This is a genomic window from Gemmatimonadota bacterium, assembly GCA_016714015.1.
Lineage (GTDB): Bacteria > Gemmatimonadota > Gemmatimonadetes > Gemmatimonadales > Gemmatimonadaceae > Pseudogemmatithrix.
On record JADJNZ010000012.1, the window covers coordinates 1 to 45,970 of the forward strand.

Sequence of the window (45,970 nt, forward strand, 5' to 3'; positions counted from 1 at the left end):
GGGCTTCGCCTCGCGCGGCACGAACGTGCCGTCGTCAGCACGCCGTCCGTCAGGCGGTACGGTCACGCCGCTCGGGAACGTGAACGGGCCGGCCGGCGAGAGTTCGGACCGTCGCCGCCCCCTGATGGAAGCGCATCACGCACAGATCCCCAACCGAACGCGATGCTCGCCGGTAATGCATACCCCGCGAAGTGATCGCGTACGGACGGGTCCCACCGCGCGCATCACCTCGGCGACGTTGTTCTGCAATGCCCCCCGGTACGTCGTCCGCCCGTTCACCGTGATGAGCGTCGGCGCCAGCGGCACCTCGGTGTAACCGTTCAGCTGCTCTCGGCCACCGGGTAAGACGGGATGTGGTTGAACGTGATGACCGGCACGCCGGCCGGGACCATCGCGAGGTCGCGCGCAAGCCAGGCCACCTGCGCGTAATCACATGCCCGTGACCACCGCGGGTCATCGACGTAGATGGTGTTGAGCTGCGACGAAATGCGCGCCCCGCGTCGAACGAGTAGTAGTCGGGGCCGCGGCAGGCCCTGTAATTGTCGCACGGCCGTAGAGCGGGTGCGTGGCCTCACGCCGGGCGCGTGCGCTCACCCTGAAGCTCTCGTGGTTCCCCGGCACGGTGTGCACCGGCGCCCGAACTGCGCCGCCTCGCGCGAAAGAGCGCGCTGGTAGCCAGGCCTCCGCCTCCACTTCCACGCAGGCGCGTCGCACCTGAGGTCGCCGGTGGTCGGCGTGAACGCAGGCGCGAGGGAATCGACCAGCGCGCGCAGGCGCCGCGTGCGCGCGACCGAGCCGTCCTGGATGTCCGTGTCCGCCGCGTGCACGAAGGTGAGCGTGCGCGGCTCGAGGGCCGGCAGCGCAGGCGCGAGCGTGCCCGCGTCGGCGCGCATCCGCAGGCGGACGTCGCGCGATACGCGCGCGCACCACCACTAGCACCGCGCCGTAGCCGCCGCGCGTATGAGCGTGAAGCGCCGTCAGCGCCGTGCGCGCACCACCTGCTCCCGTTCGACACCACCACGCCGCTAACCCGCGCTCGCCCGCGTCGCGCTCATGCCGTCGGCGTCGAGGTCCTCGAACACCGCCGCTCGACGCGGTCGGGCACCGAAAGTGGTGCCGGCGACAGCGCACCCGACGCCTGCGCGGCGAGGACGCGGAAGCCGCGAAGCGACGCAACCGCAACGGCCGGTGCCAGCGATCTCTGCGAGCGAACGGGCGCGGACGGACGTCGAGCACCGGGGCCTGGCGGGTTGGCCAGCGAAGCGGATCGCGTTCTCGCCCATCACCGCGCGGATCTCCGCCTCGGTGAACCCGGCGTCGAGCATGGCACCGCGTGATTGCGCCGAGTCGCCGACGATAAATCCCGTCGTCGCGCCATCCCAGTCGGAACAGAGCGCGACGATGCGCAGGCGCCGGCGACAGATCGACGGCGTGCGCATCGCCTTCGCCACGTCGCGCGGCGAGCTGCTGCAGATGGCGCAAATCCCAGAACCCGATGCCGATGAGCGCCTCGCCGCCAGCGCGCGCAGCGGGTCGTCGGTGAGGTTGCCGGACCGGGGCAGGTCCTACGCCACATGGCTCACACCACCACCGGCCAGTGCCAGCGCGAGCGCCTCGCCGAACGGGCCGGGCGCTGCGCGGGTCGACGAGCATGCCGAGCGACCGGATCCGCGCCACGACCGTGCGGCCGAGCGGGGTGAGCCCGCCCTTCGCCTCACCGTGCGCCGAGCCGGCGACCTCGTTGTCGAAGAAGTGCGCGAGCCCGGCCATGCGGAAGCCGTGGGCGAAGAGCGTGTCGACGTTGGCGAGCTCCCCTTCGATGGCGTGCAGCCCTTCGGTGTTGAGGAACCCGATCACCGGCCGCGCGTCGGCCTCGCCGCGCCACTCGGTGCGAGGCTGCAGCGCCGTGCGCAGGTCGCCGCCGTGCGCACGACGGAACAGGCGGTCCGGCGCGATCGCCGCCGTCCGCTCGAGTTCCCGCCTGGTGCAGCGCGCGCGCCAGCAGCGACCCGTACGTCCGCGGCGGCCAGCGCGACGCCACCGCGAGCAACGTGATGTTGTCGGTCGCGGCGCTGTTGCGCTCGTAGTTCTGCGCCTTGGGCGTCTTGGTGACGGTGCTGAACACCTGCAGCGCGACGTTGCCGCGCGCGAGTCGCGTGAGATCCGTGTGGCCCCGCGCGTGCGGGCCCGGGAGCCCGCGATCCCAGAGCAGGAGGTCGTTGTGCAGGTCCACGACGGTGAGCGTCGCGTGCAACTGCGCGGCGCGCGCCGTCACCGGGATGGCCGGCCCGTCGTCGACGCGGTTCATGTCGCCGTCCACGTACGCCGGCACGGCGAAGAAGAAGCTCGCGAGCAGCGCGAGCACATCGACGGGAACGGGGAAGGCGCGGAGGAGCCGGATCATCGGACGGGGAAGGAGCGGACCCACTGCAACATCGGCTCGGCCGCGGCGGGCGCGACGCCCGCGCGCTGGAACGCGGCCTCGAGCCAGGGGAGCCGCTCGCGCGGCATCGCCCCGCGCGCCGCGGCCTCGTACGCCGCGAGGTACCCGAGCATGAGCGCCGGCGAGAAGGCGGCCGAGACGCGGACCGGGCTGCGGTCCTGCGCCGACACGAACGGCCCCGAGAGGTCGGTCGCGTCGGCCAGTCGGTACGCCGCGGCCACCGCGGCGGTGTCGAGCGGCGGCGTCGACGCGCCGATCACCCAGTGCGGCCCTAGAGCATCGGCGTGCCCGCGCCCGCGGTCGCGTACTCGATGCCCATCGAGTGCAGCACGACGAGCGGCCGGTCGAGCCGCCCCCGCCGCCGCTTCCGTCCGCCAGAAGGCGACGATCCGGTCGGCGTTGAAGTCGAGACTGTCGCGCGGGACGTCGCCCGAAGGTCCGGCGGGAGCGCGAGGCCGTACCGCCGCACGAGGTGCTCCACCACAGCCGATGTTGAGCATCGACGTGTTGACGAGGGCGACGTCGGGGCGGAGCCCTTCGGCGTTCTGCACCACCGCCGGCGGATAGGTGTCGATGTCACCCGCGGCGAGCACGATCGCGCGCGGCGGGAGCGTGCGCAGCACCCAGCGCCCATGCGCGAGCCACGACGGCGTGAGGATCCCCGACGTCCGCAGGCCCTCGAGCGCGCGGCGCTCGGCCGCGCCGTCCTCGTGCCGCAGCGACTGCACCCAGAGCGACATCCACGCCGAGCCGTTGCGCGCGTCGCAGCGCACCGCCTGCTCCAGGTGCGTCACCGTCGAGTCGTCCGACTGCAGCTCCATGTGCGCGAACTGCGGGTTGTAGAGGCTGGCGACCACCTCGTGCGCGAAGCTGTGGCACGGGTCGAGCCGCAGCGCCTCGCGCGCCTCGCGCAGCGCCGTCGTCGCGTCCGTCGTGCGGCGGGCGGCATCGGCGAGCCAGGCGCGGCGCTCGGCGTCCTGCGGCGCGCGCGCACCGCGGCATCGAGCAGCGAGGTCGCGCTCGCGAGGTCGTTCGAGAGGAACGCCTCCTTGGCGAGCGCGAACAGGTCCGGCGCGGTGGGCCCCGGCTGCGCCGAGCGTGCCGACTGCGCGGATTGCGCCGCCAGCAGCGGGGCGGCGATGAGGAGCAGCAGCGACGCGCGGGCGGCGAGCCGCAGCGGCGCGCGGAGGACGGGCGCGCTCACGGCGTGGGCGGTCCCTGCGGATGCTTGGCGCAGGCCGGCGGCTGCCCACGCTCCACGCGAAGGTCGCGATCCGCCAGCGCCCGCCCACCCGGTACATCGTGAGCGCGTCGACGCCGCAGTGCGACCACGCGCCGTTGACGTAGAGGTCGTACGGCATCCACACCACCGCGAGCGGTCCCGAGACGAGCGCCGTCGCACCGAAGCCCCGCTCGATGACGCCCGAGATGCTCGCCGCCCGCTGCTCGTCCCGCGTGCGCGTCGCGTAGCGCCACTCGCCCTCGCGCAGGCGGGACGAGAAGGTGCGCGCCTCGGGGAGCATCAGGTCGGTGAGCGCGACGGCGTCACCGCGGGTGATGGCCGCCAGCGCCGAATCCGCGACCGCGATCGCGGCGAGCGAGTCGGCCGCGCCGGTCGACTGCGCACGGAGCGCCACGGGCGCGAGCGCCACCGAGCGAGCGCCAGCGCGAAGCGCGAGGGGGGGCGAACGGGATCATCTCGGGGTTCTCCGCTGTGAGGCGATCCGCAGTCCCGCCGCCGAGTCGGCGAGGAGCATGGTGAACCGTTTGGCGCGGGTCTCGGGGCGCTTGGCGCTCGACACCCAGTGGGCCGCGACCCGGCGATAGCCGGCGGGCTGCGCCTCCCAGGAATTTCCACGCCTTGGACCGCTTTCGGAAGGCGGACAGTTCGTCAGCCAAGAGCGTGGCCGCCTTGCGCTCGAAGGCATAGACCTCCGACCGCTCCGGCGTGCGCGCCTCCCAGGCCCGCATCCCGCCGGCGTCATCCGCCCTGCGGCGAGGAGCGCCTCGACCTTCCGGATGTTCACCGCGCTCCAGATGCTCGCTCCGCTTCCGCGGCGTGAAGCCGGATCACGTACGACTCGGGCGTGTGCGACTTCCGGAGCCCGTCGATCCACCCGTAGCGGAGCGCCTCGTCCACCGACTCCGGCCAGGTCATGCTCGGCGTGCCCGTGCCGACCCTTGTGGTAGCCCACCCAGAGTTCGGTCGCGCTCGCATGGTGCGCGGCGCGCCAGCGCCCGAACGCGGCCGCCGTGGCGAAGAAGGTGGGATTCACGGCGCGATCCGCTCCCGCACGGCGGGGGGCACCCACGAGCCCAGCCACTCCCGCGCCACGCGCCAGGCGCGCCCCGCCGCGAAGCCCGCCACCGACGCCAGCTCCTCCACGCTCGGCTCCACCTCCTCGCCGAGCGACCGCAGGATCCGGCTCCGCATCCGCATCACCACCGGCGTCCCGATCTCCACCGCGTTGAAGTACGCGTCGTAGCGCGTCCCCACGCCCTCGATGAGCGCCGCCGTGCGCGCGAAGTAGACGAGGTCGCGCGGCAGGATCACCGGGAAGTCGTAGAGCGACTGCATCACGCGGTCGGCGAGCATCGTCTCGATCCGCTGCTGCGTGGTGCTGCGCGTGCTCGCCATCGCCACCAGCAGTTCGGCCAGGCGCGCGATCTCCGTCGGGTCGGCGCCGGGCGCGATGAGCCCGAGCGCGTAGAAGCCCTCCATCACCGCGGCCGGGTCGCGCCGGATGCTCGCGAAGACCGTGCGGATGAGCTTGAGGCGCAGCTCCGGCGGCACCCGCACCATCATCCCGAAGTCGAGCAGCACGAGCCGCCCGTCGGGGGAGAGCAGCAGGTTCCCCGGGTGCGGGTCGGCGTGGAAGAGCCCGTCCACGAGCATCATCTGCACGTAGACCTCCATCACGAGCCCCGCGAGCCGTCCCGCGTTCACGCTCCCCGGCACCAGCTTGTCCACGCGCTGCCCTTCGATGAACTCCAGCACGAGCACGCGCTGCCGCGTGAGCTCGTGCATGATCTCCGGGATGACCACGCGCGGGTTGGAGACGAAGTTCGCGCGCACCTCGCTCGCGTACTCGCCCTCGAGCCGGAAATCCATCTCCTCGCTGATGCGCGCCGCGAACTCCTCCACCAGCGACTGGAAGCCGAGGATGTGCGGGCTCGGCCACCGCCGCGCCGCCCAGGCCGTGATCGCGCGCGCCGAGACGAGGTCGCGCGCGACCATCTGCTCGATCCCCGGCGCAGCACCTTCACCGCGACGTCGCGCCCATGCCACCGCGCGCGATGCACCTGGCCGAGCGAGGCCGCGGCGACGGGCACGGGGTCGATCGACGTGAACACCTGCTCCGGCTCCATGTGGTACGCCGCGGTGATCTGCGCGCGGATGGCGTCCCACGAGACCGGCGGCACCTGGTCGGTGAGCTTGCCGAGCGTCGAGAGGTAGGGCTCGGGGATGAGGTCCGCGCGCGAGGCGAAGACCTGCGCGAGCTTCACGAAGGTCGGCCCGAGGTGCGCGATGCGCGACACCAGCGCTTCCGCCCGCGCCCGGTGGAACGCCGGCGTGCGATGCAGCGGACCGCCCCACCAGAGCCAGCGGCGCCGGTCGCGGAGCAGGGAGATGACGAAGGGCCCGAGGGCGAGGACGATCCGGAGGGTGTGCACCTGCACTGAACGTTACAGCCCCCCGGTTCGAGCCAGTACCCCGGGTCCTGCCGTTTCGGCATATTTCACTGGCAGGACCCTACTTCAATACCAAGGACCGCCCCTCATGTCCGACGCCTCGACCGGCCCGCTCAAGCGGACCCCTTCTTCGACCTCCACGTCGCCGCGGGCGCCAAGATGGTCGCCTTCGCCGGCTTCGAGATGCCCATCCAGTACCCGGGCGGCATCACCGCCGAGCACAACATCGTCCGCAACGGCTGCGGCGTGTTCGACGTGAGTCACATGGGCGAGTTCATCATCAAGGGGAAGCAGGCGATCGACTTCGTCACCTACGTGACGACCAACGACGTCGCCGCCCTCGCCGACGGCCAGGTCCACTACTCCGGCATCCTCACCGAGCAGGGCACCTTCGTCGACGACTGCCTCGTCTATCGCTACGCCGCCGACCACCTGATGATGGTCGTGAACGGCTCCAACAAGGACAAGGACCTCCAGCACATCCAGCAGTACGTCGGCCGCTTCGACTGCGTCCTCACCGACGTGAGCGACGACATCGGCCTCCTCGCCGTGCAGGGCCCGAAGGCGCAGGAGATCCTGCAGGCGATGACGCCCAAGGCGCTCGACGGATCCAAGTACTACTGGTTCACCGAGACCACCGTCGCCGGCATCCCGATGACGCTCTCGCGCACCGGCTACACCGGCGAGGACGGCTTCGAGCTCTACCACGACGTGAAGCACTCGGCGCAGCTCTGGAAGGCGCTCATGGACACCGGTCGCATCCAGCCCGTCGCCCTCGGCTGCCGCGACTCGCTCCGCCTCGAGATGGGCATGGCGCTCTACGGCAACGACATCGACGACACCTACACCCCGCTCGATGCCGGACTCGGCTGGCTCGTGAAGATGAAGAAGGGCGACTTCGTGGGCCGCGCCGCCCTCGAGGCGCAGAAGGCCGCCGGCCTGAGCCGGAAGCTCGTCGGCTTCACCTTCACCGAGAAGGCGATCCCGCGGCACGGCTACCCGGTGTTCGTGAACGGCGCGCCGAGCGGCACGGTGATGAGCGGCATCATGTCGCCGAGCGTCGGCTGCGGACTCGGCACCGCGTACGTGCCGGCGGCGCATGCGAAGGAAGGGAACACCCTCGAGGTCGAGATCCGCGGCAAGCGGGTGGTGGGGACGATCACGGGGTTCCCGTTCTGGAAGCGCGGGACCGTGAAGAGATGAAGGTGGAAGGTTGAAGGATGAAAGTGGGACGCCCCCGCATCCGTCCCCGCATACCGCACCAGAGCACTTTCCACCTTCATCCTTCAGCTTTCATCCACTCAGCTCAATGACCGTCCTCATCACGCTGACCGACGTCGAACCCGCCGTCCGCCTCAATGCGCTCCTCGAGGCCGACGGGGTCAAGACGTTCGTCGTGAGCCCGATGGACGACCTGCCACGCGAGATCAAGCGCGCCAAGCCGGACGTGATCGTCTTCACCGGCGCGCTGCTCGACCCGCAGACCCTCGGCCTCGTGCGCGACCAGCTCTGGGGCGGGGCGAGCGTGATCGGCCTGGCCGACGTCGGCGACCCCGCCGTCGAGCAGCGCCTGCGCTCGCTCGGCTTCGCCGAGGTGCTCAACAAGCCGGTGAGCCCTGACGCGCTGCGCGCGAGCGTGAACGAGCTCCTCGAGCGGCAGCGGATCACGCGCGAGACCGGGCTCTGGGGCGAGAGCGAGGCGGTGCGCCAGGTGCTCGTGCAGGTGGCGCAGATGGCGCCCGTCTCGAGCACCGTGCTCATCGAGGGCGAGAGCGGCACCGGCAAGGAACTCGTCGCGCGCGCGATCGCGCGGATGAGCCCGCGCCGCAACAAGCCGTTCATCGCCGTGAACGTCGGCGCGCTCTCCGAGACGCTGCTGGAGAGCGAGCTCTTCGGGCACGAGAAGGGCGCGTTCACCGGGGCCCAGAAGCGGCGGCGCGGCCTGTTCGAGCTGGCCCACTGCGGGACGCTGTTCCTGGACGAGATCGGCGAGATCCCGTCGAGCACGCAGGTGAAGCTCCTGCGCGTACTCGAGGAGCGCGAGGTGACGCGGGTGGGCGGGACGCAGAGCATCCCCGTGGATGTGCGGGTGGTGGCGGCGACCAACCGGCCGCTCAGGGAGAGCGTGGAGCGGGGGCAGTTCCGCGCCGACCTGTTCTACCGGCTCAACGTGCTGCGCATCTACCTCCCGCCGCTCCGCGAGCGTCGCAGCGACATCCCGTTGCTCGTGCGCCGCTTCGTGCAGGAGTTCTCCGAGGAGCATGAGCGCGAGTTCCACGGCATCTCGGCGGAGGCGATGCAGGCGCTGGTGAGCTATGCCTGGCCGGGGAACGTGCGCGAGCTGCGCAACCTGATCGAGAGCATGGTGGTGCTGGCGACCGGCCGCGAGATCGGGATCGCCGACATCCCCGCGCAGATCCGGGAGACCGGGGCGGACCGGTTGCTTCCCGTGCCGATCGGTCCGATCGTGCGCGAGGAGGGTCGGGCCGAGGGTCGGGAGCTGGAGTTCATCGTCCGGAGCCTGGTGGAGATGAAGCTCCAGCTCGAGGAGCTGCGGCGCCGGGTGGACGAGGACCGGGTGGTGATCGCGCAGGTGGCCGGGGGGATGGCGGCCGGCTCGGCGCAGGGGTTCGGCCCCGGGCGGGAGGTGCTGGGGGGCGGGATGGTGGCGGTGCCCGGGTGGGGAGCGCCGGCCGGCGGGGTGGAGCCGATGGGGCTTTCGACCCCTCCCAACACGGTGACCATCACCCCTGGCATGACGATGGTGGAGGTCGAGAAGGCGGTGATCCTGGCCACGTTGCGCGAAACGCGGGGCAATCGTCGTAAAGCGGCCGAGATCCTGGACATCGGGGAGCGGACGCTGTACCGGAAGCTGAAGGAGTATCATGTCCCCGATCGCTTCGGGGAGTAGGGAGGGGTGTCTCCGGGCCCCGTGACGTATGGGGTTTCGGTTCGTATTCGAGATGAGACATTGGCGGACTGGCGCGCGGTGACCGGTCCGACGACATATGAGAGGCGGTCCGTCGGGTTCGGGCCGTGAGAGAGCGCAGTGCACCGATTCTCGCCAGTTCCCGACCGTCATCGCATTTCGCAAGGACCCGTGACGCCGCAACCGCACCCCCAGTCGCCAGGAATGTCGGGCTCGCCGATCGCGGGTTCCGTCCTGCCGTTGCAGCGGGCGGAGGAGCTGATCGCGTCGCTGCAGGACGTGGTGAGCGTGCGGATCACGGCGACCGACAGCGGGTCGGTGGATGCGATCCACGTGTTGGTGACGGGGGACACGCCGCCGAAGAACGTGGTGCGCAATATTGAGAGCGCGCTGATGGCGCAGCTCGGTCTCCGGGTGGATCACCGGAAGATCTCGATCGCCGCGACGAGCAAGCGGAACACGCCGGTCGCGGCATTGCCAGTGGTGGAGGACGCGGTGAAGCTGGGTCGCCCGGTCTACTTCGAGGACGTGGAGGTCCGGGGCTCGCGCACGCGCGGCGTCACCTGCAAGGTGACGCTGCGCATCGGCGCGGAGCAGTTCGCCGGCGAGGCCGAGGAGTGGCTACAGAGCGACCGGAGCCGGGTGGACACGGCGGCGCGGGCGGCGCTGATGGCGCTGGGGATGGCCGGTCCGATCAGCGGGTTGTTCTCGCTGGAGGGGGCTCGGGTGATCACGGCGTTCGAGCGCGAGTTCGTGTTCGCGGCGGTGATGGCGCGTCAGGGTCGGGAGCAGGTGCTGCTGACGGGGAGCTGCGAGATCCGGGACAGCGCGGAGACCGCGGCGGTGCTGGCGGTGCTGGACGCGACGAACCGGTGGATGGGTCCTGCGGCGGCGCAGATGCTGCAGGCGACGACGGGCCAGGCAGATGATCGACGCGGCGGAGGCCGCTGAGGGATAGGGAAGGGGAAGACGAGGTCAACGCGCGCGGCGTCGGGGTGAATCCCTGGCGCCGCGTCGGTGCCAGAAGGGGTATGGAGTACGGGAAAGCAGGCAAGTGCGCGTGTGTGTGCAGGTAAGTGCAGGTGCGGGTGAAGGATTTCACCTGAACAGAGAGGAGCAAGGGAACCCCCCGTTCTCTCCATAGCGGAGAGAACCGAGCGGTACGCGTCACACGGGACGCATGAGCGGAGCCGAACTAAGTGGAATGGCCGACCGGAAAATTCGGTCCATCTCTACGAAGGGAGGTGATTCTCAATGTCGATCATCACGTCGCTGGTTAGCGCGATCTGCGCGCTGGTGCTGGGAGATTCGCAGATTTGGGCGTAGTTCAGTAGCAAGAGGACGGGGGGTCCTCGCTTTCCTTTATGAGCGAACAAAGACTGCAGCGAATCGTCACGATGGTCGCCGTTGGCGCATTCGCGTCCGCGGTGGCCGTGCTCATCTTGTCGCCGCTACCCGACTCCCGTCACTGGGAAGCTGCGGGATTCTTCACGATGCTCGGCTTGCTGGCATCCGCATTAGGCTATCAGACGTCAACAGCAACGATCGGGAACATCGGGTTCTTGCCGTTTCTGAGCGTCGCGCTGGTTGCGCCAAATGTCGCGGCGGTGGTAACGGTCTTTCTCGGTGTATCGGGTGCTGAGCTGATTGCGAAGCGCGCGCCGATTAAGGCGCTCTTCAATGTTGGGCAGTTTGTCTTTGCTCAGTCGATTGCGATCGTCGCCTATCTGGCTGTCGGCGGCGAGTCTGTGTTGGACAAGAAGCCGTCGATTGTCGGGCTGGCAGTACTGGTGAGCTGCTTTCTCGGTCTAAACAAGCTCGCCGTTAGCACAATCATTGCCACATCAGCTGGGAGCGACACTCGGTCGACGTGGATTCGTGCAATGCAGTCATCGGTCGTCTACGACCTGCTAGCCTTTCCGCTCATCTACGTGTTTGCAGAAGTCTATGTGCGAGGAGGCGCGCTGGTCGCGGCTGCGCTCGCGCTTCCGATGCTCGGCGTGCGTCAGCTCTATAAGACAAACGTCGCGCTGGAGAAGATGAACGAGGAACTCCTCCAGCTGATGGTTGCCGCAATCGAAGCTCGTGACCCATACACCTCCGGACACTCGCAATGAGTGTCGAGGTTCGCGCGCGTCATTGCACGTGCCGCCGGAATATCGGGCAAGCAAGTCGACCGTATTGCGGTCGCCGCGCTCCTGCATGACGTCGGCAAGATTCACGAGGAGTTCGCGCCGATTCTAAGAAAGCCCGGCCGTCTCACCGATGCCGAGTTCGAGATCATGAAGTCTCATCCAGAAAAGGGCGCGAGGCTGATTGGAAAGGTCACGCATTTCGCTGATCTCGTCCCGCTCGTCGCAGCGCACCACGAGTCCTGGCATGGACGCGGCTACCCCAATCGACTGAAAGAGGACGAAATTCCAATCGGTGCTCGTATCATCGCAATAGCGGACACGATCGATGCGATGAGCACCTCGCGGCCGTACCGCGAAGCCCTCTCGGCCGAGGTTGTTCGGGCGGAAATCGCGGCGGAGAGTGGGCGTCAGTTCGACCCACGGCTCTGTGAGGCCCTTCTGTTGCCCACCGCCTGGGCGGACGTGGTACGCGAGATTAGCATTGCGACCGCCGAATATCCCGTCGCGCCAACTCGCTCCGACGTCATCCAGATCACCGCATCGACGAGACTTTCGTCGCGAGGATAGCAGGCCGCGGAACGCCTCGCTGACTCTGTGCTGCCCTTAGCCGTTCGAGTGCAGGCACGATCGGCCGTTCCGCGAGATTGCCTCTGCGACGAACGTAATCGTCGCGAATCGAGGATGCCCTTTCGTGGTTGCCCAAGGTGTCGAGTGCCGCGACAACGGCGTCGGCGGTGAAATCCGCGACCCAAGGCGGGCTCTTGCTCATCAGTACTTCGGAAGCGAGATCGACAGACTCGTAGGCAAGATCGGGTGACGCTGCCATCGCAGCGCTTACGGCAACACAGGCGAGTTCCAAAGCCCTTCGTTGCGGCATGTGGTCAGACCGGATGGACTCTATGTGCGGTCGCAGGTACTCAAGGCATTCCTTGTATCTGCCCGTTGCCAGCAAGTACCTTGACCTGGCATGTCGCAGGGAGCGTTGCTGTTCTTCGTCCATAAGCGCCTCGCCGAGCCCTGCGGCTAACTCCATGCGATCGCGCGCGTCCTCCAGCAGTCCGTGATCGAGGTACGCGAAAGCGAGGCCAATCGCGGCGGAGATCGCTGCCGAGGGTAGGCCGCCCTCAAGGGCAAGTTGCAGCGATTCTTCAGCCACGCGATGAGCGGCCTCCCACTCACCTACGACTCTCAGGGCGAACGCGGAGTGACGGAGGAGCATCGCGCGAGTGTGAACGGGGAGCGTCGTGAGAGACTTCAGTGTGGAAGCCAGCGGCCTCACCTGTGAGGGTGAGCCGAGTTCGGTCTCGTAGATCAGGTGTGTGGAGACGGCCATCCAGTCGTCGACCGATGGCGCCGTCGGTAGCGGTGAGGCTTCGAAGAAGAGCTTCGCGAAGTCTCTGTCCCTGTTGCATGACAGGCGAATGCCTGTGTGCGCGCACCGGAGTCGCTGCGCCATCGGAACGCGTCGGTCGATCGCGAAGTCAAGGAGTGCTCTGAGACTCTCGTTGCTCTGATTGAGCCCTCTCCACTCGGCTTCTGCAAGGATTGCAGTCGCTTCGGCGTGGAGGCCGATGTTTGGGGTCGGGACTCGGGACAGCTGAGCAAGTGCCTCGCGGCAGACGGATGCAGCTGCGGCGGGCCGTCCCGCGCCGACTAGTGCGCCAGCGTGCAGCACGTTCAGTTGCCCCTGATCCGCGGGCTCAGTTGCCAACGAGAGCGCGCGTGCATACGCCTCGCACGCCTGACTTGGCACACCGAGCGCCATGAGACGAGCGCCAGACTGCCTGTAGCAGGCGATGGCAGCCTGTGCATCGCCGGCCATCGAGTACAAGCGTCCTTGGTGCCATTCGACGTCGAACCCCGCGCCAGACTCAACCGCGCCCCGCAGTGCATTGGCGCAGTCGTACGCTAACGCGGAGCGCGTCGCCGGAGGTGTGTCGGACTCAATCGCGTCACGCCAGCATTCATGCAACGAGAGAACACCAAGCTCTTCAAGCGACAACAGTCCGTCTCTCTCGAGGGATTCGACGTCCTCGGCAATTGTGCTACTGGACAGGCCAAGGACTCCGTACAATCGGGGAATGGTCGCAAGTGGACCGAGAAGGGACACGATCCTCAGAAGGCGAAGCTCGCGAGAAGAGAGCTTTGCGCAACGTTGCTCGATGACGCGCGCCAGCGTCAGTGAACCATCGGTTGAGTACGGTGCGCGCTGCGATCGCGCTGCGAGTTCCTTAAGAAAGAGCGGATTCCCGCCGGCGATTGAAGTTAGCTTGCACTCATCGTGGCGAGCGGGCGTGACAGCGTGCGCGCGGCGAAACGCTTCAACGAGGGCCGTCGACTCTGTGGAAGAGAGTGGCGGGATGTGAAGGCGGAGCGCACCAGCAACGCATCGGATGTCCGGATTGGCAGCGTTCAACCAGTGAGAGCGAACGGTCGCGAAGACAGCGATGCGGCCGTCGAGTTGCGACTGGAAAAGTGCCTGAAGCACATGAAGTGATGCAGTGTCGGCGTTGTGCAGGTCGTCCAGGTGGATCAGAAGAGGTGTTTCCTCGGCGGCCGCCCGCGCCATGTTCACGAGCGCCCACGCGAGATGGTCCAGTGAGACACTCGCGGCGCTGCCGGGATCTGCGTCTCGTTCCAACGCCTTCTGGTCGATCAGGCGACGAACAACCCCCATCGCCGCCGGTGAGGTGGCAGCGGCGCCCGCTTGTTCGTAGAGTAGCTGTGCAAGCGCTGTTACGAGGCCGAGTGGTCGTTCGGCGCGACTGTCCGCTGCTCGGACGGCGATGATGGAGGCGCCGCGAAGTGCGGCGTAGTGTCGCGCCTCAACGCAAAGCCGTGTCTTCCCGATGCCCGGGGCGCCATGAACAAGAAGCGCGGATCCGTCACCAATCAGCGCGCTGTCAATTGCGTCGGAAAGTCTCCTCATTGCACCGGCACGTCCGACTAGCGGCACATCCGTCGTGTGTCGTCCCGCCCACTCGTCGGGTCGCTCTGCGATCCTGCGGCGGAGGAGCTTGGCCGGCAGAGCGATGCGTGTGGAGTGGCTCCCGAGTTCTGCGACGTATGTGTCCAAGAGCTCGATAGCGAGGACCTTGCTCCCGACCATGGCGATGCTCTCCGCCTTCGCGAATGTGCCCTCTTCGCTAAGGGGATCGGACGCGAGAAGGCGATCGGCCCAAAGTTCGAGTGCGAGCCAACGGGCTTCTCTGCGCGCGGCGTCCAGTTGCTGAAGGACAGCGCGTCGATACCGAGAGGCGAGCGTAGCTCTCGTTCCCGAGAGCCACTCGCCGAACCCGGGAGAGATCTGCGGCTCGAAGTATGGCAGGAAGGTGCTCGCGGACTCGACTTCGTCGGCCGTTGCCTTCTCGGGCCAGCCGTCGACGAGGACGACAGCGAGGTCGCTCCTCAGCGATGATGACGGCACTCGAACCAAATCACCCTCTTCTTGAGTTTCAATCCCCGCCTGCCGCAACCGATACAACATCTGCCGCAGATTGTGCCTCGCCTTCGCCGGATCCGACCCCGGCCAGAACATCTCGCACAACGCATCCCGCGACGACGGCTCCCCCGCCCGCACGCACAGGTAGACCGCAAGCGCGAACAGCCCCTCCGTCTTCGGCGTCAGGCGCTTCCGCCCGACCACGATCTCCGCCGCCCCAAGCGTCCGAACCTCGATCACCTGGCTCCCTCCCCGGTAGCCGTCCGGTCCCATGTTGTCGTGCCGCCGTCATCGCACCGTCACCGACCCTGCCCGGGGGCAGAGAGTACCGTCACCGGCCGAGCACGGCAACCTTCCCACGCAACGGAAAAGGGGGGCGGGATGCGCCTTGCGCATCCCGCCCCCCTCGAATCCCGCGTGAAATCGGCCTCAGCCCTTCCGGCCCCGTCCCCCGAGCGCCAGCACCTTCTCGATCCCGACTCCTTCCGCCTCCGCCTGGAAGTTCATCACCACGCGGTGTCGGAGGACCGAGAACGCGACGGCATCCACATCCTCGAGGTCGGGCACGCTGCGGCCGTCCATCGCCGCGCGGCTCTTCGCGCCCAACACAAGGTTCTGGCCGGCGCGCGGGCCGGCGCCGAACGAGACGTACTTCTTCACCAGCGCCGTCGCGCTCGGGTCGTCCGGACGCGTCGCGCGCGCCAGGCCCACCGCGTAGCTCACCAGTGACGGCGGCGCCGGGATGCGGCGCACCAGGCGCTGCATCTCGCGGATGGTCTCCGCCGGGAGCACGGGCTTCACGTCGCCCTTCATCACGCCCGTCGTCGAGGAGACGATCATCTCCTCCTCGTCCACGCTCGGATAGCCCATCCGCAGCTCGTACATGAAGCGGTCGAGCTGCGCCTCGGGGAGGTGATACGTCCCCTCCTGCTCGATCGGGTTCTGCGTCGCGAGCACGAAGAACGGGTCGGGCAGGACGTAGGTCTTGCCGGCCACGGTCACCGTCTTCTCCTGCATCGCCTGCAGCAGCGCGGCCTGGGTCTTCGGTGGGGCGCGGTTGATCTCGTCGGCGAGCACGATGTTCCCGAACACCGGGCCCTTCGAGAAGATGAACGAGCGCTTGCCCGTCCCGTGGTCCTCCTCGAGCAGCTCGGTGCCGGTGATGTCGCTCGGCATGAGGTCGGGCGTGAACTGGATGCGCGAGAACTCCATGTCGAGCGCCTGCGCGATGGTCTGGATCAGCAGCGTCTTCGCCAACCCCGGTACGCCCACCAGCAGCACATGGCCGCCGCCGAGGATGGCCGAGATCATGTTGTCGACGATCTCGTGCTGCCCCACGATCCGCTGGCCGATCTGCGCCGCGATCTCGCCACGCGCCTTGGCGAGGCGGGCGAGCAGCTCGAGGTCACGCTGGTCTGTCTGGGTCTGCTGGGACACGGGACTCCGGTGCGGATGGTCGCTCATCCTACGGCGACCGGGAATCTAACGCTGGAATCCCGGCGCGCGACGAGGGGCAGGGCAGGTCCACCCCGCCCCCCGGCGCCCCGGCCCCTCACGCCGCCATCGCCCGCCGATCCATCTCCGTCCACCGGATGAACCGGTGCCCATCCGCCTCCCGGAACGTCCGCACCTTGCGCAACGTGGTGTGCCCGTTGCTCGACCCGTCGTCGTTGGTGTTGCCCTCCACCGTGAGGCAGGTGTGCTCGTTCTGCTCGTGCACCCGCTCCTCGCCCAGCACGCCGACGACGATCCCGGTGTGGATGAAACGCTGCCGCGTCCGGCTGTAGAGCAGGAAGACGTCCCCGACATAGGGCTCGAGGCGCAGCGCGCCGTGGTCGCGGGCCGCCCGCGCGAGGGCCTCGCAACTCCCGGTGGCGGGCAGGGGCCAGCTCGACCGCCGCGTGAGGTGATCGTAGTGCGCCGCGTGGCCCACGTGGTGCACGAACGCCGCGCACCAGGGCTGACCCGGCGGGAGGGAGACGCCACGGAGGAAGTGCTCCACCATCTGGCCGCGGTTGTCGCCGCCTTGCTCTCTCACGCCGATGAAGGCGTTGGCGGCTGCGACGAGGAGGGCCGGGATGAGCGGGACCTGGCCGGCGCGGTACGAAGGACGCGTGAGCATGGCGGACTCGGGTCAGGGGGTGGGCTGTGCGGGGACGGCGGGCGCGACGAAACCGTCCGTAGGCTTGGGGAAGAAGTTGGGCTGGATCAGGTCATCCCAGATGATCGTGCCGAGCGACAGGACGACGACGTAGATCATGAACGCCCAGAAGGCGATCGAGATGATCCGTCCGATGCTCCAGCGTGAGCGCTTCGGTGCGGGCGCCGCGGCGGGGGCCTCAGGCCGCTGCGGGAACCCGGTCCGCTTCTGGAACTCGGCCCAGGCCCGTTCCCACTCGCCCTCGGGGCGCGGATGCCGCTCGATGTAAGGCGGCACGCTCCAGGTGAGGAGCAGTGGAGCGGCCAGCTCCAGGAAGGCCGGGTCCTCCTTGAGGCGCTTCTTGACGGCCGCGGCGCGCGCGGGGCTGAGCTGCCCGTTGAGCAGGCGCGTGATGAGCTCGATCTCGTCCATGTCGTCGCGTTCGTCGAGCACGGCGTTCGTGTGGTCAGTCATTGGTGTCGCCTCCTTCGGGGTTGGGGAGCAGGTGGGGTCGCACGTCTTCGATCCGGAAGCCGGCGCGGATGAACGCGGTCTTGAGGTCCTGAATGGCCAGGTGCATGTGCTTGTTGACCGTGCCGACGCTGAGACCGATCGCGGCGGCGACCTCCTGGTACGTGTAGCCGGATTCCTTCACGAAGAGGATGACCTCGCGTCGGCGCGGCGGCATGGCGGCGATCGCGAGATCGACCACATCGGCGGCAGAGTCGCCGTACGCGATCGGCTCCATCGCGACCGCCACCTGCCGCTCGAGCTCCTCCTCGGCGTCCTCCATGGTCACACTCACCCGGCTCACGCGGAGCGCGTCGAGGACGGCGTTGTGCACCGCACGCATGAGGTACGCCTCGGTCCGTTGCTCCGGCCGCAGGAGATGCCACCGGGTCCACGCATCCGCCGCCGCCTCGGCCGCCGCGTCGTACGCCGAGTCGGAATCGAGGAAGCGCTCAGCGTACGCGATCATGGGCACGTGCACGGCGCGGTAGATGTCGACGAACTGTCGTTCGAGGTCGGACGCGAGTGCCGTGTCGGGTGGCGGTACGACGGCCACGAGGTGCTGCCGGCTTCTCGTGGGTTTGGATCCTGCGCGTTCCAGTCGCATGCGGGATTGGGTGAAGAGTTAGAAGCGAGGGCCTCTACTAGTTCAACGAACGAAGGGGTCACTTTCTATTAATGCCGGAATGACAGGAAAAACTCGCCATTTCGGCATTAATAGAAATTGCCCTGTTCGTTCGTTGTACTAGTAGAGGGATCAATCAGCCGATCACGCGTGAGTCCACCGCTGATCGCGCCAATGCCGCAGCGGCGAATCTGGAGCAGGACGCCGCCAGTTGCGAGGAAGGGACCGGAACCCGAGTCCGAACCACCGCCGCGCGAATCCCATGAGCCGCAGCGCGACTGCTCATGCGCAGCGAGGCGACCCCCACGAGCCAAGCGGACGCTCTCATGAGCCGCGAGGCGGATCTCATCGGCTACGAGGCGACTCCCGTGAGCTGCGAAGCGACTGCACTGAGCTATGAGGCGAGTGACATGTGCTGCGAAATGGGTGTGTTGCGGTGCGAAACGCGTGCTCTGAAGTGTGAAAATCGTGCTCTGCGCTGCGAGACGACCGCCATGCCCTGCGAGGAGACTCCGATGCGCTGCGAATCGATCGCCGGGGAGTGCGAAACGACTGCAATGGGCTGTGAGGCGCCGCCCATGCGCTGCGAATCGAGTCCAACGAACTGCGCGCCGACTGCTGAGGCGATGCGAGGCGACTCCAATGCGCAGCGCAGCGGCTCCTCCGAGCTGCGAGGCGACTCGGGGAAGCTGCGAGGCGACTCCATGGCACTGCAACGCGATCCCAAGGCACTGCGACGCGACTACAAGGCACTGCAACGCGACTTCGAGGCACTGCGACGCGACTCCGAGGCGCTGGAACGCGATCGCGAGCACGATCGGCGGTAGCGCGGAATCCGCCGCCCGTGGCGGACGCACGCGGGCGGGGGCAGGTCCATTGCGTCCACTCACAACCATCAGGAGGAGCAGATGATCGCCAGGCAGAAGCAGTTGCTCGAGACGTTCGTGCGGATACAGGCGTTCGCGGTGGCGCACCCGGTGACGGGTCCGCTGAGCTACGGCACCGCGCCGGAGATGCTGGGCGAGGTGGTGCCTCGCATCCGCGAGCACGCCAGCATGCAGCTCACCGGCCGCGCGCGCAGCCGCGCGGAGCGGCACGTGCAGGCGAAGCTCGTCAAGCAGTTGATCGTGCGGCACATGCGCCCGATCGCGGCGATCGCGCGCGCGCAGTTCGGCTCGGACATCAACGAGCGCATGCCGGTGGCGATCCAGATGCCGCCGGCCGGCCTCGGGGTGACGAAGGTCCTCCAGGCGTGCGACAGCATGATCACCGCGGCGCGGCCGTTCGAGGCCGTGTTCATCGCCAACGGCCTGCCGGCGGACTTCCTCGCCCGGTGCATCGCCGTGCGCGACGAGCTCGAGGGCATGCTCAGCGACCGGGCCGCGATGGTCGGGGCGCACGTGGGCGCTCGCGCGGGTCTGGCGGTGGAGATCCGTCGCGGCCGAAACGCGGTCGACCGGCTGGACGCCGTCGTGAAGGCGGCGTTCGACGGCGACGAGGAGACGCTCGCCAAGTGGCGCGCCGCCAAGCGCGTCCACCAGATCCCCGGTCCGTCCGCCGAGCGCGGGTCGGATGCGGTCCCGGTGCCGCAGGCGGCGTAGGACCATCAGTACCCACAACACCCATCACCACGAGGAGGACAGATGAAGCGAGGGGGAGGCGTGCACACCGTGCCCGCGGCGAGCGGCACGGGCTGGTGGAACAAGGTCAGCGGCCGCGTGGCGTCGAAGCACCGGCGCAAGGCGGAGGCGGTGGCCGCGGGCCGCGAGATCGCGCGCGGGCTGCGCGTGGAGCACACGATCCACCGCGAGGACGGACAGATCGCGGAGAAGAACTCGTACGGGAACGACCCGTGCCCGCCCAAGGATGGGCGGTAGGGTCGCGCTGGCCACTTCAATTCACAGGAGGATGGATGGCGGAGCCGAAGCGTAGGGCGAGTGATGCGGCAGGGAAGCCGCGCGGGGTGCGGGCGCTGCTGGGCGCGGCGATCGCGATGGTGGGGGCGCTGGCGACGGTGCATCCCGCGAACGCGCTGCTGGTGGCGCTGAGCGAGGCGGTGCCGAAGTTGGCGGAGACGTTGCCGCCGGTGATCACGGCGTGCGGCGCGCTGCTGGCGGCGATGAGTGATCCGCCGGATATGGGGCGGAGGAAGTAGCGGGACTGCGGGAGAACGACGGGGCGGTCAGCGGCGTGGGTGCCGTTGGCCGCCTTGTCGCTTCCGGCTGATTGGATCGCGGGTCCGATGCGAGCGGGGTAGAGGTGAGCACGTTGGGAGGCCGCATCCGCCTTCCGGGCTGCTGCGGAAGCAACGGCATGTTGGCTGCATTGCATATCAAGTCGAGCGACGATGCGGCGGAGCGTGCGCGCTCCTTGGGGCTCCCAGCGTGGATCGAGGGCAGAGGGGTGCGGTGTGCTCGCGAACGGCGCCATAGCCGTGTCGCGGGTTCAGCGGTAAGAGGTATCGCTGCAGAGCTTGCAGGGTGGAAGGCAAGGAGGGTAGGTTCTCGTCCAGGTGACTGCAGCGGTATGCGGATGTCCGAGCATCGCTGACGTGCAGGTGTCGAGAGTCGCGGACCTGAGGCCTCCAGCAAATCATGGCAATCGAGTTCCGAGGTTGGTGCTCTCGACTTCACGTCGGACAACTGGCGATTATCTGGATTGTGCTCGTTGTGCTCGCCGCGAGCGCCTGGTTCACGCTTCCGCTCGTCCACGAGTGGCGAGTTGCCGTGCACGAGGAGCAGGTCGAGCGCTTCTCGGACAATCTATCGGCCTGCCGGGCCCGAATCGTTGCAACGATTCCACTAGGAGAAATTGCGGAGAAACTGGGGCAGTTCGACCCGCCATCGAAGTTCATCGAAAGAGCCTCCATGCGCCCACCTGTCTTCTGGGACAGCATCCGCGTCGCCAACACGAACAGTCGGGATTCCATGCTCACCGAACTTGGCCCTCGCGCAGAAGCAGTGATGCTGGCTAGGGCCGCCATCGATAGCCAAGTTGGAGTATGTATCGACGAGAGCTACGTCGGCGAAGAGCCGTCGGTGAAACCGTTCGAATCTGCATTTCTCCTAATAGCTGCGAGCTGCCTAGCGTTCGGACTCATCGTCTCGTGGTTCTGGTTTGGTCGTCGGGGCTAGAGTGGAGATGCGGAGCTCGTTGCGATCACCGCCTAGCGACAGTTGGCGCAGGCAGCCGCCCACCAGCACTCAATGGAAACGGTCTCATCACAACTTGACGATTGCGGGCGCAAAACGACGCAGCGCGGACCGGCGCCCGCATGTACCCTTCACGCAGACTAGGAGCTAGCACTCCCAATGCGCTTACACCGAATCCGCATCGAAGGGTACAAGCGTATCGAGTCTGCCACAGTAATGTGCGGCGATGCGACCTTCCTAATTGGTCCGAACAATTCGGGCAAGACTTCAGTCCTTACAGCGCTCTCGCACCTACTCTCGCCACAGAAGCGTATCTCGGACGTTGAGTACTATAGCGTTCGGGACGATGTCACTGGTGAACAGAAGACGCTCTCGAACCGGATCGTGCTCGAGGGCGAGTTTCGGAATGTGCCAGTGGAAGCTAAGTCGTGGAGAGGTTTCAAAGGTCGTGTCCTTGAGTATGCCGCTGGGGACACAGGCGAGGAAGCGGTTGTGTCTGACCTATCGCAAGACATACGAGCTGGGCAAGGATGTTCTCGTGGAAGTGAGGAGCAGGACCCGAACCATTGCGCCGCAGTTCGAGGACATCAAGACTCCCCAGGACCTTGTCGATCGCGGAATCGAAGTTGCGGCCGTGCAGGGGCTCTTCCCCGATCTTTCGAAGAAGTTCTCCGCTACCACGCGACCGCTGCTTGAAGAGCTGGACGAGATATGGAGTGTCGGCGAGGACGAAATTTGGTTCCAAAATCCCGGAGGAATTCCACAAGTTGTCCTCGCACGACTGCCTCGCTACGTGTTGATTCCGGCAGGAGACTCAAGCCACGAGATTGCGGGCGGTGGCGTCCTCTCGAAGACCCTCAACGAGCTCTTTGAAGACGTGCGCGGGGCCTCGGATAACTATAGGAAGGCGCAGGAGTATCTGGACGCTCTGGCGCACGAAATGGATCCAGAGGACGCCGCGTCGGAGTTTGGCAAGATGCTCGCAGAGCTGAACGCGGTTATATCAAGCGTCTTTCCCGAATCCGAGATTCATGCGAGGGCGGACCTGAGTGATCCGGACAAGTCGCTTAAGCCCACCTTTTCGGTGGAACTGTCAAGCAATATTCGAACTCCGGTCGATCACCAAGGCACAGGAATGGTGCGAGCTGCCGTGTTCGGTGTGCTTCGCTTTCGGCAACGCTGGGTGGCGAAGCGAGAGGACAAAGGGAGCGCTCGGTCACTCATCATCGGCTTCGAAGAGCCGGAGATCTACCTGCACCCCGGCGCAGCCAATCAGATGCGCGATACCATCTACGAACTCCGGGCACGATTCGCAGATCATCGCCACCACGCATTCGCCGTTCTGATTGACCTGTCACGCAAACCGCGACAGGTGCTGAACCGTTTTGCAGTGGCAGGGGAGCAATCAGGTGCAAGCCTTCTCGGTCACGGAGGCATTTGCGGCTCTGCACGATGAAGACAAGGACTACGTCAAGATGCTGCTGCGGGTCGACGACTACATCGCGCGGGTCTTTTTCACCAGGCGCGTCGTGGTGGTTGAAGGCGACACCGAAGACATCGTCATCCGTGAGACGCTGAAGCGGCTCGACCCTGCTGCGCGTCAGCTTGTTCTGTCAAACACAGAAGTCATCAAGGCGCGCGGCAAGGCATCCATCATTGGATTGGCGCGCTACTTGAAGGCCCTGAGCATCGACCCATTTGTGATTCACGACCTCGACTCTGCTACTCCAGGAGCCGCGCAGTTCAACGAGCCGATCCGGAAGATTGTTGGCGACGATAGTGTGGCGAGGCTAACCGAGTGCGTTGAAGACGTACTTGGATACCCCGCGCCTGCGAGTGAGAAGCCGTTTACCGCTTTCAGGGAGACCTGCAAGTGGGGGCCGCTTTGGGGCGACGTGCCCTCGAAGTGGCGTGACGTGATGACTCGCGCATTTGATCCACCCGATCAGTAGCTGCCAGAAAGGATCATGAAGTGGCCCAGGTTCTTCGGACAGCCCGCTCGTCTACAGAGCGGGCTGTCCGACGAAGCGGGGCCACTTCTGTTCGTCAGATCGCCGGTCGGCGAAGCCCTCAGCCCGCGCACGGCGGCGGCCCGCACAGTACGTAGATTGTTCCGCGGACCCTGGATCCCTTGCCAGTTCCGCCCATCAAACCCGAGCGAGGTCCGCCGTAGATGCGTCTTTCGTGGAATGAGATCCGTGTTCGCGCAGCCGAGTTCGCACGTGAGTGGGCGAACGACGGGTATGAGAAGGGACAGACTCAGCTGTTCTATCGAGATTTGTTCGAGGTCTTCGGCGTCCCCGTAAAGCGTGTCGCGAGCTTTGAAGAGCCGGTGAGAAACCTCGGCGAGAGGCGCGGCTACATCGACCTGTTCTGGAAGGGCAAGCTCCTCGTCGAGCAGAAAGCGCTGGACGCGACCTTAAGGCAGCCAAGATTCAGGCCCTCGACTACTTCCCGGGCCTGAAGGACGCTGACCTTCCGCGATACATCCTAGTGAGTGACTTCCAGACCTTCGAACTGTTCGACCTAAACGAGGATGAGCACGCGTGCTTTTCGTTGGAGGAGCTGCCGCGCCACGTCGAGAAGTTTGGGTTTCTGATTGGAGTGGAGAAGCACACGTTTCGCGACCAAGACCCCGTCAACATTCGCGCGGCCGAGATTGTAGGCAGACTCCATGATGTGCTCGAGAAGGACGGCTACACCGGCCACGATCTGGAGAAGTTCTTGGTGCGGCTCGTCTTTTGCCTATTCGCCGATGATACCGGGATCTTCGAGCCGCGCGACAGCTTTCTCGACCTAGTCGAGTCGCGCACACGCAGCGACGGCACTGACCTCGGCCCGTGGCTAGCGCAGCTCTTTCAGGTACTGAACACCCCTGAGGACAAGCGCGCTGCGAAGCTGGATGAGAATCTCGCGCGGTTCCCATACGTGAACGGCCAGCTCTTCGACGGGCCGCTCACAATCCATCGTTCGACACGAACGGGCGCCGGTGCTACTCGACGCCTGCGACTTCGATTGGTCGGAGATCTCCCCGGCTATCTTCGGCTCGCTCTTTCAGTCCGTCATGGATCAAGAGGAGCGGCGCGCTCAGGGCGCGCACTACACGACAGAGAAGAACATCCTCAAGGTCATCCAGCCTCTCTTTCTCGATGGGCTGCTCGCTGAGTTCAGCGCACTGAAGAAGCGCAAGGACAACAGGAAGCGCGCTGATTTGGCCGCGTTCCAGTCGCGCTTGCGGGCGCTGACCTTCCTCGATCCCGCTTGCGGTTGCGGAAACTTCCTTATCATCGCATACAGGGAGCTGCGCCTACTCGAGATGTCCGTTATCAGCGAGATTCGCACTCTCGTGGCTGCAGATCAGATGGAGTTGGACGCAAGCATTCTGTCGCTCGTGGACGTTGACCAGTTCTACGGGATCGAGATTGGCGAGTTCCCGGCGCGCATTGCGGAAACCGCGCTTTGGATGATGGATCACTTGATGAACAACCGACTGAGTCTCGAGTTCGGGAAGTCCTTTGTCCGCATCCCACTCAAGAAGTCGCCGCACATCCACAATGCTGACGCTCTCGCGACCGACTGGAACGCTGTTCTCGCACCGACGGAGTGCTCGTTCCTTATGGGCAATCCGCCGTTTATCGGTTCGAAGTTCCAGTCCTCGGTGCAGCGAGAGCAGGTGCGAACGCTCGCCGCGCTCGGCGGTGCCGGGGGATCGCTCGATTTCGTCTGCGCTTGGTTCGTGAAGGCTGGGCAGTATATGCAGGGAGTGTCGATTCGAACGGGCTTTGTCGCGACAAACTCGATTACTCAGGGCGAACAGGTGGCGCAGTTGTGGCCCCTGCTGTTCGATCGCTTCAAGCTCGAGATCGCCTTCGCTCACCGCACGTTCGCATGGGGATCGGACGCTCGCGGGAAGGCACACGTTCACGTGGTCATTCTGGGGCTCTCGCTGGCTTCCCAAGCTCCGGCGAGGCGACGCCTTTTCTCCTACGACGACATAGACGGTGATCCTGTGGAGACCCAGCACACGGCGCTTTCTCCCTACCTGTTTGACGCATCGCGGCTCTCGAATCCGCACCTCGTTGTTTCAGAGGCCGCGAGATCGTTGAATGGGCTACCTGCCCTACTCAGCGGCACTCAGCCGATCGACGACGGCCAGTACATCTTCGATGGGGCGGAACGCGCTGCATTCCTCGCGATCGAGCCCAAGGCAGCCGCATTCCTGCGCCCGTTCATCGGCGCCCGGGAGTACCTCAACGGCGGTGAACGATGGATTCTAGATCTCCGCAACGCAGCGCCCGCGGAATTGCGACAGATGCCACACGTTGTAGAGCGGATGCGGGCAGTCAGATCGTTTCGCGCCGCCAGCGAGCGCGCCAGCACGAGGGCGCTTGCCGACTTTCCAGCAAAGTTCAATGTAGAGGTCGTCCCCGACTCGGCGTTTCTCGTCGTCCCGGAGGTGAGCTCTGAGCGACGGGAGTACATCCCTCTTGCGTGGCTCGAGCCACCGGTCATACCCAGCAACAAGGTCCGCATTCTCACGCATGCGCAGCACTGGCAGTTTGCGCTGCTCACGTCGGCTATGCACATGGCATGGGTTCGCCATGTCAGCGGTCGACTCAAAAGCGACTTCCAGTACGGCATCGGGGTGGTCTACAACACCTTTCCCATGCCCGCGCGGCCTATCCCTGAGATTGAAGAGACTCTCACACTGTTAGCGAAGGCAGTGCTGGATGCTCGAGCGAAGCATGCTGGGGCATCGTTGGCTGACCTGTACGATCCCGACTTCATGCCCGCTACTCTTCTCAGGGCGCACCGGACCTTGGATAGGGCTGTCGACAAGCTGTACCGCCCCACTGCCTTCAAGTCCGATCGTGAGCGCGCTGAGTTTCTCCTCGCCGCGTATGAGAAGTTGACGGCGCCGCTCCTGACGACTCAACGCACAGCTCGGAGGCACAGGTAGCGGCGTCGTGCAGATGAGGAAGGGTCGAGGAGTTGAACTGCCCCGGGTTCTCCGGCGGCTGGGTGGCTGTGTACCAGGCCGCGCGGGCGACCCGGGGCCGATGGTGGTGATGGTCCCTAGCCGGCGATGCAGTGCTAGCCTGACAGTTATCTGAGTGGGGTGGTGAAGGCCTGTGTGCCTCGAGTGCGACCCGTAAGTCACCCTCGCGACTGGCGTATCCGTGCCCACAACAAACAAGGGCGACCCGCATCGCAGGCCGCCCGGTCTCGCTTCTCCATTCGACCTTCACCCTTCCGCTGTCATGCTCCGTTAGCGCGCAGCGACAACGAAATCCGCCCGCTGCTCCGTCCGATAGTTCCTGCTCTCCAACGTCGCCACCGCCGTGTACTTCCCCGGCAGCGCGCCTCCCACTCCTCATCGAACCGAAGCGCATCACTCGCGCGCAGCACGCGGTTCTGCATCGCCTGCGTGAAGAGCCGCCCCTCGCTCCAGCGCCACACCTCGCGTCCGAGCGAGTCGAGCACCACGAGATCGTGCGTGCGGCCGTCGGCGAAATCCACCTCGAGCTTCTTCTTCCCTCCGTTCACCACCGCGAAGTCGAAGTGCACTTCCTCTTCCACGCGCACCGCAGTGCGTCGCCACCAACGGCTTCGACGGATCACGCGCGTCGAGCGCTGCATCTCGTCGCGCGATCGACTCGTTGCGCGCACGCGGACCGCACGCGAACGCGAGCACGGCAGAGGCGAGCAGAGTGAAGGGGACCTTGGCGATCATGGCGGGGCGTCTCGATCGGCGTTCTGGACATACAGATGCGGGCGACATCCGCTGTCCAACATTGCGACTCGAACTTATCAACACCATGACGATTCGTCAAATCGGAGGTAACGGCTAAGTGGCTCTGGAATCGCCACTTGGACTCCGGTCACGAATCTGACGCCCTCCGCGGCTGCGGTGTGGATACCGCTGTTCGGGGTGTGTTCGGGATTTCGGGTGCTGCGACGGACGCGCATCGCCCGGCAGCGTGAACGTCGCCACCATCGCCCGCGTCATCGACGTCTGCCCATGCAGCTCCTCCGCCGCCGCCGCGGTCTCCTCGGCGTGCGCGGCGGTGTCCTGGCCCGCGGCACTGAACCGGTCCACGCCGTCGCTCAGCGACTCGAGCCCACGGGCCTGGTCGTCGCTCGCCCGTGCGATCCCCGCCACCAGCCCCTCCAGCACGGTCACCTGCTCGCCGATCGCGGCGAACCGCTCCACCGCCTCGCGCGTGTTCGCGGCCCCGGCGCTCGCGCGGTCCACGCTCTCCTGGATCAGGTCCCCCGTCTGCCGCGCCGCCTGCGCCGCGCGCATGGCGAGCGCGCGCACCTCGTCCGCCACCACCGCGAAGCCGCGGCCGGCGTCGCCCGCCCGCGCGGCCTCCACCGCCGCATTCAGCGCCAGCAGGTTGGTCTGGAACGCGATGGCGTCGATGTCCTTCACGATCCGGGCCGAGGCGAGCGCCGAGCGCTCGATCTCGGCGACCGCCGCGGCGAGACGCGTGATGGAGGCTTCGCCCGCCTCGCGCCCCGCGGTGGCGAGCGCGGTCGCCTGGGCGGCGCGCCCCGCCTGTTCGGCGACACCGTTGGCCGCGGCCGACGACACATGGATGCTCGACGTCATCTCCTCCACGCTCGCCGCCTGCTCGCTGGCGGTGCGCGCGAGCAGCTGGCTCGCCTCGGCGATCTGCTCGGCGGCGGTGGAGACCTGGTCGGTCGCCTGCTGCACCTCGGTGAGCGCGCCGCTCAGGGCGTCGGCGGCGGCGTTGACGGCGTCGCGGATGCGGCCATGGTCGCCCGCGAAGTCGCCGGTGACGCGGGCGGTGAGGTCGCGGGCGGCGATGCGCTCGAGCACGGCGGTGGCCTGCTGCACGGGGAGGACGACCGCATCGAGCGTCGCGTTGAGGCCCTCGACCATGGCGGCGTAGCGGCCATGGACAGTGGCCGCGTCCCCGCGGGCGGCGAGGTCGCCCGCGCGCGGCGGCGGTGAGGGCGCGTGGTGGTGGCGCAGACCTCGTCGATGGCGGGGCGCGCGCGGTCGTAGCTCGCGACGGTCTCGGCGGTGCGGGCGATGATGGAGTTCACCGAGAGCGCGACCTCGGCGATCTCGTCGTCGCCGTCCACCGGCTCCTGAGTGACGCCGAGCGCGACGGCGCGGTCGGTGGCGCCATCGGCGAGGGCTTCCATGGCGGCGCCGAGGGCGTGCACGGCGCTCGACTCGAGCTGAGCGACGCGCAGGGCGACGCGGTGCGCGGTGTCGGCGATGCGGCCGGCGAGCCAGAGCCCGAGGACCATGAGGACGATCGGCACCGCGAGGGCGACGGTGCCCATGATCCAGGAGAAGCGAGCGAGCCGGGCGGCCGATTCCTGCTCGGTGCGCGTGGCGGTGGCGGCGATGAGGTCGCCGAGCTGCTCGACGGCTGCTCGAGGGCGGCGAAGTCCTGCAGGAAGCCGGGGAGGTCGCCGCTGCGGCCGGCGACGATGCCGTCGGCGGAGGCGAGGTAGCGGTCGAGCACCGGCGTGACGGCGGCGACCGCGGTGCTGATGGCGGGGTCCGTGGTCCCGCGCATGCCGGTCACGGACTCGCGCATGCGCGCGGTGTGCTCGGCGAGTTCCGTCCGCGTTCCCTGGAGGGCGGTGGCGTCGGTGTCGCGGGTGGCGAGGATGGCGGCGAGGACGTCGGCGCGGATGGCGTCGTGCATCATGTCCACGTCCATCTGCTGGCGCTGCAGCCGGGTGCCGGCGACGAGGGCGGCAGCGCTGCGCTGGCCGGCGCGGAGGCCGGTGAGTCCGGCGGCGGCGACGAGGAGGGTGCCGAAGACACCGACGGCGGCGAGGCCGGAGAGCTTCCGGCGAAGGGTCCAGCGCATGGGGTGATTCCGGTCTGGCGCGAACGCGCCGAGTACGTCTTTCGACGCGGTGCCCGGAGGGACTATTCCGCGAGGGCACGAAGGGTGCCTTTCGCTAGTGTCGGGCCGGGGTCCGAGAAGGTGAGTTCCGCCCCTCAGGACCGGGTGGGCGCGTCGCTTGCGCTTTTTTTCACAAGCTCCTAGAATTCGAGGCTGGAATGGCCGAATCCCCCCGCTCGTCCGAAGGGCCCGAACCGCGGCCCGAGGTGCCTCTGCCGGAAGCGCTGGCGAGGTTGGAGGGCGGGGTCGGCCCGCTCGATGGGGGCGGCCGGACGGTACGCCTGTCTGGGGATCCAGTTCGCGGCCTCGATCGTCGTCTTCCTCTACGCTGGGCAGTGGTTGGACCGGAGGTTGGGGACGGCGCCGATCTTCCTGTACGTGGGCGTCTTCACGGGCGCCGGTGCGGCCTTCTACTCGATGTACCGGAACCTCATGGCCGACCAGAAGCGCGACGAAGCGGCAGCGCGGGCCAAGCGGGAGCGGCAGCAGCAGTGAAGCGGGGCCTCCTGTTCGCCGGCCTCGCGGCAGTGGTCATCTTCGGCGGGGCCTGGGGCATCACTGCCCTGAAGCCCGGGACGGAGCTGGCCAAGGCGGTGTGGAGCAGCGCGGTCATCGCGTTCGGGGTGCAGCTCGTCTCGTACGCGGTCGCCAAGCCCTTCGTGAAGTCCAATCCGATCGCCGGATGGGGCTTGGGGTCGCTGATGCTTCGCGGTGGTGATGGTGCATGCCTTCGTCGGGATCCCGGCGCTGGGGTTGGCCTCCGGGCCGGCCTCCTGAGCCTGGTCGGATTCCTGTTCGTCACGATGATCGTCGAGCCTCTCTTCCTGCAATCGCGAAGACCGGATCGTTCCGCCTGCTGGCCCCTCTCGCCGCCGTCCTCCTCGCCGTCGCGCCCCTGCGCGCGCAGGAGACGCACGCGGCGCCCCAGACCACCGCCGTCGCGGACTCCGCGGCACGCCAGCCGCCCCGGCCGCGCGACCATGCGGCGCCCGCCGGCCGAGGCCGGGCCCGGTGGACATCATCACGCCGCACATCACCAACTCCGGACCACATCGAGTTGCCGTACTGGAAGTTCCGTTCTTCAAGGAGTACGCGCTGCCGCACTGGGCGCCGATCCATGTCGGGCCGCTCGAGATCGACCTCTCGCCGAGCAAGCATGTGGTGTTCCTGTGGATCGGCGCGGCGCTGCTCTTCGTGGTGATGTTCTCCGTGGGCCGGGCGCACAAGAAGGCCGCGCTCCGCAACGATCCGCCGAAGGGCTTCGCGAACGCGATCGAGTCGATGATCCTCTACATCCGCAACGAGGTCATCCTCCCGAACGTGGGGCACCATGGCGAGGGCTTCGTGCCCTACCTGCTCACGGCGTTCTTCTTCATCCTCACGCTCAACCTGCTGGGCCTGGTGCCCTACGGCGCCACCGCGACGGGCAACATCTCGGTGACGGCGATGCTCGCGATCATGACCTTCGTGACGGTCGAGATCGCCGGCATGCGCGCCAACGGCCTCGGCTACCTGAACACGATCTTCTACTGGAACAACGACCTGCCGATGGTCATGCGGCCGATGATGTTCCTCATCATGACGCCGGTCGAGATCATCGGGAAGCTCACGAAGCCGTTCGCGCTCGCGATACGTCTCTTCGCGAACATGACCGCCGGTCACATCGTCGTGCTCGCGCTCATGGGCCTGATCTTCACGTTCGGCAACCTCATCAGCGGCGCGCCGCTGATCATGGCGGTGCTGATCATGGTGCTCGAGCTGTTCGTCGCGTTCCTGCAGGCGTTCATCTTCACGTTGCTGTCCTCGGTGTTCATCGGGCAGATCCGCGAAGCGCATCACTGAGATGAAGGCTGAAGGTTGAAGGATGAAGGTGTTGGGCCGGAGACTGAGGTCGGGAGCGGTGAACTTTCATCCTTCCACCTTCAACCTCCATCCGTAGTTCGGCGAATGCCGGACGAATCCCGCTGGGCGAAAGCCCGTTGGCGGGGAGCGACCACCCGGTCGCGCAGGTCAATCGCAGGACACACTCTCAAGGGTTCTTCCAATGGCGTTCTTCCCGTTCTTCCAGGCCGCGGCTGAGACCGTCGCCAACAACAACCAGGGTCTTTCGCTCATCGGTGCCGGTCTCGGCGCCGGCCTCGCCGTGTTCGGCGCGGGCATGGGCATCGGTCGCATCGGCGGCCAGGCGGTCGAGGCATGGCGCGTCAGCCCGAGGCGGCCGGCAAGATCCAGACGGCGGCGCTGATCCTCGCGGCGCTCATCGAAGGTGCGGCGCTGTTCGGCGTCGTGGTGGCGTTCCAGATCCAGGGCAAGTTCTAAGTGCTTGGCGTGACCGCGGCGGCTTTGCCGCCGCGGTCGCGCCTGCGCGATGCAGGCTGAAGGCTGAAGGATGAATGCGGGGTGGCCGCACAGCGCCTCGCTCACGACTCAATACCTCCCCTCTACACATGCGCTCTTCGCTGCTTGTTCTTGCCCTGCTCTCGCTGACCGCTGCTCCGGCCTTCGCGGCCGAGGCGGGCGCGAAGCCCAGGCTGCTCGATCCGCACCTCGGCCTGATGACGTGGACGATCATCGTCTTCGTCCTCCTCCTGGGCCGGGCTCTGGAAGTTCGCGTGGGGCCCGATCCTCGAGGCCGTGAACGGTCGCGAGCAGGCGCTCCGTGACGCGATGGCCGCCGCCGAGCGCGATCGCGCCGAGGCCGCCAAGCTCGTCGCCGAGCAGAAGGCGGCGATCGAGGCCGCGCGCACCGAGGCGCAGCGCTACATCGCCGAAGGGCGTGCGACGGCCGAGGCGATGCGCGGCGAGATGCTGGAGGCGACGCGCACCCAGCAGGCCGAGCTCCTCGAGCGGGCCCGCAAGGAGATCGAGAGCGAGAAGTCGAAGGCGATCGACGAGCTCCGCAAGGAAGCCGTGGACCTCGCGCTCGCCGGCGCCGGCAAGCTCATCGGGCAGAAGCTCGATGGCGCGTCGGACCGCGCGCTCGTGGAGCAGTACCTCGGCTCGCTCGGAGCCAAGTGATGCGCGACACCTCGATCGCGCGCAACTACGCCGAGGCCCTGCTCGCCCTCGCCCCGCAAGGCGAACGACACGGCCGGCTGGGGCGCGACGGTGAGCGCCCTCGGCGACGCGGTCGAGCGTGACGCCACGCTGCGGCACTTCCTCGAGGCGCCGCAGGTGAGCGCCACGCAGAAGACCGCCGTGCTCGGCAAGGCGCTCGCCGGTGCCGCGCCGCACTTCGTGCGGTTCGTGCAGAAGCTGGTGACCAATCGCCGGCAGATGCTCCTCCCCGAGATCGCGGTGGAGTACCACAACCTGCTGGACGAGGCCGAGGGGCGGGTGCATGCGCGGGTGACGGTGGCGCGCGAGTTCGACGCGGCCACGCGCGAGGCGATGACCGCGGCGCTCGGCAAGGCGCTCAAGAAGACGGTGGTGCCGCACGTGACGGTCGATCCGCGGATCCTCGGCGGGGTGGTGGTGCGCGTGGGGGACACCGTGATGGACGGGTCGGTGAAGCGTCGGCTGGGGCGGTTGCGGGATCGGTTGATCGCGGCGCGGTAGGGGTCGCGGAGTGTGGAGAGGGGCGCCTGACCAGAGTGGTCGGGCGCCCCTTCGTATTCGAGCAGCTTTCGCGGGTAGGTCCTACGACTGTTCGTTCCAGGCGGCGTCATCGCCCCAAGGGCGCATGCTCAGGAAGGAATCGGTGGAATGCGATCGCGCGCGATCGCCGCTGCGAACGCCAACGCTGCGCGAATATGGAGCGGCGTGAGGGATGGGTACTCAGCGAGGATGGTCGCTTCGGTCTCGCAGGAAGCAAGACTGTCCAGGATCACGTGGACGGGAATCCGCGTCTCGCGGATGCAGGGCTGTCCGCCCTGCCGTCCTGCGTCGATGGTGATGTGCTCGCGCCAGTCCATCCGGGGCCTCCTGGGGTCGTCTCGAAATCTCCGTGATCTCAGCGCCAACGGTAGCGCCGCTTCCCTGCGCGGCCCGGCGCGAACTGGCCGCGTGCTGCCCGAAGCGTCGCCATGATCGGCTCATACCGCGTGAAGCGACCCGCCCAAACACCGTGCCGCGGCTGAACCAGTCATCCTCCAGACGCCACCTGACTGAGTGGCGGTCTGTGGATTAGCGCCCCATAATCTTCATATGGACCTCCTCGCCCGAATCTCCGTGGACCCCGAAGTCCGCTTCGGAAAGCCGTGTGTGCGCGGCACGCGCATCTCGGTAGGTGAGGTGTTGGGCCATCTTGCCTCTGGCATGTCAGAGGAGCAACTCCGCGCCGAGTTCCCGCAACTGGTGCATGAGGACTTGCTTGCGTGCTTCGCCTTCGCGGCGGAGCGTGAGCGTCGCCTGATGGCGATCCCGGCTGCGTAGTGGCGGTTCGGTTGCTGAAGGATGAGGACTTCTTCAGGCTCGGCGTGATTGGTGCCCCTCCGCCGAAGGTCGTGTGGCTGAACGGCGGCGGCGTCGTTGCCGCCGCCGTCGCGCCGGTCATGCAGCACATCGCTTCGGCGACCGAGGAGTTCGTTGAGCATCCGGGGCTCGGTTTCCTCGCGATCGGGGTTGGACCGCTGGTAGGCTAGCCCTGTTCGGTGCGGACGGCCGCGCGATGGGCCTGAGGCTGTGAGGCCGCAGAGCGCGCGCTCGGAACAATGCCGTTCCCGACTGGGTGGGTCCATGAAGCGGCCGCCGGGGCGGTAGAGGGATCGGATGTTCGCGGCGCGGTAAGAGTCGCGGGATGGGCAGCAGGGCATCCGACCAAGAGGGTCGCGTTTCCCGTCGTTGATGTGCAGCCGTGGCGGGTGAATCCCCCATCCGGCGAGCGCGGCGATTCGGGAAGAGGAATCCTCCGAGCACAGAGTTCGCCCTTGCGGAAATCGTGTCCCAGGTCAGTGGAGTTCCCAGCCTTTAGTGGACAGCGCGCCGCCGTCGATGATGCGCGGCCTCGAACTGCTCGGGGCTCACGCCCCCCAGATGGCTGTGGCGCCGAGTGGGGTTGTAGAAGTCTTTGATGTATGCTGCGATGTCCGCAAGGGCGAGCTCTCGGCTCGGATAGATGTGCTTCTTGATGCGCTCCTTCTTCAAGCTGCTGAAGAAGGACTCGGCGACAGCATTGTCCCAGCAGTAGCCCTTGCGACTCATGCTCGGCACCAGATGATTCGTGCGACAGAAGCGTCGCCACGCGTCACTGCCGTATTGGACGCCCTGGTCGGAGTGGATGAGCGTTCCGCGCGGGCGCCGCTGTTGCACGGCGACGAGGACGGCATCAAGGACGAGTTCCCGATGGATGGTCGGCGCGACGGCCCACCCCACGACTTTGCGCGAGAACAGATCCAGCACCACCGCGAGATACAGCCAGCCCTGCCAGGTGCGGATGTACGTGATGTCCGTCACCCACGCGACGTTCGGCCGCGTGACCGTGAACTGTCGTTTCAGAAGATGCGGCGTGAGGACCGCCGGCTTGCCGATGACCCAACGCCGAGTGCGATAGCCGTGCAGTGCGCGCAGGCCGTTCTCTCGCATGAGACGCGCCACGCGGTGCTTGCTGCACGTCTCTCCTTCCTCGCGAAGGTCCAGGAACACCCGCGGCGCACCGTAGACGCCCTGGCTGGCCGTGAAGGACGCGCGAATGAGGCGCAGGAGACGCTCGTCTTCGATCGCGCGATCTAAGCGCGGGCGCTGGAGCCACTCGTAGTATCCGCTCGACGCCACGCCCAACACGCGGCACATCGCTTCAGTGGCGAACTCCTTTCGATGTGCCTTCATGAACTCATACTTCGATCTGACGCTTCCTGGTTTGGGCTTCGCGGACACTGGTTCCCCTTCTGGCAGAGGTAATAGACATAAGCAGTCTCCACCAAAGGCTGGGAACTCCAGATCGATTCTGAGGAGATGAGAAGCGCGAGCATGGGCGCGTACTCGGACGGGACCGACAACGGTCGCTCGACGAGCGGGCGCCAGGCATCGATCGGCACGATCACAGTGTGGTTGCTCGACAGGCATTGCGAGGTCGCGTACCTCGCAACAGCTTATGAGAGAACCCCGCCCCCACTCGGATATCTCGGAGGATCGGATGAGCAGGAACTTTCGATGGGTTCGCATCGTCGGTGCCGCATCCTCGGTGCTGGTCAGCGCGTGTGCGGACGACGCTCCAGTGGCTCCGCGTGTGAGCACAGCTCAGCTAGTGGCCGCGCTGACGCCGGACGTCGCTGCTCAGCTCGACGAGAACGGACACTTCGTGTTCGACGCACCGATCGGTAGCGACGTTCCTTGGATTACCGAGACTCGAGCGCGCGAGCTGGCGGCCGCTTACTGGTTCTCGTTCGGGCACGACCTTAGGGTCTATGCGAGCAACGACCGTGGAGCGCCAGTAGCGGCGAACCTCGCCGTCTGCGAGCGAGCGCATCTCGCGGAGTCCGGATACGACCCGTTTCCCGAGAACCTGCATCCCGGCTACCGACATGCCTGGGGTGCGTCCTGGGTAGTGGGACTGTGCAGCGGGTCCGAACAGCAGGTCGCGATTGCCGTGTCGGTTGAATTGACTAACATGGTCATCAACGCATCCGGCTTCGTTGACGGGGTACAGTCCGGCGACTTCTTCAGTACGGGGGTGAAGCCCGGCACCACCATTCCCGCAGCGCCGGAGTACGCAGCTGTCCTGACGGCCAACCGTTCGAAGGTACTTGTCAGTGACATCCCTCGGTTGCGGCGGTTGGCGCAGCACGGGAGTCCGTTCACTGCGGTTTGGACGTTTCCGCTGAACTCGTCGGTACAGATTGCGGGGCTCGTCAGTGGGCGGGAGCGCTCGCGCTCGTACCTCTCGGTTGGGTGGTGGGACGATGAACGAGACTTGCGAATCTTGGACGCGAATCCGGATGATGCGGGCGAACCGCGCGAGGAGACAGTCAGCTTCCCGGTGAATGGCACACCAACCACAGTTACGATCACGCGGCGAGCTGACGTCCCGGTCCGCTGGGAACCGGTAGCGCGGAGGAATCCGTGATGTCCCTTCCTCGCCTCCTTGTGACCATAGGAGCCATCAGCGCACTAGCGATCGGGTGCGCGGGCATTTCGACACCACAGCGTCCGCCGAACATCGACCAGTCTGGCGGTCGTTGCCAAAGCCGCGGGTCGGTCAACTGGATTCAAACTGTCGGCGTCGTCCCCGGTGCCAACTTGATTCTCCCGGAGCAGTTGAGCACGTGCACGTACCAGCTTGGCACCGATTCCGCACCGTACAGGATCAACGCCGCGGTTCGGTTCAAGTTCCTCATTGCGGGGAACGCCAACCACGGCGTGGAGGGCCAGTCCTACTCGTTCACCACCAAGAACACGGCATACTCCGGCGGCGGTGCGCGCGCTGATACCGTTCAAGCTGGGGGTGTCTGGGCGCCGATTGCAGGCGGTGGCCTAAAGCAGGTCGGCGGGGTCTGGTTCGAAGAGTTCGAGTTGCCACTCGGAGTCAGTATTGGTTGGCCTGCTCAGTCCGGCAAGCTAGAGCGGGACAGTCTGGATATCCGATACTGGTCCCGAGTGAACAGAGCTGATGCCGTTCACGCGAGTGACTCGGGTGTGTACGTAGCGGCGACGGACGTGATTCTGGATGCCACGCCTGGGACTATCGGTGGCCCGAGCGGAGGGGCGGTCGGCACCGAGTCGGTCTGGCAGTTCGTGGCCGGATCGGACTCAATGGGATACCGATACGACTGGTACTGGAATGGGGTCCCTCAAACCACGTGGAAGGATTTCTATCTTGTCGCCGTCACACCTACGATCGCGGGAACCCACACACTTAGACTCGACCAGAAGCTGGTCGATACGACGTATACCATCGTACGGTACATCACCGTGCCTCTCGCCGTGGAGATTTTCGGGCCAGAGTATGTGATGCCGTGGGTCACGAACAGCTACACAGCCGGCGTGGCGCACGGAACTCCCTCGTACTCGTACACTTGGACCGTGAACGGTAGCTACTACGGCAGCGGTTCGAGCATCGTCACCCCAGCGTGGAATCAGCTCACCCAGCACCATCGAACTGAGTGTCACGGACGCAAACGGTGCTGCTGGCATCGCCAATCAACGGAACATCTTCGTGACCGACGGTGGATGCGACATCATCAACGACCCAGGTTGTAGCATCGAAGAGCGAGCACCCGCGACTGGCTCGAGTTCGACGAGAAAGCCTCCCGTGAATCGGCCGCTAGCCCGACCGACGACGCCGACGGTTCGGACAGGTCCAGAGGCCGTTAGACGGCCCTAGCTGGAGTCTGTAGCTCCTCGGTCCGCACGGACTGGGCGGGTTCTCGCGGACGTCGACGCGGCAGGAAGACCGCGCCTCGGCGCGAACGATGCAGATGTATGTCGCTAGTCTGAACTAGTCTTCGCCACGATCACACGAGCCCGCCGCTGGCCCTCAGCGACTGGAGTTCCCAGCCTTTGGTGGAGACTGCTAATGTCTACCACCAAAGGCTGGAAACGCCACTCCGGCGAGCCCGGGGCAATTCAGTGCTTCCCTCGGCGTTCGATCAGAATGTGAGCGATCAAGAGACTGCCCGCGAGAACGAGCCATCGCGCTCCGACATGCTCGACCATTGGGACAAGTCTCCTGACAGCGCCAGCGGTCAGCACCGCGACCGCCGCGACGGCTGCCACCGCCACGCCAGCGAATGAGCGGAACGACAGCGATCCGATCGTAGAGAGCCAAGCAGCCCCAGACGAACCTAGCAGGGCGACCAGAACCACATTGAGTCCAACTCCGTCTGCATCGAGCAGGAAGTCGATCCTCGCGCGAAGGTCCGGAGTCGGGGCAAGGACGGTGAACACCGCCACCAAGAAGACGAGCCCAAGCGCGGTTCCTACGCGCAGTCCCGCCATGACGGGTTCGCGATCGCGGACGATGGCAGTCATGGGTACCAGAACGCGCCGCGGATCATCTGTTGGTCGAGAGAGTCCTCTCCACCAGCGGTGGTGGCGCCTTGCGCCGCTGCTCCCCTGAGCGCGGTCTGAAGTGTGTATCCGGCGGAGCGCATGTAGATGCCCCACGCGAGGTTTCCGACGGCGTGCTTGTGCGTCATTCAGCCACCTCCTGCGTTGAAGAGGCTGCGATCCTTGAGGAGTCGTGTGAAGTCGAGCGCCCCTCGCGGGCGCAGATGGCTGCGATTGCCACGCGATTCGTGAAGACTGGAGCGTCGTCTGCCATCAGAACCGCGATGCGGTCGAAATCGGATTCTCGCTCGAGCACCTGATACGGAGTCGAAGACTCCTTGAGCGCGTAGTCCAACCGATAGGTCCGACCTCCGAGCTTGAGGAACCAGCGATCGGGCTCTCCGTTCACCACACGACTGATCTCCTTGCCATAGACGTCGTAAGTGATGTCATCGCGCAGTCCGAAAGGATCTGAATGGTTGACTTGATCTCCGCTTGAGTATCCGTAGAGATTGACGCCCCCCACTAATCCAATCGGGTCCATCTGCGTGGACAGCCCCTATTCGACACCCAAGACGACGCAGCCCCGCGGGCCCGGCCCCGTCGGTCCGTCGTCCACCGGCCCGTCCCTGCCCAAAGCTTGCTTTCGACCTCCTGCTCCGATAGACCCAGGCGAGGCTGGGCGGGTCCCCCGCGAACGGCGCGGAACGTTCGATTCCAGTCGCCGGCCGTCCAAGCCCCCCTTTGTCCTTTTCACCCCTTCACTCGTCAATTATCCGCGATGGCGCCTGACGACGGCGACCGGCTCGACCGGCGGGGGTTCTTCACGCAGGGACTGCAGCGCGCGCTCCGCGAAGCGGTGGACGCGCTGAGCGACCGCGTGGCGCCGGGCGTGCATGTCCGTCCGCCGGGGGCGTTGCCGGAACCGGCGTTCGTGGCGGCGTGCACGCGGTGCGGGGAGTGCGCGAGCGTGTGCCCTGTGCACGCGATCACGATGCTCCCGCCGTCGGCGGGGCTCGCGACGGGGACGCCGGTGCTCGACGTGGCCGCGACGGCATGCATCATGTGCGAGGGGATGCCCTGCGCGACGGCCCGCGACGCCGGCGCTGGAGGTGCCGGGGGCTGGCGCGATGTGCGGATGGCGGAGGTGATGGTCGACCAGGGGCGCTGCATCACCTGGCGCGACGTGGAATGCGGGATCGCTGCGGGTCTGCCCGGTGGGCGAGGACGCACTCAGGCTGGATGAGCGTGGCCGCCCCGTGGTGGGTGCGGCCTGTACCGGGTGCGGGCAGTGCATCGCGGCGTGCGTGACGACGCCGTCGAGCCTCGCCGCCACCCCCAAGGGGACTTGAGATGACCGCGAAGGCCGGCTGGTTCGATGTGCGATTCGTGCAGAAGCCGTGGGGCCACGAGACGATCTGGGCCATCACCGAGGACTACGTGGGCAAGGTGCTCCACGTGAAGGCCGGGCACGCGTCTCGCTCCAGTACCACAACATGAAGGACGGACGGTACCTCCTGCGCGGCGAGATGATGCCGCATCAAGGAAGGCGACCGGCTCGTGGGAGGTCCCATTCAAGGCGGGGCAGAGCTACCGCAACACCCCGGGCACCATCCACCAGATGGAAGCGGTGACCGACTGCGACATCCTCGAAGCCTCCACCCCGCACCTCGACGACGTGGTGCGCCTCACCGACCGCTACGGCCGCGAAGGAACGAGCAACCCATGAAAGTGATCATCCCGCTGGCCGGGAAGGGCACCCGCCTCCGCCCGCACACGCACACCGTGCCCAAGCCGATGCTCAAGGTGGCCGGCAAGCCGGTGATGGACTACGTGATGGACGACGTCGCGCGCCTGAAGGGCGTGGAGCAGGTCGTCTACATCACCGGGCACCTGAAGGAGACGGTCGAGAAGCACGCCCGCGCGACGTACGCGATCCCGGGCGTCTACGTCGAGCAGAAGGTGCAGGACGGCACCGCCGGCGCGGTGGAGCTCGCGCGCGCGCATGTCGATCAGCCGGTCCTCATCATCTTCGTGGACACGATCTTCGACGCGGACCTCTCGATCGTCGAGACGTCCACGGACGACGGCATCATCTGGACCAAGGAGGTGGAGGACTACCAGCGCTTCGGCGTGGTGGTGACCGACGCCAACGGCCACATGACGCAGATCGTCGAGAAGCCGAGCACGCCCATCTCCAAGCGGGCGAACATCGGGCTCTACTACATCAAGAACTGGCAGCTGCTGTACGAGGGCATCGCGCACGTGCTCAAGCAGCCGACGAACAAGGGCGAGTTCTACCTCACCGACGCCTTCAGTACATGATCGACAAGGGCGCGAAGATCCGCGTGGTCGATGTCGAGGGCTGGTACGACGCGGGAAGCTCGACACGCTGCTCGAGACCAACCGCACGATGCTCGAGAAGGGCGGGCCTCGATCCCCAATCGGGGTCTCAAGAACGTCGAGGTGGTGGACCCGGTCCGCATCGAGGACGGGGCGATCGTCACCGACTGCATCCTCGGTCCCAACGTGGTGATCGGGGCGGGGAGCACGGTCACCAACTGCACGCTGCGCGACGTATCGTCAGGGGACCGGTCGGTATTGATCTCCTGCGTCCTGACCGACTCGATGATCAGGGGACCAGGGCGCACTGGAGGGATCGCGGATCGGTGACGCTGGGAGACCACGCCGAGGTGCACGGACTCCGGGCGTGAGGGGGCGGGCGCGACATTTTGGCACCGTCACTTCGTGAAAGAATGTGACACCGCTTCCTTTTTTTGACACTCGGAGAATGTGATAATCCGAGCGTGAGCAATCCCCGCCACCGCCAGGGAGCCGCGGCCTGACCGCGCTCCCGTCGCTCCTCGGTCGCTGGCTCCACCGGTTCGCGCGTTGTCGCGCGACGGCGGTCGCGGCGTTCCTGGGCGTGCTGTCGATGGTGGGCGCGACGCGCGCCGCCGAGGCGCAGCTCTACGTCTATAGCATCACCAGAACACCATCCGCGCGATCGGCCTCGCGACGGGGCTGCCGGTCACCGTCTACACCGGACTCGTCGGGCGGCCAGAAGGCCTCCCCTCGCGCAGCGGACCACCGAACGACCTCATGGCGTTCATCGCCGGGACCGCGGGCAACGACTCCGTCTTCACCTGGAACCCGAACACGCCGGCGACGGCGCCGGTGTTCCTCGGGCCCCCCGGCGGCGTGCCTACCTCCCGCGCCTGACGTTCGACGCGGCCGGTACACGCTGCACCGCGATGAACACCGCCTCGACGCAGCGCTACACGATCTCGCTCGTGAACGGCGCGGCGACGGTGGCGGGCGGCGCCATCACCGGGATCCCCTCGGGTGGCGGCGACATGGCGTTCGCGCCGAACGGCACGCTCTACGCCGTGATCGGGACGACGGTCTACACCATCCCGCTCGCGGGCGGCGCGGCCACCGGCTTCGCGATCACCGGCATGGCGGGCACGGCCACCGGCGCGGCCTTCGATCGGCAGGGGCGGCTCCTCGTCTCCAACTCGGCGACGAGCTCGATCATCTACTCGGTCCCGCTCGGCGGCGGCGCGGCGACGGCGCTGCTCACCACGGGCTTCGACATCGGCGACCTCGGCAGCGTGCTCGCCGTGGACCTGCGGATCACCAAGTCGCACGTCGGCAACTTCACGCAAGGTCAGACGAACGCGCAGTACACGGTGACCGTGCTCGACTCGGGCAACGTCGCGACGTCGGGCGTGGTGACGATGCTCGACACGCTCCCGGCCGGGCTCACGCCCACGGCGGCGACCGGCACGGGATGGACCTGCGGCATCGTGGGCCAGGTGGTGACCTGCACGCGCTCCGATGCGCTCGCTTCGGGCGGGGCGTACCCCGCGGTCACCATCACCTCGACGGTGAGCGGGACCGCGGCGGCGACGGTCACCAACACGGCGCGCACGAGCGGCGGCACGCAACCGACGGGGCACGGCCTGCTCACGGGCAACGACCTCGCGTCGGACCCGACGACCGTCATCGCGCAGACCGACCTGATCATCGCGAAGTCCCACGGGGAGCTTCACCGTCGGCGTGAACGGCGTGTACTCGCTCGTCGTGACGAACCAGGGTCGATTGGCGAGCGCCGGCACCGTGACGGTGCTCGACACCCTGCCGACGGGGCTGAGCTTCGTCTCGGGAACGGGCGGCGGCTTCGCCTGTGCGGCGGCGGGTCAGGTGGTCACCTGCACCTCGGCGACGGTGATCGCGGCGAACGGTGGCACCTCGACGATCACTCACCGTGGGCGTCGCGGCCGCGGCCGCGACGAGCGTGACCAACCGGGCGCGGGTGTCGGGCGGCGGTGAGCCGGCGACGCTCAACGGCAACAACGTGAGCGCGAACGACGTCACCGCGGTGATCCCTCGGCGAACCTCGCGATCGCCCCAAGACCGACGGCGTCACGGCGGTGAACCAGAACGGGACGCTCACGTACACGTCGTCGCGTCGAACGCGGGGCCGAGTGCGGTGACCGCGGCGACGGTGACGGACAACTTCCCGGCGAGCGTGACGGGCGCGACCTGGACCTGCGCCGCGAGCGTGGGGTCGAGCTGCCCGGCGAGCGGGAGCGGGAACCTCGCGGCGTCGGTGAACCTGCTGAACGGCGGGACGGCGACCTTCACCGTGACGGCGACGGCGAGCGGCGCGGGGACGATCACCAACACGGCGACCGTGACGGTCCCGGTGGGCACGACCGACCCGACGCCGGCGAACAACACGGCGACGGACAACAACACCGTCATCACGCCGACGGCCGACCTCGTCGACAAGACCGATGGTGTGACGGGCGTCAATCAGAACGGTACGGTGACGTACACGATCGTCGCGTCGAACGCGGGTCCGAGCGCGGTGACGGCGGCTACGGTGACGGACAACTTCCCGGCGTCGCTGACGGGGGCGACCTGGACGTGCACCGCGAGCGCGGGCTCGAGCTGCCCGGCGAGCGGGTCGGGGAATCTCGCGGCGTCGGTGAACCTGCTGAGCGGCGGCACGGCGACGTTCACGGTGACGGCGACGGCGTCGGGCTCGGGGACGATCTCCAACACGGCGACGATCGCGGCGCCGGTGGGGACGAACGACCCGGCGGGGAACAACTCGGCGACCGACAACAACACGGTCATCACGCCGACGGCGGACCTGTCGATCCACCAAGACGGACGGGGTGACCGGCGTCAATCAGAACGGCACGGTCACGTACACGATCGTCGCGTCGAACGCCGGCCCGAGCGCAGTGACGGCGGCGACGGTGACCGACAACTTCCCGGCGTCGGTCACGGGTGCCACGTGGACCTGTACGGCGAGTGCGGGATCGGTCTGCCCGGCGAGCGGCAGCGGCAACCTCGCCGCGTCGGTGAACCTGCTCTCGGGTGGTACGGCGACGTTCACCGTGACGGCGACGGCGAGCGGGTCGGGGACCATCTCCAACACGGCGACCATCGCGGCGCCGGTGGGAACGAACGATCCCGCGGGGAACAACAGCGCGACGGACAACAACACGGTCATCACGCCGACGGCGGACTTGTCGATCAGCAAGACCGACGGCGTGACGGGGGTGAACCAGAACGGGACGGTGACGTACACGATCGTCGCGTCGAACGCGGGACCGAGCGCGGTGACGGCGGCGACGGTGACCGACAACTTCCCGGCGGCGCTGACGGGTGCGACCTGGACGTGTACGGCGAGCGCCGGGTCGGTCTGTCCGGCGAGCGGGTCGGGCAATCTCGCCGCCTCGGTGAACCTGCTCAGCGGCGGGACGGCGACGTTCACGGTGACGGCGACGGCCAGCGGCTCGGGGACGATCTCGAACACCGCGACGATCGCGGCGCCGGTGGGCGTGAACGATCCGGCCGGCAACAACAGCGCGACCGACAACACGGTCATCACGCCGACGGCGAACCTCGCGATCACGAAGACCGACGGTGTGACCGGGGTGAACCAGAACGGCACGGTGACGTACACGATCGTGGCGTCGAACGCAGGTCCGAGTGCGGTGACGGCGGCGACGGTCACCGACAACTTCCCGGCGTCGGTCACGGGTGCGACGTGGACGTGCACCGCGAGTGCCGGGTCGTCGGCGCTGCCCGGCGAGCGGAGCGGGAATCTCGCGGCGTCGGTGAACCTGCTCATCGGCGGCACGCCGCGACGTTCACGGTGACGGCGACGCGAGCGGGTCGGGGACGATCTCCAACACCGCGACGATCACGCGCCGGTGGGTGTGAACGATCCGGCCGGCAACAACTCGGCGACCGACAACAACACCGTCATCACCCCGACGGCGGACCTGAGCATCACGAAGACCGACGGCGTGACGGGCGTGAACCAGGGTGGCACGGTCACCTACACGATCGTGGCGTCGAACGCCGGCCCGAGTGCGGTGACGGCGGCGACGGTGACCGACAACTTCCCGGCGTCGCTCACGAGTGCCACGTGGACCTGCACCGCGAGCGCCGGGTCGGTGTGCCCGGCGAGCGGGAGCGGGAATCTCGCCGCTTCGGTGAATCTGCTCTCCGGCGGCACGGCGACGTTCACCGTGACGGCGACGGCGAGCGGATCGGGGACGATCTCGAACACCGCGACGATCGCCGCGCCGGTGGGCGTGAACGATCCCGCCGGCAACAACAGCGCGACCGACAACAACACCGTCATCACGCCGACCGCGAATCTCGCGATCACCAAGACCGACGGCGTGACGAGCGTCAATCAGGGTGGGACCGTCACCTACACCATCGTCGCGTCGAACGCGGGGCCGAGTGCGGTGACGGCGGCGACGGTGACGGACAACTTCCCGGCGTCGCTGACGGCCGCCACGTGGACCTGCACGGCGAGCGCCGGCTCGGTCTGCCCGGCGAGCGGAAGCGGCAACCTCGCCGCGTCGGTGAACCTGCTGAGTGGTGGCACGGCGACCTTCACCGTGACGGCGACGGCGGCGGGTCGGGCACCATCTCGAACACCGCGACGATCGCCGCGCCGGTGGGCGTCAACGACCCGGCGGGCAACAACCTCGCGACCGACGGCAACACGGTCATCACGCCGACGGCGGACCTCTCGGTCACCAAGACCGACGGCGTGACGAGCGTGAACCAGAACGGCACCGTCACCTACGCGATCGTGGCGAGCAACGCGGGCCCGAGCGCGGTGACGGGCGCGACGGTGACGGATGTCTTCCCGGCGCAGCTGACGGGCGCGACCTGGACCTGCGCCGCGACGGCGGGCTCGGCTGCGCGGCGAGCGGGTCGGGCAATCTCGCCACGTCGGTGAACCTGCTGTCCGGCGGGTCGGCGACCTTCACCGTGACGGCGACGGCGAGCGGGTCGGGGACCATCTCCACCGCGACGATCGCCGCGCCGGTGGGCGTGAACGACCCGCCGCGGGGAACAACAGCGCGACCGACGCGAACACGGTCATCACGCCGACGGCGGATCGTCGATCACCAAGACCGACGGCGTGACGGGCGTGAAACCAGAACGGCACCGTGACCGTACGATCGTCGGCGTCGAACGCCGGGCCGTCCACGGCGACCGGCGCGACGGTGACGGACAACTTCCCGGCGGCACTCACCGGCGCGGCCTGGACCTGCACCGCGAGCGCGGGGTCGAGCTGCCCAACGAGCGGGAGCGGCAACATCAGCGCGAGCGTCACGCTGCTCTCGGGCGGCACCGCGACGTTCCACGGTGACGGCGACGGCGAGCGGCTCGGGGACGATTCCACCACCGCGACGATCGCGGCCCCGGTAAGCGTGAACGATCCGCCGGCAACAACTCGGCGACCGACGCCAACACGGTCATCACGCCGACGGCGATCGGCATCACCAAGACCGACAGCGTGACGGGCGTGAAACCGGGTGGCACGGTCACCCACCATCGTCGCGTCCAATGCGGGGCCGTCGACGGCGACCGGCGCGACGGTGACCGACAACTTCCCGGCGGCGCTCACCGGCGCGACCTGGACCTGCACCGCGAGCGCCGGTTCCAGCTGCCCGGCGAGCGGGAGCGGGAACATCAGTGCGAGCGTCACGCTGCTCTCCGGCGGCACCGCGACCTTCACCGTC

44 protein-coding genes and 6 pseudogenes are annotated in these 45,970 nt (G+C 67.1%); 32 read left to right on the top strand and 18 right to left on the bottom strand.

Annotated features, from left to right (window positions below; all coding sequences use genetic code 11):
* Positions 1–453: 453 nt before the first annotated feature.
* From IPJ78_18905 to IPJ78_18920, 4 genes and pseudogenes are all read right to left on the bottom strand, one after another.
* A complete protein-coding gene (locus IPJ78_18905; GenBank protein MBK7908604.1) occupies positions 454–1,857 on the bottom strand; it encodes a membrane dipeptidase in 1,404 nt (467 codons plus the stop codon).
* A gap of 543 nt (positions 1,858–2,400) precedes the next feature.
* A complete protein-coding gene (locus IPJ78_18910; GenBank protein MBK7908605.1) occupies positions 2,401–4,095 on the bottom strand; it encodes a hypothetical protein in 1,695 nt (564 codons plus the stop codon).
* 42 nt (positions 4,096–4,137) lie between these two features.
* Positions 4,138–4,719 (bottom strand): annotated as a pseudogene (locus tag IPJ78_18915) (YdeI/OmpD-associated family protein).
* The gene (locus IPJ78_18920; protein ID MBK7908606.1) at positions 4,716–5,681 is read right to left on the bottom strand and encodes an AarF/ABC1/UbiB kinase family protein; all 966 of its coding nucleotides are present in this window, start codon (positions 5,679–5,681) and stop codon (positions 4,716–4,718) included. Before IPJ78_18920 ends, IPJ78_18915 begins: the two are co-directional and overlap by 4 nt.
* A gap of 44 nt (positions 5,682–5,725) precedes the next feature.
* Between IPJ78_18920 and IPJ78_18925 the strand changes: the two genes are divergently transcribed.
* The 6 genes from IPJ78_18925 to IPJ78_18950 all read left to right on the top strand — a co-directional run bounded on the left by IPJ78_18925 (position 5,726) and on the right by IPJ78_18950 (position 11,767).
* Positions 5,726–6,127 (top strand): hypothetical protein, encoded by a 402-nt coding sequence (locus tag IPJ78_18925; protein ID MBK7908607.1) that lies wholly within the window; start codon positions 5,726–5,728, stop codon positions 6,125–6,127.
* A gap of 168 nt (positions 6,128–6,295) precedes the next feature.
* Positions 6,296–7,339 (top strand): glycine cleavage system aminomethyltransferase GcvT, encoded by a 1,044-nt coding sequence (gene gcvT / locus IPJ78_18930; GenBank protein ID MBK7908608.1) that lies wholly within the window; start codon positions 6,296–6,298, stop codon positions 7,337–7,339.
* A 106-nt stretch (positions 7,340–7,445) separates the two neighbouring features.
* Positions 7,446–9,047, top strand: coding sequence for a sigma-54-dependent Fis family transcriptional regulator (locus tag IPJ78_18935; GenBank protein ID MBK7908609.1), 1,602 nt, complete (start codon positions 7,446–7,448; stop codon positions 9,045–9,047).
* A 222-nt stretch (positions 9,048–9,269) separates the two neighbouring features.
* On the top strand, positions 9,270–10,016 hold the full coding sequence (locus tag IPJ78_18940) for a hypothetical protein (protein MBK7908610.1): 747 nt from the start codon (positions 9,270–9,272) through the stop codon (positions 10,014–10,016).
* A 413-nt stretch (positions 10,017–10,429) separates the two neighbouring features.
* Positions 10,430–11,182, top strand: coding sequence for a hypothetical protein (locus IPJ78_18945; protein ID MBK7908611.1), 753 nt, complete (start codon positions 10,430–10,432; stop codon positions 11,180–11,182).
* Entirely contained in the window at positions 11,183–11,767 is a 585-nt protein-coding gene (locus tag IPJ78_18950; protein ID MBK7908612.1) for an HD domain-containing protein, read from the top strand.
* Here the strand turns inward: IPJ78_18950 and IPJ78_18955 are convergent.
* The 5 genes from IPJ78_18955 to IPJ78_18975 all read right to left on the bottom strand — a co-directional run bounded on the left by IPJ78_18955 (position 11,733) and on the right by IPJ78_18975 (position 17,848).
* The gene (locus IPJ78_18955) at positions 11,733–14,882 is read right to left on the bottom strand and encodes an AAA family ATPase (protein MBK7908613.1); all 3,150 of its coding nucleotides are present in this window, start codon (positions 14,880–14,882) and stop codon (positions 11,733–11,735) included. The genes IPJ78_18950 and IPJ78_18955 overlap by 35 nt on opposite strands.
* Positions 14,883–15,071: 189 nt before the next feature.
* Positions 15,072–16,106 carry a MoxR family ATPase gene (locus tag IPJ78_18960; GenBank protein MBK7908614.1) on the bottom strand — a complete coding sequence of 345 codons (1,035 nt, stop codon included), beginning with the start codon at positions 16,104–16,106 and terminating at the stop codon, positions 15,072–15,074.
* Between the two features lie 88 nt (positions 16,107–16,194).
* The gene (locus tag IPJ78_18965; protein ID MBK7908615.1) at positions 16,195–16,764 is read right to left on the bottom strand and encodes a hypothetical protein; all 570 of its coding nucleotides are present in this window, start codon (positions 16,762–16,764) and stop codon (positions 16,195–16,197) included.
* Positions 16,765–16,776: 12 nt separating this feature from the next.
* Complete coding sequence (locus IPJ78_18970; GenBank protein ID MBK7908616.1) at positions 16,777–17,256, bottom strand: hypothetical protein; 480 nt, start codon at positions 17,254–17,256, stop codon at positions 16,777–16,779.
* Complete coding sequence (locus tag IPJ78_18975) at positions 17,249–17,848, bottom strand: sigma-70 family RNA polymerase sigma factor (GenBank protein ID MBK7908617.1); 600 nt, start codon at positions 17,846–17,848, stop codon at positions 17,249–17,251. The genes IPJ78_18970 and IPJ78_18975 overlap by 8 nt, the downstream gene beginning before the upstream one ends.
* Positions 17,849–18,825: 977 nt before the next feature.
* On the opposite strand from IPJ78_18975, the gene IPJ78_18980 reads away from it, so the two are divergent.
* The 6 genes and pseudogenes from IPJ78_18980 to IPJ78_19005 all read left to right on the top strand — a co-directional run bounded on the left by IPJ78_18980 (position 18,826) and on the right by IPJ78_19005 (position 26,029).
* Positions 18,826–19,518 carry a hypothetical protein gene (locus tag IPJ78_18980; protein MBK7908618.1) on the top strand — a complete coding sequence of 231 codons (693 nt, stop codon included), beginning with the start codon at positions 18,826–18,828 and terminating at the stop codon, positions 19,516–19,518.
* 42 nt (positions 19,519–19,560) lie between these two features.
* The gene (locus tag IPJ78_18985) at positions 19,561–19,794 is read left to right on the top strand and encodes a DUF2188 domain-containing protein (GenBank protein MBK7908619.1); all 234 of its coding nucleotides are present in this window, start codon (positions 19,561–19,563) and stop codon (positions 19,792–19,794) included.
* 35 nt (positions 19,795–19,829) lie between these two features.
* Positions 19,830–20,072 carry a hypothetical protein gene (locus IPJ78_18990; protein MBK7908620.1) on the top strand — a complete coding sequence of 81 codons (243 nt, stop codon included), beginning with the start codon at positions 19,830–19,832 and terminating at the stop codon, positions 20,070–20,072.
* 439 nt (positions 20,073–20,511) lie between these two features.
* Positions 20,512–21,051 carry a hypothetical protein gene (locus IPJ78_18995; protein MBK7908621.1) on the top strand — a complete coding sequence of 180 codons (540 nt, stop codon included), beginning with the start codon at positions 20,512–20,514 and terminating at the stop codon, positions 21,049–21,051.
* A gap of 177 nt (positions 21,052–21,228) precedes the next feature.
* Positions 21,229–23,021: pseudogene (locus IPJ78_19000) on the top strand (AAA family ATPase).
* Between the two features lie 221 nt (positions 23,022–23,242).
* A pseudogene (locus IPJ78_19005) lies at positions 23,243–26,029 on the top strand (class I SAM-dependent DNA methyltransferase).
* Positions 26,030–26,328: 299 nt separating this feature from the next.
* Here the strand turns inward: IPJ78_19005 and IPJ78_19010 are convergent.
* From IPJ78_19010 to IPJ78_19020, 3 genes are all read right to left on the bottom strand, one after another.
* Positions 26,329–26,709 (bottom strand): hypothetical protein, encoded by a 381-nt coding sequence (locus tag IPJ78_19010; protein MBK7908622.1) that lies wholly within the window; start codon positions 26,707–26,709, stop codon positions 26,329–26,331.
* Positions 26,710–26,917: 208 nt separating this feature from the next.
* Complete coding sequence (locus tag IPJ78_19015) at positions 26,918–27,979, bottom strand: methyl-accepting chemotaxis protein (protein MBK7908623.1); 1,062 nt, start codon at positions 27,977–27,979, stop codon at positions 26,918–26,920.
* A 163-nt stretch (positions 27,980–28,142) separates the two neighbouring features.
* Positions 28,143–28,931 carry a hypothetical protein gene (locus IPJ78_19020; protein ID MBK7908624.1) on the bottom strand — a complete coding sequence of 263 codons (789 nt, stop codon included), beginning with the start codon at positions 28,929–28,931 and terminating at the stop codon, positions 28,143–28,145.
* A gap of 297 nt (positions 28,932–29,228) precedes the next feature.
* On the opposite strand from IPJ78_19020, the gene IPJ78_19025 reads away from it, so the two are divergent.
* From IPJ78_19025 to atpH, 6 genes and pseudogenes are all read left to right on the top strand, one after another.
* The gene (locus IPJ78_19025) at positions 29,229–29,465 is read left to right on the top strand and encodes an AtpZ/AtpI family protein (protein MBK7908625.1); all 237 of its coding nucleotides are present in this window, start codon (positions 29,229–29,231) and stop codon (positions 29,463–29,465) included.
* 516 nt (positions 29,466–29,981) lie between these two features.
* Entirely contained in the window at positions 29,982–30,812 is an 831-nt protein-coding gene (gene atpB / locus IPJ78_19030; protein ID MBK7908626.1) for a F0F1 ATP synthase subunit A, read from the top strand.
* Between the two features lie 202 nt (positions 30,813–31,014).
* Positions 31,015–31,289: pseudogene (gene atpE / locus IPJ78_19035) on the top strand (ATP synthase F0 subunit C).
* Positions 31,290–31,417: 128 nt separating this feature from the next.
* Complete coding sequence (locus tag IPJ78_19040) at positions 31,418–31,633, top strand: hypothetical protein (protein MBK7908627.1); 216 nt, start codon at positions 31,418–31,420, stop codon at positions 31,631–31,633.
* Positions 31,605–31,988: a F0F1 ATP synthase subunit B gene (atpF, locus tag IPJ78_19045; GenBank protein ID MBK7908628.1), complete on the top strand. Its 384-nt coding sequence runs from the start codon at positions 31,605–31,607 to the stop codon at positions 31,986–31,988. The genes IPJ78_19040 and atpF overlap by 29 nt, the downstream gene beginning before the upstream one ends.
* Before the next feature lie 90 nt (positions 31,989–32,078).
* Complete coding sequence (atpH, locus tag IPJ78_19050; protein MBK7908629.1) at positions 32,079–32,528, top strand: ATP synthase F1 subunit delta; 450 nt, start codon at positions 32,079–32,081, stop codon at positions 32,526–32,528.
* A 128-nt stretch (positions 32,529–32,656) separates the two neighbouring features.
* Here atpH and IPJ78_19055 read toward each other — a convergent pair whose 3' ends face one another.
* The gene (locus tag IPJ78_19055; GenBank protein MBK7908630.1) at positions 32,657–32,884 is read right to left on the bottom strand and encodes a DUF433 domain-containing protein; all 228 of its coding nucleotides are present in this window, start codon (positions 32,882–32,884) and stop codon (positions 32,657–32,659) included.
* Between the two features lie 232 nt (positions 32,885–33,116).
* On the opposite strand from IPJ78_19055, the gene IPJ78_19060 reads away from it, so the two are divergent.
* Positions 33,117–33,344 (top strand): DUF433 domain-containing protein, encoded by a 228-nt coding sequence (locus IPJ78_19060; protein ID MBK7908631.1) that lies wholly within the window; start codon positions 33,117–33,119, stop codon positions 33,342–33,344.
* A gap of 11 nt (positions 33,345–33,355) precedes the next feature.
* Complete coding sequence (locus IPJ78_19065) at positions 33,356–33,553, top strand: hypothetical protein (GenBank protein MBK7908632.1); 198 nt, start codon at positions 33,356–33,358, stop codon at positions 33,551–33,553.
* A gap of 325 nt (positions 33,554–33,878) precedes the next feature.
* Here the strand turns inward: IPJ78_19065 and IPJ78_19070 are convergent, their stop codons facing one another.
* Positions 33,879–34,736: an IS3 family transposase gene (locus IPJ78_19070; protein ID MBK7908633.1), complete on the bottom strand. Its 858-nt coding sequence runs from the start codon at positions 34,734–34,736 to the stop codon at positions 33,879–33,881.
* A gap of 418 nt (positions 34,737–35,154) precedes the next feature.
* Here IPJ78_19070 and IPJ78_19075 point away from each other — a divergent pair, with 418 nt between their 5' ends.
* The gene (locus IPJ78_19075) at positions 35,155–35,973 is read left to right on the top strand and encodes a hypothetical protein (GenBank protein ID MBK7908634.1); all 819 of its coding nucleotides are present in this window, start codon (positions 35,155–35,157) and stop codon (positions 35,971–35,973) included.
* Positions 35,974–37,472: 1,499 nt separating this feature from the next.
* On the opposite strand, the gene IPJ78_19080 is transcribed toward IPJ78_19075, so the two are convergent.
* From IPJ78_19080 to IPJ78_19090, 3 genes are read right to left on the bottom strand one after another with little or no spacing between them, the layout of a single operon-like run.
* Positions 37,473–37,877, bottom strand: coding sequence for a hypothetical protein (locus IPJ78_19080; protein ID MBK7908635.1), 405 nt, complete (start codon positions 37,875–37,877; stop codon positions 37,473–37,475).
* Entirely contained in the window at positions 37,874–38,044 is a 171-nt protein-coding gene (locus tag IPJ78_19085; protein MBK7908636.1) for a hypothetical protein, read from the bottom strand. The genes IPJ78_19080 and IPJ78_19085 overlap by 4 nt, the downstream gene beginning before the upstream one ends.
* Positions 38,041–38,421 (bottom strand): hypothetical protein, encoded by a 381-nt coding sequence (locus IPJ78_19090; protein MBK7908637.1) that lies wholly within the window; start codon positions 38,419–38,421, stop codon positions 38,041–38,043. Before IPJ78_19090 ends, IPJ78_19085 begins: the two co-directional genes overlap by 4 nt.
* Positions 38,422–38,676: 255 nt before the next feature.
* On the opposite strand from IPJ78_19090, the gene IPJ78_19095 reads away from it, so the two are divergent.
* The 4 genes and pseudogenes from IPJ78_19095 to IPJ78_19110 all read left to right on the top strand — a co-directional run bounded on the left by IPJ78_19095 (position 38,677) and on the right by IPJ78_19110 (position 40,568).
* Entirely contained in the window at positions 38,677–39,141 is a 465-nt protein-coding gene (locus IPJ78_19095; GenBank protein MBK7908638.1) for a 4Fe-4S binding protein, read from the top strand.
* Between the two features lie 107 nt (positions 39,142–39,248).
* Positions 39,249–39,624: pseudogene (locus IPJ78_19100) on the top strand (cupin).
* Positions 39,621–40,220 (top strand): nucleotidyltransferase family protein, encoded by a 600-nt coding sequence (locus IPJ78_19105; GenBank protein MBK7908639.1) that lies wholly within the window; start codon positions 39,621–39,623, stop codon positions 40,218–40,220. Before IPJ78_19100 ends, IPJ78_19105 begins: the two are co-directional and overlap by 4 nt.
* A gap of 144 nt (positions 40,221–40,364) precedes the next feature.
* Positions 40,365–40,568: a hypothetical protein gene (locus tag IPJ78_19110; GenBank protein ID MBK7908640.1), complete on the top strand. Its 204-nt coding sequence runs from the start codon at positions 40,365–40,367 to the stop codon at positions 40,566–40,568.
* Positions 40,569–41,565: 997 nt separating this feature from the next.
* Here the strand turns inward: IPJ78_19110 and IPJ78_19115 are convergent.
* Positions 41,566–41,925: a hypothetical protein gene (locus IPJ78_19115; GenBank protein ID MBK7908641.1), complete on the bottom strand. Its 360-nt coding sequence runs from the start codon at positions 41,923–41,925 to the stop codon at positions 41,566–41,568.
* 32 nt (positions 41,926–41,957) lie between these two features.
* On the opposite strand from IPJ78_19115, the gene IPJ78_19120 reads away from it, so the two are divergent.
* From IPJ78_19120 to IPJ78_19150, 7 genes and pseudogenes are all read left to right on the top strand, one after another.
* Positions 41,958–42,230, top strand: a complete 273-nt coding sequence (locus IPJ78_19120; protein ID MBK7908642.1) for a DUF11 domain-containing protein — start codon at positions 41,958–41,960, stop codon at positions 42,228–42,230.
* Positions 42,142–42,969: pseudogene (locus IPJ78_19125) on the top strand (DUF11 domain-containing protein). Before IPJ78_19120 ends, IPJ78_19125 begins: the two are co-directional and overlap by 89 nt.
* Positions 42,970–43,084: 115 nt before the next feature.
* A complete protein-coding gene (locus tag IPJ78_19130) occupies positions 43,085–44,077 on the top strand; it encodes a DUF11 domain-containing protein (protein MBK7908643.1) in 993 nt (330 codons plus the stop codon).
* A gap of 60 nt (positions 44,078–44,137) precedes the next feature.
* Positions 44,138–44,992: a DUF11 domain-containing protein gene (locus IPJ78_19135; GenBank protein MBK7908644.1), complete on the top strand. Its 855-nt coding sequence runs from the start codon at positions 44,138–44,140 to the stop codon at positions 44,990–44,992.
* On the top strand, positions 44,893–45,180 hold the full coding sequence (locus IPJ78_19140) for a DUF11 domain-containing protein (protein MBK7908645.1): 288 nt from the start codon (positions 44,893–44,895) through the stop codon (positions 45,178–45,180). Before IPJ78_19135 ends, IPJ78_19140 begins: the two co-directional genes overlap by 100 nt.
* A 214-nt stretch (positions 45,181–45,394) precedes the next feature.
* Positions 45,395–45,748, top strand: a complete 354-nt coding sequence (locus IPJ78_19145; GenBank protein MBK7908646.1) for a hypothetical protein — start codon at positions 45,395–45,397, stop codon at positions 45,746–45,748.
* 15 nt (positions 45,749–45,763) lie between these two features.
* A partial coding sequence (locus IPJ78_19150; protein MBK7908647.1) for an IPTL-CTERM sorting domain-containing protein occupies positions 45,764–45,970 on the top strand: 207 nt, incomplete at its 3' end.

Bases quoted from the DNA above. Each gene is read 5' to 3' on its own strand.
- IPJ78_19055 (MBK7908630.1), bottom strand. From the start codon at position 32,884: ATGGACTGGCGCGAGCACATCACCATCGACGCAGGACGGCAGGGCGGA.
- IPJ78_18985 (MBK7908619.1), top strand. From the start codon at position 19,561: ATGAAGCGAGGGGGAGGCGTGCACACCGTGCCCGCGGCGAGCGGCACG.
- IPJ78_18960 (MBK7908614.1), bottom strand. From the start codon at position 16,106: ATGAGCGACCATCCGCACCGGAGTCCCGTGTCCCAGCAGACCCAGACA.
- IPJ78_19085 (MBK7908636.1), bottom strand. From the start codon at position 38,044: ATGACGCACAAGCACGCCGTCGGAAACCTCGCGTGGGGCATCTACATG.
- IPJ78_18945 (MBK7908611.1), top strand. From the start codon at position 10,430: ATGAGCGAACAAAGACTGCAGCGAATCGTCACGATGGTCGCCGTTGGC.
- IPJ78_18990 (MBK7908620.1), top strand. From the start codon at position 19,830: ATGGCGGAGCCGAAGCGTAGGGCGAGTGATGCGGCAGGGAAGCCGCGC.
- IPJ78_18980 (MBK7908618.1), top strand. From the start codon at position 18,826: ATGATCGCCAGGCAGAAGCAGTTGCTCGAGACGTTCGTGCGGATACAG.
- IPJ78_19095 (MBK7908638.1), top strand. From the start codon at position 38,677: ATGGCGCCTGACGACGGCGACCGGCTCGACCGGCGGGGGTTCTTCACG.
- IPJ78_18935 (MBK7908609.1), top strand. From the start codon at position 7,446: ATGACCGTCCTCATCACGCTGACCGACGTCGAACCCGCCGTCCGCCTC.
- IPJ78_18940 (MBK7908610.1), top strand. From the start codon at position 9,270: ATGTCGGGCTCGCCGATCGCGGGTTCCGTCCTGCCGTTGCAGCGGGCG.
- IPJ78_19040 (MBK7908627.1), top strand. From the start codon at position 31,418: ATGCGCTCTTCGCTGCTTGTTCTTGCCCTGCTCTCGCTGACCGCTGCT.
- IPJ78_19010 (MBK7908622.1), bottom strand. From the start codon at position 26,709: ATGCAGCGCTCGACGCGCGTGATCCGTCGAAGCCGTTGGTGGCGACGC.
- IPJ78_19115 (MBK7908641.1), bottom strand. From the start codon at position 41,925: ATGATCAGGTCGGTCTGCGCGATGACGGTCGTCGGGTCCGACGCGAGG.
- IPJ78_19080 (MBK7908635.1), bottom strand. From the start codon at position 37,877: ATGACTGCCATCGTCCGCGATCGCGAACCCGTCATGGCGGGACTGCGC.
- IPJ78_18920 (MBK7908606.1), bottom strand. From the start codon at position 5,681: ATGGTCGCGCGCGACCTCGTCTCGGCGCGCGCGATCACGGCCTGGGCG.
- IPJ78_18965 (MBK7908615.1), bottom strand. From the start codon at position 16,764: ATGCTCACGCGTCCTTCGTACCGCGCCGGCCAGGTCCCGCTCATCCCG.
- IPJ78_18970 (MBK7908616.1), bottom strand. From the start codon at position 17,256: ATGACTGACCACACGAACGCCGTGCTCGACGAACGCGACGACATGGAC.
- gcvT (MBK7908608.1), top strand. From the start codon at position 6,296: ATGGTCGCCTTCGCCGGCTTCGAGATGCCCATCCAGTACCCGGGCGGC.
- IPJ78_19015 (MBK7908623.1), bottom strand. From the start codon at position 27,979: ATGGTCGAGGGCCTCAACGCGACGCTCGATGCGGTCGTCCTCCCCGTG.
- IPJ78_19105 (MBK7908639.1), top strand. From the start codon at position 39,621: ATGAAAGTGATCATCCCGCTGGCCGGGAAGGGCACCCGCCTCCGCCCG.
- IPJ78_18925 (MBK7908607.1), top strand. From the start codon at position 5,726: ATGCCACCGCGCGCGATGCACCTGGCCGAGCGAGGCCGCGGCGACGGG.
- IPJ78_19020 (MBK7908624.1), bottom strand. From the start codon at position 28,931: ATGCGCTGGACCCTTCGCCGGAAGCTCTCCGGCCTCGCCGCCGTCGGT.
- IPJ78_19060 (MBK7908631.1), top strand. From the start codon at position 33,117: ATGGACCTCCTCGCCCGAATCTCCGTGGACCCCGAAGTCCGCTTCGGA.
- IPJ78_19025 (MBK7908625.1), top strand. From the start codon at position 29,229: ATGGGGGCGGCCGGACGGTACGCCTGTCTGGGGATCCAGTTCGCGGCC.
- IPJ78_19070 (MBK7908633.1), bottom strand. From the start codon at position 34,736: ATGAAGGCACATCGAAAGGAGTTCGCCACTGAAGCGATGTGCCGCGTG.
- IPJ78_18995 (MBK7908621.1), top strand. From the start codon at position 20,512: ATGGCAATCGAGTTCCGAGGTTGGTGCTCTCGACTTCACGTCGGACAA.